Annotated in this window: 56 protein-coding genes and 1 pseudogene (1 of these 57 only partly in view); 33 read left to right on the top strand and 24 right to left on the bottom strand. The window is 68.8% G+C overall.

Annotated features, from left to right (window positions below):
- Positions 1–640, bottom strand: partial view of an HNH endonuclease family protein gene (locus SK803_RS26920; RefSeq protein WP_319968894.1) — the 5' portion only. It extends 44 nt beyond the left edge of the window; 640 of the gene's 684 nt are visible here — the first part of the coding sequence; its start codon is at positions 638–640; the stop codon falls past the left edge of the window.
- Positions 641–704: 64 nt separating this feature from the next.
- Here SK803_RS26920 and SK803_RS26915 point away from each other — a divergent pair, with 64 nt between their 5' ends.
- A complete protein-coding gene (locus SK803_RS26915) occupies positions 705–2,294 on the top strand; it encodes a DUF885 domain-containing protein (RefSeq protein WP_319968893.1) in 1,590 nt (529 codons plus the stop codon).
- On the opposite strand, the gene dctA is transcribed toward SK803_RS26915, so the two are convergent.
- Entirely contained in the window at positions 2,184–3,518 is a 1,335-nt protein-coding gene (gene dctA / locus SK803_RS26910) for a C4-dicarboxylate transporter DctA (RefSeq protein ID WP_319968892.1), read from the bottom strand. The genes SK803_RS26915 and dctA overlap by 111 nt on opposite strands.
- Before the next feature lie 86 nt (positions 3,519–3,604).
- On the opposite strand from dctA, the gene SK803_RS26905 reads away from it, so the two are divergent.
- The gene (locus SK803_RS26905) at positions 3,605–4,423 is read left to right on the top strand and encodes an endo alpha-1,4 polygalactosaminidase (protein WP_319968891.1); all 819 of its coding nucleotides are present in this window, start codon (positions 3,605–3,607) and stop codon (positions 4,421–4,423) included.
- Here the strand turns inward: SK803_RS26905 and SK803_RS26900 are convergent.
- Positions 4,399–5,127 (bottom strand): SRPBCC family protein, encoded by a 729-nt coding sequence (locus SK803_RS26900; RefSeq protein ID WP_319968890.1) that lies wholly within the window; start codon positions 5,125–5,127, stop codon positions 4,399–4,401. The two genes, SK803_RS26905 and SK803_RS26900, sit on opposite strands and share 25 nt — an antisense overlap.
- Positions 5,124–5,723: an ArsR/SmtB family transcription factor gene (locus SK803_RS26895; RefSeq protein ID WP_319968889.1), complete on the bottom strand. Its 600-nt coding sequence runs from the start codon at positions 5,721–5,723 to the stop codon at positions 5,124–5,126. Before SK803_RS26895 ends, SK803_RS26900 begins: the two co-directional genes overlap by 4 nt.
- Before the next feature lie 143 nt (positions 5,724–5,866).
- Between SK803_RS26895 and SK803_RS26890 the strand changes: the two genes are divergently transcribed.
- Positions 5,867–6,040, top strand: a complete 174-nt coding sequence (locus SK803_RS26890; RefSeq protein ID WP_319968888.1) for a hypothetical protein — start codon at positions 5,867–5,869, stop codon at positions 6,038–6,040.
- On the opposite strand, the gene SK803_RS26885 is transcribed toward SK803_RS26890, so the two are convergent.
- The 3 genes from SK803_RS26885 to SK803_RS26875 all read right to left on the bottom strand — a co-directional run bounded on the left by SK803_RS26885 (position 6,018) and on the right by SK803_RS26875 (position 8,257).
- Entirely contained in the window at positions 6,018–6,983 is a 966-nt protein-coding gene (locus SK803_RS26885; protein WP_319968887.1) for a TIGR03617 family F420-dependent LLM class oxidoreductase, read from the bottom strand. The genes SK803_RS26890 and SK803_RS26885 overlap by 23 nt on opposite strands.
- Positions 6,984–6,996: 13 nt before the next feature.
- Complete coding sequence (locus tag SK803_RS26880; protein WP_319968886.1) at positions 6,997–7,686, bottom strand: excalibur calcium-binding domain-containing protein; 690 nt, start codon at positions 7,684–7,686, stop codon at positions 6,997–6,999.
- Positions 7,687–7,804: 118 nt separating this feature from the next.
- Positions 7,805–8,257: a DUF4442 domain-containing protein gene (locus SK803_RS26875; protein ID WP_319968885.1), complete on the bottom strand. Its 453-nt coding sequence runs from the start codon at positions 8,255–8,257 to the stop codon at positions 7,805–7,807.
- A 174-nt stretch (positions 8,258–8,431) separates the two neighbouring features.
- Here SK803_RS26875 and SK803_RS26870 point away from each other — a divergent pair, with 174 nt between their 5' ends.
- Together SK803_RS26870 and SK803_RS26865 are read left to right on the top strand one after the other, a co-directional pair.
- A complete protein-coding gene (locus SK803_RS26870; RefSeq protein WP_319968884.1) occupies positions 8,432–8,953 on the top strand; it encodes a MarR family winged helix-turn-helix transcriptional regulator in 522 nt (173 codons plus the stop codon).
- Positions 8,954–8,955: 2 nt separating this feature from the next.
- Positions 8,956–10,596 carry an MDR family MFS transporter gene (locus SK803_RS26865; protein ID WP_319968883.1) on the top strand — a complete coding sequence of 547 codons (1,641 nt, stop codon included), beginning with the start codon at positions 8,956–8,958 and terminating at the stop codon, positions 10,594–10,596.
- 63 nt (positions 10,597–10,659) lie between these two features.
- On the opposite strand, the gene SK803_RS26860 is transcribed toward SK803_RS26865, so the two are convergent.
- A complete protein-coding gene (locus SK803_RS26860; RefSeq protein ID WP_167979739.1) occupies positions 10,660–11,166 on the bottom strand; it encodes an inorganic diphosphatase in 507 nt (168 codons plus the stop codon).
- A 123-nt stretch (positions 11,167–11,289) separates the two neighbouring features.
- Between SK803_RS26860 and dacB the strand changes: the two genes are divergently transcribed.
- Genes dacB through hpt form a run of 4 tightly spaced genes read left to right on the top strand, consistent with a single transcriptional unit; the run spans position 11,290 to position 15,914 of the window.
- Complete coding sequence (gene dacB / locus SK803_RS26855; RefSeq protein WP_319968882.1) at positions 11,290–13,368, top strand: D-alanyl-D-alanine carboxypeptidase/D-alanyl-D-alanine endopeptidase; 2,079 nt, start codon at positions 11,290–11,292, stop codon at positions 13,366–13,368.
- Positions 13,369–13,396: 28 nt separating this feature from the next.
- Positions 13,397–14,440 (top strand): zinc-dependent metalloprotease, encoded by a 1,044-nt coding sequence (locus SK803_RS26850; RefSeq protein WP_319968881.1) that lies wholly within the window; start codon positions 13,397–13,399, stop codon positions 14,438–14,440.
- Complete coding sequence (gene tilS / locus SK803_RS26845; RefSeq protein ID WP_319968880.1) at positions 14,437–15,348, top strand: tRNA lysidine(34) synthetase TilS; 912 nt, start codon at positions 14,437–14,439, stop codon at positions 15,346–15,348. The genes SK803_RS26850 and tilS overlap by 4 nt, the downstream gene beginning before the upstream one ends.
- 17 nt (positions 15,349–15,365) lie before the next feature.
- The gene (gene hpt, locus SK803_RS26840; protein WP_030477529.1) at positions 15,366–15,914 is read left to right on the top strand and encodes a hypoxanthine phosphoribosyltransferase; all 549 of its coding nucleotides are present in this window, start codon (positions 15,366–15,368) and stop codon (positions 15,912–15,914) included.
- 117 nt (positions 15,915–16,031) lie between these two features.
- Here hpt and SK803_RS26835 read toward each other — a convergent pair whose 3' ends face one another.
- Entirely contained in the window at positions 16,032–17,729 is a 1,698-nt protein-coding gene (locus tag SK803_RS26835) for a substrate-binding domain-containing protein (protein ID WP_319968879.1), read from the bottom strand.
- Positions 17,730–18,057: 328 nt separating this feature from the next.
- Between SK803_RS26835 and ftsH the strand changes: the two genes are divergently transcribed.
- Genes ftsH through SK803_RS26800 form a run of 7 tightly spaced genes read left to right on the top strand, consistent with a single transcriptional unit; the run spans position 18,058 to position 24,635 of the window.
- Positions 18,058–20,253, top strand: a complete 2,196-nt coding sequence (gene ftsH / locus SK803_RS26830; protein WP_319968878.1) for an ATP-dependent zinc metalloprotease FtsH — start codon at positions 18,058–18,060, stop codon at positions 20,251–20,253.
- Positions 20,250–20,894: a GTP cyclohydrolase I FolE gene (gene folE / locus SK803_RS26825; RefSeq protein ID WP_319968877.1), complete on the top strand. Its 645-nt coding sequence runs from the start codon at positions 20,250–20,252 to the stop codon at positions 20,892–20,894. Before ftsH ends, folE begins: the two co-directional genes overlap by 4 nt.
- Positions 20,895–20,935: 41 nt before the next feature.
- Positions 20,936–21,721, top strand: coding sequence for a dihydropteroate synthase (gene folP / locus SK803_RS26820; RefSeq protein WP_319968999.1), 786 nt, complete (start codon positions 20,936–20,938; stop codon positions 21,719–21,721).
- On the top strand, positions 21,714–22,106 hold the full coding sequence (gene folB, locus SK803_RS26815) for a dihydroneopterin aldolase (RefSeq protein WP_319968876.1): 393 nt from the start codon (positions 21,714–21,716) through the stop codon (positions 22,104–22,106). Before folP ends, folB begins: the two co-directional genes overlap by 8 nt.
- On the top strand, positions 22,103–22,600 hold the full coding sequence (folK, locus tag SK803_RS26810; protein WP_319968875.1) for a 2-amino-4-hydroxy-6-hydroxymethyldihydropteridine diphosphokinase: 498 nt from the start codon (positions 22,103–22,105) through the stop codon (positions 22,598–22,600). The genes folB and folK overlap by 4 nt, the downstream gene beginning before the upstream one ends.
- Positions 22,597–23,049 carry a DUF3180 domain-containing protein gene (locus tag SK803_RS26805; protein ID WP_319968874.1) on the top strand — a complete coding sequence of 151 codons (453 nt, stop codon included), beginning with the start codon at positions 22,597–22,599 and terminating at the stop codon, positions 23,047–23,049. The genes folK and SK803_RS26805 overlap by 4 nt, the downstream gene beginning before the upstream one ends.
- Positions 23,050–23,099: 50 nt before the next feature.
- Positions 23,100–24,635 (top strand): DUF6779 domain-containing protein, encoded by a 1,536-nt coding sequence (locus SK803_RS26800; protein WP_319968873.1) that lies wholly within the window; start codon positions 23,100–23,102, stop codon positions 24,633–24,635.
- 4 nt (positions 24,636–24,639) lie between these two features.
- Here the strand turns inward: SK803_RS26800 and SK803_RS26795 are convergent, their stop codons facing one another.
- From SK803_RS26795 to SK803_RS26785, 3 genes are read right to left on the bottom strand one after another with little or no spacing between them, the layout of a single operon-like run.
- Positions 24,640–25,725, bottom strand: coding sequence for an NADH-quinone oxidoreductase subunit D (locus SK803_RS26795; protein WP_319968872.1), 1,086 nt, complete (start codon positions 25,723–25,725; stop codon positions 24,640–24,642).
- Positions 25,726–25,737: 12 nt separating this feature from the next.
- Positions 25,738–26,160 (bottom strand): DUF1203 domain-containing protein, encoded by a 423-nt coding sequence (locus SK803_RS26790; RefSeq protein ID WP_319968871.1) that lies wholly within the window; start codon positions 26,158–26,160, stop codon positions 25,738–25,740.
- 17 nt (positions 26,161–26,177) lie between these two features.
- Entirely contained in the window at positions 26,178–27,092 is a 915-nt protein-coding gene (locus tag SK803_RS26785) for an SAM-dependent methyltransferase (protein WP_319968870.1), read from the bottom strand.
- 30 nt (positions 27,093–27,122) lie between these two features.
- On the opposite strand from SK803_RS26785, the gene SK803_RS26780 reads away from it, so the two are divergent.
- The 5 genes from SK803_RS26780 (at position 27,123) to SK803_RS26760 (ending at position 31,436) form a co-directional block, all read left to right on the top strand.
- Positions 27,123–28,268 carry a PrsW family intramembrane metalloprotease gene (locus tag SK803_RS26780; protein WP_319968869.1) on the top strand — a complete coding sequence of 382 codons (1,146 nt, stop codon included), beginning with the start codon at positions 27,123–27,125 and terminating at the stop codon, positions 28,266–28,268.
- Between the two features lie 103 nt (positions 28,269–28,371).
- Positions 28,372–29,262, top strand: a complete 891-nt coding sequence (locus SK803_RS26775) for a Rossmann-like and DUF2520 domain-containing protein (RefSeq protein ID WP_319968868.1) — start codon at positions 28,372–28,374, stop codon at positions 29,260–29,262.
- A 1-nt stretch (position 29,263) separates the two neighbouring features.
- Positions 29,264–30,154 carry a pantoate--beta-alanine ligase gene (gene panC / locus SK803_RS26770; RefSeq protein WP_319968867.1) on the top strand — a complete coding sequence of 297 codons (891 nt, stop codon included), beginning with the start codon at positions 29,264–29,266 and terminating at the stop codon, positions 30,152–30,154.
- Between the two features lie 9 nt (positions 30,155–30,163).
- Positions 30,164–30,634, top strand: coding sequence for an aspartate 1-decarboxylase (panD, locus tag SK803_RS26765; protein WP_319968866.1), 471 nt, complete (start codon positions 30,164–30,166; stop codon positions 30,632–30,634).
- 10 nt (positions 30,635–30,644) lie between these two features.
- Positions 30,645–31,436 carry a type III pantothenate kinase gene (locus SK803_RS26760; RefSeq protein WP_319968865.1) on the top strand — a complete coding sequence of 264 codons (792 nt, stop codon included), beginning with the start codon at positions 30,645–30,647 and terminating at the stop codon, positions 31,434–31,436.
- Here the strand turns inward: SK803_RS26760 and SK803_RS26755 are convergent.
- The 5 genes from SK803_RS26755 to SK803_RS26735 all read right to left on the bottom strand — a co-directional run bounded on the left by SK803_RS26755 (position 31,433) and on the right by SK803_RS26735 (position 37,046).
- Complete coding sequence (locus SK803_RS26755; protein WP_319968864.1) at positions 31,433–32,188, bottom strand: class I SAM-dependent methyltransferase; 756 nt, start codon at positions 32,186–32,188, stop codon at positions 31,433–31,435. The genes SK803_RS26760 and SK803_RS26755 overlap by 4 nt on opposite strands.
- A 68-nt stretch (positions 32,189–32,256) precedes the next feature.
- Entirely contained in the window at positions 32,257–32,541 is a 285-nt protein-coding gene (locus SK803_RS26750) for a phosphopantetheine-binding protein (RefSeq protein ID WP_319968863.1), read from the bottom strand.
- Positions 32,538–34,277 carry an ABC transporter ATP-binding protein gene (locus tag SK803_RS26745; RefSeq protein ID WP_319968862.1) on the bottom strand — a complete coding sequence of 580 codons (1,740 nt, stop codon included), beginning with the start codon at positions 34,275–34,277 and terminating at the stop codon, positions 32,538–32,540. Before SK803_RS26745 ends, SK803_RS26750 begins: the two co-directional genes overlap by 4 nt.
- A complete protein-coding gene (locus SK803_RS26740) occupies positions 34,274–35,887 on the bottom strand; it encodes an ABC transporter ATP-binding protein (protein WP_319968861.1) in 1,614 nt (537 codons plus the stop codon). The genes SK803_RS26745 and SK803_RS26740 overlap by 4 nt, the downstream gene beginning before the upstream one ends.
- Positions 35,871–37,046: an acyl-CoA dehydrogenase family protein gene (locus SK803_RS26735; protein ID WP_319968860.1), complete on the bottom strand. Its 1,176-nt coding sequence runs from the start codon at positions 37,044–37,046 to the stop codon at positions 35,871–35,873. Before SK803_RS26735 ends, SK803_RS26740 begins: the two co-directional genes overlap by 17 nt.
- On the opposite strand from SK803_RS26735, the gene SK803_RS26730 reads away from it, so the two are divergent.
- Positions 37,013–38,296, top strand: coding sequence for a condensation domain-containing protein (locus tag SK803_RS26730; protein WP_319968859.1), 1,284 nt, complete (start codon positions 37,013–37,015; stop codon positions 38,294–38,296). The genes SK803_RS26735 and SK803_RS26730 overlap by 34 nt on opposite strands.
- Positions 38,293–39,705, top strand: a complete 1,413-nt coding sequence (locus SK803_RS26725; protein WP_319968858.1) for an amino acid adenylation domain-containing protein — start codon at positions 38,293–38,295, stop codon at positions 39,703–39,705. Before SK803_RS26730 ends, SK803_RS26725 begins: the two co-directional genes overlap by 4 nt.
- Here SK803_RS26725 and SK803_RS26720 read toward each other — a convergent pair.
- The 6 genes and pseudogenes from SK803_RS26720 to SK803_RS46585 form a co-directional block, all read right to left on the bottom strand.
- On the bottom strand, positions 39,684–40,517 hold the full coding sequence (locus SK803_RS26720; RefSeq protein ID WP_319968857.1) for a phosphorylase family protein: 834 nt from the start codon (positions 40,515–40,517) through the stop codon (positions 39,684–39,686). The genes SK803_RS26725 and SK803_RS26720 overlap by 22 nt on opposite strands.
- A complete protein-coding gene (locus tag SK803_RS26715; protein WP_319968856.1) occupies positions 40,514–41,494 on the bottom strand; it encodes a phosphoenolpyruvate carboxykinase (ATP) in 981 nt (326 codons plus the stop codon). The genes SK803_RS26720 and SK803_RS26715 overlap by 4 nt, the downstream gene beginning before the upstream one ends.
- Positions 41,488–42,360: a phosphotransferase family protein gene (locus SK803_RS26710; RefSeq protein ID WP_319968855.1), complete on the bottom strand. Its 873-nt coding sequence runs from the start codon at positions 42,358–42,360 to the stop codon at positions 41,488–41,490. The genes SK803_RS26715 and SK803_RS26710 overlap by 7 nt, the downstream gene beginning before the upstream one ends.
- Positions 42,330–43,607 carry a radical SAM/SPASM domain-containing protein gene (locus SK803_RS26705; RefSeq protein ID WP_319968854.1) on the bottom strand — a complete coding sequence of 426 codons (1,278 nt, stop codon included), beginning with the start codon at positions 43,605–43,607 and terminating at the stop codon, positions 42,330–42,332. Before SK803_RS26705 ends, SK803_RS26710 begins: the two co-directional genes overlap by 31 nt.
- A gap of 17 nt (positions 43,608–43,624) precedes the next feature.
- Positions 43,625–44,770, bottom strand: a complete 1,146-nt coding sequence (locus SK803_RS26700) for a B12-binding domain-containing radical SAM protein (protein ID WP_319968853.1) — start codon at positions 44,768–44,770, stop codon at positions 43,625–43,627.
- A gap of 114 nt (positions 44,771–44,884) precedes the next feature.
- Positions 44,885–45,082 (bottom strand): annotated as a pseudogene (locus tag SK803_RS46585) (cobalamin-dependent protein); the annotation flags it as partial.
- Positions 45,083–45,368: 286 nt separating this feature from the next.
- Here SK803_RS46585 and SK803_RS26690 point away from each other — a divergent pair.
- From SK803_RS26690 to SK803_RS26645, 10 genes are all read left to right on the top strand, one after another.
- Positions 45,369–46,706, top strand: a complete 1,338-nt coding sequence (locus SK803_RS26690) for a nucleotidyltransferase family protein (RefSeq protein ID WP_319968851.1) — start codon at positions 45,369–45,371, stop codon at positions 46,704–46,706.
- A gap of 14 nt (positions 46,707–46,720) precedes the next feature.
- Complete coding sequence (locus SK803_RS26685; protein ID WP_319968850.1) at positions 46,721–47,659, top strand: hypothetical protein; 939 nt, start codon at positions 46,721–46,723, stop codon at positions 47,657–47,659.
- On the top strand, positions 47,656–48,144 hold the full coding sequence (locus SK803_RS26680) for a hypothetical protein (RefSeq protein ID WP_319968849.1): 489 nt from the start codon (positions 47,656–47,658) through the stop codon (positions 48,142–48,144). Before SK803_RS26685 ends, SK803_RS26680 begins: the two co-directional genes overlap by 4 nt.
- A 1-nt stretch (position 48,145) precedes the next feature.
- Positions 48,146–49,048, top strand: coding sequence for a pyridoxal phosphate-dependent aminotransferase (locus SK803_RS26675; RefSeq protein WP_319968848.1), 903 nt, complete (start codon positions 48,146–48,148; stop codon positions 49,046–49,048).
- A 4-nt stretch (positions 49,049–49,052) separates the two neighbouring features.
- Positions 49,053–49,418, top strand: coding sequence for an inorganic pyrophosphatase (locus SK803_RS26670; RefSeq protein ID WP_319968847.1), 366 nt, complete (start codon positions 49,053–49,055; stop codon positions 49,416–49,418).
- A gap of 85 nt (positions 49,419–49,503) precedes the next feature.
- Positions 49,504–50,958, top strand: a complete 1,455-nt coding sequence (lysS, locus tag SK803_RS26665; RefSeq protein WP_319968998.1) for a lysine--tRNA ligase — start codon at positions 49,504–49,506, stop codon at positions 50,956–50,958.
- Between the two features lie 114 nt (positions 50,959–51,072).
- On the top strand, positions 51,073–51,420 hold the full coding sequence (locus tag SK803_RS26660; RefSeq protein WP_319968846.1) for a histone-like nucleoid-structuring protein Lsr2: 348 nt from the start codon (positions 51,073–51,075) through the stop codon (positions 51,418–51,420).
- A 243-nt stretch (positions 51,421–51,663) separates the two neighbouring features.
- Positions 51,664–52,683 (top strand): FecCD family ABC transporter permease, encoded by a 1,020-nt coding sequence (locus SK803_RS26655; protein WP_319968845.1) that lies wholly within the window; start codon positions 51,664–51,666, stop codon positions 52,681–52,683.
- Positions 52,680–53,753 (top strand): FecCD family ABC transporter permease, encoded by a 1,074-nt coding sequence (locus tag SK803_RS26650; RefSeq protein WP_319968844.1) that lies wholly within the window; start codon positions 52,680–52,682, stop codon positions 53,751–53,753. The genes SK803_RS26655 and SK803_RS26650 overlap by 4 nt, the downstream gene beginning before the upstream one ends.
- The gene (locus SK803_RS26645) at positions 53,750–54,559 is read left to right on the top strand and encodes an ABC transporter ATP-binding protein (protein WP_319968843.1); all 810 of its coding nucleotides are present in this window, start codon (positions 53,750–53,752) and stop codon (positions 54,557–54,559) included. Before SK803_RS26650 ends, SK803_RS26645 begins: the two co-directional genes overlap by 4 nt.
- Positions 54,560–54,933: 374 nt before the next feature.
- On the opposite strand, the gene SK803_RS26640 is transcribed toward SK803_RS26645, so the two are convergent.
- On the bottom strand, positions 54,934–55,731 hold the full coding sequence (locus SK803_RS26640; RefSeq protein ID WP_319968842.1) for a (2Fe-2S)-binding protein: 798 nt from the start codon (positions 55,729–55,731) through the stop codon (positions 54,934–54,936).
- Positions 55,732–56,049 lie beyond the last annotated feature (318 nt).

Below are 56,049 nucleotides of genomic sequence, written 5' to 3'. Positions count from 1 at the left end.
GCGCCGAGCGTTCCGCCGGAGCCACGCTCATCCCGTAGGCCGCCTTCACCGTCACGTAGATGCGCCCGTACGAGCACGCATATCCGGCGTTGGGCGGCATCCACTCGTCCGGCGTCTTGTCGCCCTTCGACTGGTTGACCTTCCCGGAGACCGCGATCAGGTTCCGCAGGTCGTTGGCCGCCGACACCCGGCGCTCCTGGGGCCAGGTGGCCGCGCCGCTGCGCCACATCTCGGCCAGCGGCACCACGTGGTCGATCTGGATTTTCGACACGCTGCTGATCTGTGAGGCCGTGTAGGGGTCGTCGAGGGTGCCGGACTGGACGCTGCAGCGGCCGGGTTTGCGTTCGACGGCGGTCAGGTCGCGGGCCAGCACCTGGCTGCGTTGGTCGCAGCCGTCGCCGTCGGTGTCGAACCACGGCTGGCCGAACACGCAGCTCTTGCCGTTGTCGCAGTCGCGCACGTAACCGTCGAGGCGGCCTGGGGCGCTCAGCGGCAGGGTCGCCAGGGATGTTCGCGCCGCCGCGGCGTCGAGGGTTCCGGCGGGCACGCGATCCAGCTGCGGCCCTGAGGCCTGTGTCCCGGGGGACAGGGGTATCGCGGAACAGCCGGTCAGCAGGATGATCAGCAGTAGCCACCGCATGGGAAGGGCATACCCGCGACAACGGGCGGTGATGGCCGCCCAACGGCGTAACTCTGGGGGACGGATGTCTGACGTCAACGCGCTCGCTGATCGGCTTTTCGACACGATTCTCGACCGCTATCCGGTCGACGCCAGCCTGATGGGCTTCGACCTCGACCACGAAAGCCTCGTCGACCACAGCGAGGAAGCCGATCACCGGTACCGGGTGCGGCTGCACGAGATCCGCGCTGCCGCGGAGCGACTCGAGCCGGCGAACCTGTCCGAACGCATCACGGTGGGGATCGTCCTGCACGAGGTGAGCACCCAGTCCGACGAGATCGACGGGCGGCAGATCGAGTCCACCATCAGTGCGAACATTCGCACGACGGTCCCCGGCACGCTGGCCTTCCTGCCGCGGCTGCCCGTCGACACGCCGGAGCGCCAGGCCGGTTACCTGAAGCGGTTGCGCGGGATCGACGGGTTCTTCGCGACGATGATCATGCGTCACCGCAAGGGTTTCGCGGACGGTCGCACGCCGGTGAAGCACCTGGTGGAACAGGCCGTCGCGTTGCTGGACGGGCACCTCGAGAACCTCAGCGCGTTCGACGTCGTCGAAGGCGCGCGCGAGGCGATCGACGAGGTCCTCCGGCCGGCCGTCGAGAACTACCGCGCCTTCCTGCTGGACGAAGCACTGCCGCTCGGCCGCGACACCGAGCATCCCGGCCTGTGCTGGCTGCCCGGCGGCGACGCGGTCTACCGGATGGCGATCCGCACCCACACCACCGAGGACCTCGACCCGGAAGTGCTGCACGCCACCGGGATCAGGCTGATCGAGGACCTCAAGCGGGAGTTCGCGCAGTACGGCGACGACGTGTTCGGGAGCATCCGCAACGATCCGGCTTTCCGGCACAGCAACGCCGAGGAGATGCTCGCCGCCGCGCGCACGGCCGTTGCGAAGGCCGAAGCCGCTGCGCCCCAATGGTTCCGCACGATGCCGGACGACGTCTGCGCGATCAAGGAAGCGCCGCCGGCGGTGCCCGCGCACGTGCCGCCGCACTACTTTCCCGCCTCGGAGGACGGCAGCCGGCCCGGCACGTACTTCGTGAACACCAAGGAACCGCAGAACCGCCTCAAGATCGAGGACGAGGCCACGGCCTACCACGAGGCGGTGCCGGGGCATCACTTCGAGTACTCCAAGGCGGCGCTGCTCAAGGACGTCCCCGTGGTGCGGCGCAAGTCCCCGATCAGCGCGTTCGGCGAGGGCTGGGCGCTGTACTGCGAACGCCTCGCCGACGAGATGGGGCTGTACAGCAGCGACGAGTCGAGGCTCGGCATGCTGACGATGGACGCCATGCGCGCGGGCCGGCTCGTCGTCGACACCGGCTTGCACGCCAAGGGGTGGAGCCGTCAGCAGGCCATCGACTACCTCGTCGAGAACACCCCGATGGGGCTCATGCAGATCGAGTCCGAAGTGGACCGCTACCTCGGTGAACCGGGGCAGGCGCTCGCGTACGTGGTGGGGCGGCTGAAGTTCCAGGAACTGCGCGCGAAGGCAGAGGAAGCGCTAGGGGCGGCGTTCGACATCCGTGACTTCCACGAGGTCGTCCTCGGCCACGGCAGGCTCACGCTCGGCCTGCTGGACCACGTCGTCACCACGTGGATCGCCGAGCGTTGACCGCATCTGCCCGAGGTCGAGCATGCCCTCCCAGCGGGACACGACGAACGTCGCCACGCAGTTGCCCAGCAGGTTCGTGAAGACGCGCATCGAGTCCATGATCCGGTCGGCGCCCAGCAGCAACGCCACCGCCGCGGCCGGGATCGACCCGACCGCGGCGACCGTGGCGGACAACGCCAGGAACGCCGAGCCCGGCACGCCCGCCATGCCCTTCGAGGTCAGCACGAGCACCAGCACGATCGTGAGCTGGTCGCCGAGGTCGAGCGGGATGTTCAAGGCCTGCGCCAGGAACAGGGTCGCCAACGACAGGTAGAGCGAGGCGCCGTCCAGGTTGAACGAGTAGCCGGTCGGCAGCACCAGGCCGACGGAGGTGGGTGCGCAGCCGGCCCGCTGCAGCTTCGCCATCATCCGCGGCAGCACGGCCTCCGAAGACGCCGTGCCGAGCGCGAGCAGGAACTCCTCCTTGGCGTAGCGGATGAACCGCAGGATGTTGACCTGGGCGAACACCCACGCGATCACTCCCAGCAGCGCGCAGAACAGCAGAGCCGCACCGTAGGAGGCCAGGATCAGCCACAGGTACGTGCGCAGCGAGCCCAGCCCGTACTGCCCGACCAGGAACGCCATCGCGCCGAACGCCCCGAGCGGCGCCAGCTTCATCACGTAGCCGAGCACGGTGAAGAACGCCAGGTTGATGCGTTCCAGGAGGTCCACGACAGGGGTCACGCGCTCGCCGAGCTGGGCCAGCGCGCAGCCGAACAACACGGCGAACAGCAGCACCTGAAGCAACGCGTTGCGCGCTAACGCGTCCACCACACTGGAAGGAATGAGGTCCAGCAGGAACTGGACGACGCCGGGGAGGTGGCCGCCCTGCGTCTTCGCCTCGACGGCGGAGGCGTCCAAAGTGGAGGGGTCGACGTTCATCCCCGCACCGGGTCGCACGACGTTGCCGACCAGCAGTCCGAACGCGAGCGCGGCCGTCGAGACCACCTCGAAGTAGATCAGGGCCTTCACCCCGATCCGGCCGACCGAGCGCAGGTCACCGACCTTCGCGATGCCCGTCGCCACCACGCAGAAGATCAGCGGTGCGATCACCATCTTGATCAGCTTGATGAAGCCGTCCCCGATCGGTTTCAGATCCGCGCCGAACGACCGGAAGAAGTGGCCGACCAGCACGCCGGCGGCCACGGCGACGAGGAGCTGCAAGAAGAGCGACCGAGTTTTCACATGCCGGAAGCTAAATCTCATTTGTGAGCGATGGAGTGCCCTGAGTGTTACGCCTGCGCTATCCCACGGGTGACAGACTGCCGCGCATGAAGCCGGCCGCGGCGCTTGCCGCACTGCTCCTGCTCGTTGCTTCCTGCAGCGCGAGCGAACCCGAACTGCCGCCGCTCGAACTGCCACCCAGCGGTGGCAAGTTCGACTACCAGATCGGCGGCGTCTACCAGCCGGACGCGCGGGTCAAGATCGTGGTGCGGGACCGCGGCAAGATTCCCGTCGGCGACCGCTACAACATCTGCTACCTCAACGCCCTGCAGACGCAGCCCGACCCGATGGACGGCAGCCTGACCTGGTGGAAGCAGAATCACGGCGACCTGCTGGTGAAGAAGCCGGACGGTGAACCGGTGATCGACGCCGAGTGGGACGAGGGGATTCTCGACATCTCCACCCCCGACAAGCGCACGAAGATCCTCGACATCCAGAAGAAGTGGATCGAGGGCTGCAAGACGTCGCGGTACCAGGCGATCGAGGCGGACAACCTCGACTCGCACATGCGCGCCGGCGGGGCGTTCGACCTCAACGCCACCAAGGAGTTCATGAAGGCGTTCGTGCGGCACGCGCACGAGAAGGGGCTCGCGGTCGCGCAGAAGAACGGCGGTGAGCTGGGCGATTCGGGCAAGAAGTACATCGGCTTCGACTTCGCCATCACCGAGGACTGCCAGGCCAACGACGAGTGCAGGCCGTACGCCGACGCGTTCGGCGACAACGTCTTCCAGATCGAGTACACCGACGAGGCGTTCCAGAAGTCGTGCTCCGATCGCGGCGGCAAGACCTCAGTCATCCGCCGCGACCGGAACGTGGTGCCGTACGGGCACCCCGACTACGTCTACGAGGCCTGCCCGAGCGCCTGAGTCAGGAACGCCTGCCACTTCTCGGCCTGACCGGTCGCGTCACCGAACACGTGGTGCCCGACGGAGGCGCCGGGGTGGAAGCGGTACATGCCGTCAGCGCCGCGCACGCCGAGGAGCAGGCCCTTGTGCCCGTAGTCGACGACACCGGTGATGCCGAACGGTTCCAGCGTCACCTCGTCGCCGACCTGGAAGTCCTCGGGTACGCCGAGGGCCTTCATCAGAGCCGGCCACACGTCGGTACCCTCCGGCTGCTCGGGAGCCTGCGCGAAGACGTACGTGGCCGGCCGGCCGAAGAAGTACTTGACGTACGAGGCCAACGTGAACAGGTACATGTCCCAGCCGTGCGAGGACTGCTCGAGGTACTCGTCGCCCCAGCCGTCGCCGAGGATGCCGCTGTGCACGAACCGCAGCACCGTGGTGCCCTGATCGCGGCCCTCGATCAGGTACTCCATCGCGTGGACCGTGCCGTCCTCGCCGCTGTCGGACCGGTAGGCGAGGTGCTTGCCGGGCTCCCACGCCGTGATCGTCGAGGACTCCTGGAAGAAGCCCATGTCGAGCGTCATGCGGCCGCCGAGGCGTGGTTCGACGGTGTGCGGGCCCATGAACCACGAGTCGATGCCAGGCCCGGTCGCGATGGCCTCCCAGACCTGCTCAGGGGTCCCCTCGACCTCGACTTCCTTCTTGATCTCGAACTCGCGGGTCACGACTCTTCCTCCTTGGCGGCGTTGACGCTGGGGTGCAGGGCGACGATCACCCGGTGCGGTCGCCCTCCTTCGGCCTGTTCGTCGTGGTACTTGGCGACGAGCCGGGTCACGCACGTGGCGAGCTCCTCGGCGAACGCCGCTCGGTCGGCAGCCGTGGCGAACCTGACCTCGCCGTCCAGCGCGAAGGTCGCGAGGCGCTTCTTCGCCCTGGTCGCGCCCGTGATCAAAGTGCCGACGTCGCGCACCAGCCTGGCCGAGACCGCCAGCAGCCACCGCGCGGACAACCGATCGGGGGAACGCGCCGGGTCCGGCTGCACGGCCGCGAGCGCCGTGGGAGAGATGACGTAGGACGCCGCCGTCGCCTGCAGCAGGCGCTCGTTGACGTTGCCCTTGCGCCGTTCCTCGACCAGCTCCACCAGGCCGTGCTGCTCCAGCGTGCGCAGGTGGTAGTTCACCTTCTGCCTGGGCAGGCCGACCCGTGCGGCGAGCATCGTCGCCGATCCGGGCTCGGCGAGCTCCGCGAGCAGACGTGCCCGCACTGGGTCCAGCGACACCTCGGCCGCTGCCGGATCCTCGATCACCGCCACTTCGAACATGGCTCCACCGTCGCACCGAAAACAAAATTAGTCAAGAACTGAGTTGCTGTCGGTGACTTTGCTCCACCTGGGTGGAGTTGGACCCGGTACCGTAAGCGATGTCTCGATTGGTCGTTGCACGTTCGCAACCCCTGAGGAGACAGATGCTGATGATGCTGGCCCTGACCCTGCTGGCTTTGCCGTTCGCTCTGACCGCCGCCAACGTCGGCAGACGCAGGTGGATACGCAAGAGGGGTGTCGCCAGAGTGCGCGCCGAGCTCGACGCTTTCCACGCCGAGCTGGCTCGTCAGGGTCTCAGTCACTTCTCCGGGCGCTGACCACGTCCTTCGACGGCGAGATGCGGGTGACCACGTCGCCGTACCGTTCGTCGAAACCCGCGTTGATCTCCGCGGGCGATCCGACGACGGCGAACGTGTGCAGCACGTCGTCGTTGATCAACTCGCTCATCTCCGCCCACTGCTGCCGCCGGGACATCCGGTGCAGTTCCTCGTGCAGCGAGCCCCAGCCGTGCAGGTCGAGCACCGGCTTGTACGCGGGCGTCGACCCGTAGAACGCGATCTGCCGCTTGACGTCGGCGATCTCCTCGTCCGTCGTGGCGGCGAACACCGGGCCGCTGACGTCGAAGCCCTCCAACGTCTTTCCCACCTTGGCCCGGCCGCGTTCCAGGGCGGGCAGCGTCACCTCGCGCAGGTACCGCTCGGTCGTGAAGTTGTGGCACAGGAAGCCGTCCGCGACCTCGCCGGCCACCTCGGTCATCAGCCCGCCGACGCCAGCGAGGTAGATCGGCGCGGTGCCGTGCGGGTTCGGTCCGGGGTCGAAGAACGGCGTCATCAGCGTGTGCTTGTAGAACTCGCCGCGGAACGCCAGCCGCTCGCCCGTCTCCCACGCGTGCCAGATGGCGCGGACGGCCAGCACGAACTCGCGCATCCGGGCGGCGGGTTTGCTCCACGGCATGGAGAAGCGCTTGGTGATGTGCGCTTCGACCTGCGAACCCAGTCCGAGGTTGAACCGGCCCGCGGACAGCAGCCGCAGGTCGTTCGCCGTGGTCGCGACGGTCATCGGGTTGCGCGCGAACGCCACCGCGATCGCCGTGCCGAGCTCGATCCGCTCGGTCGCCGCGGCGGCACCGCTCAGCGCGAGGAACGGGTCGTGCTTGGTCTCGGCGAGCCAGAACCCGTCGTAGCCCTGGTCCTCCGCGCTCTTCGCGAGGCCCCCGACGGTGCCGGGGGCGTAATCGACGGCGCTGCTGTCCAGCTTCATGCCGGAGAGGGTATTAGCGGTACCGGGACTCGCAGGCGATGCCGTTGCGGTTCTCGTCCAGTTCGATGCGGTAGCCCGGCTGACCCCAGTAGAGCGGTGCCGCGCCGGCTCGCCGCGCGTCCTCGCAGGTCGCGTAGAAGACGGGCTGCTGCGTGGGCTTCGTCGTCGTGGTCGGTTTCGGCTTCGTCGTCGTGGTGACCGGAGGTGGCGGAGGCGGGGGAGTGGGCGTCTCGGTGACGTCCTTGCCGCCGCACGGCGTGCCCCAGAGCCCCATCGGCACGCGCTGAGCTGCTCCTTCGGCTTCGCGCTGCGCCGCCGTCGGAGTGCCGGCGGTGCGCCCGGCGCCGTTGCCCAGCGCGAGCAACGCGTAGTCCGTGCCGTCCGCGAGGCTGAGCGCGCCGGTGGTCCGGTCGTAGCGCACCTGCTGGTTGAGCAGCATGGCCTTGGCGAACGCGGCAGAGGCCTCAGCCCAGCACGGTCCCGGCTGGGCGAGGCCTGTGACCTCGGCTTTCGAGCCGTCGGACAGCATCACGGCGCGGCCGTCCACGATCGACGTCACGCTGATGCCCAGCTGCGCCGGCGGGACCGACGCGGACGTCGTCACCGGCACGTCCTCGGCCGGTTTCTCCACGGCGACAGGAGTCGACTGGCGTACCTGCGCGGTGCAACCCGCGGTGAGCACCACCAGCAGTACTCCGCCCACAGTTCTCCACCCCGACATGACACCGGATACTGCTACCTGGGCGGACGGCCGCCAAGGTTACGTATTTGGTGCGGTTCGGTTCACGGGTAGTCCGAACTGAAATACGGAGATGCCCAGTTCAGCGAGCGGGCTTCAACGTCCAGACGACGACCATCTCGCCGGTGGTCACGCCCTCGGCGTTGGTGATCGTGACCGCCACCGGGAATTCGGGGCGCGCACCGGACTCCAGTTCGGCCAGGATCTCGTCGGTGGAACGGCCCAGCACGGCTTCCGCGCGCAGCACGCCCATCGCGATCTTCTTGTAGGCGATCTCCGCACGGACGGCGAGTGGCGTGGCCTTGCCGAGGTGCGCGGCGAACGCGGCCATCACGACGGCGCCGGACGCGGACTCGCCGAGGCCGAACATCATCGCGGCGTGCGGCCCGCCGATGTGGTTGTGCAGCGTCGGGTCGTCCGGCAGTGACGCGACGATGCGGCTGGCGGAGACCTCCTCGAACTCGATGCCGGTGGTCTTCACGTACGGCACGGCCTGCTTCATGGCATCGGCGATGGACGACACGTCTTGGCTCATGGGACGGATGCTACCGGTGAGTAACCCACACTGCTACCCGCCGGTAACAACTACTCGGCGCGCTTGTACAGCTCCACTGTGGAGTGAGACTCGGAACTCACTTGCGTTCTGGTGGACCCGGATGGATGCTTGTACTGAGCAACTAGTTGGGTGATACAAGCAACGAGGTGTCAGATGGTCGACCCGGGCAGGTGCTTCGGCACCGGCATCGATCCCGAGCACGAGCTCGCCGATCGTGTCGGCATGGCGATGGTGCGCATGAACAAGATGCACGCCCAGGTCGCACACCAGATGGCCAAGCAGGGCATGGACAAGTCCGCCTTCGTGCTCCTCGCGACGCTCTCCGGTCTCGGTGAGTGCCGCTCGAGTGCGCTTGCGGAGGCGGTGCTCTCCGACCCGTCCACGGTCAGCAGGCAGGTAGCCGGGCTGGTGAAGGACGGGCTCGTCGAGAGGCGTGCTGATCCGGCGGACGGCCGGGCCAGCGTTCTCGCGGTCACCGAAGCGGGCCGCGAGCTGATCTTCAAACGACGCCGGCAGCGCAACGAGGCGATCGAGCAGGTGTTCGCGGACTGGCCCGACGAGGACTTCAAAGGCTTCGCGGACCTGTTCGAACGCTTCGTCCAGGACTACGAGCGCACGATCCCGGCGATTTTGACCGAACGCGGGACGGGGACCCGCGCAGGAGGGGAAGACTAGAAATGTCATCAACGACCGAGGCGACACCCACACCAGGGGCCTCCCTGACACATCGTCAGATCATGACGATCCTGTCCGGCCTGCTGCTGGGCATGTTCCTCGCGGCGCTGGACCAGATGATCGTCGCCAGCGCCATGAAGACCATCGCGGACCAGCTGCACGGCCAGACGCTGCAGGCGTGGGCGACGACCGCCTACCTGATCACCGCGACCATCACGACGCCGCTGTACGGCAAGCTGTCCGACATCTACGGCCGCAAGCCGATGTACCTCGCGGCGATCTCGCTGTTCCTGGCCGGCTCGCTGCTCTCGGGCATCGCGACGTCGATGTACGAGCTGGCCGCGTTCCGCGCGGTGCAGGGCCTGGGCGCCGGTGGTCTGATGTCGCTCGCGTTCGCGATCATGGCCGACATCATCTCGCCGCGTGAGCGCAGCAAGTACTCCGCCTACTTCATGGCCGTGTTCGGTTCGGCCAGCGTGCTCGGACCGGTCATCGGCGGTGTGTTCGCGGGCCTGACCTCGTTCCTCGGTGTCACCGGCTGGCGCTGGGTGTTCCTGGTGAACGTGCCGATCGCGCTGCTCGCGCTGTTCGTCGTCGCCCGCGTGCTGAACATCCCGCACAAGCGGGTCGACCACCGCATCGACTACCTGGGCGCGCTGACGCTGACCGTCGGCCTGGTGCCGCTGCTGATCGTGGCCGAGCAGGGCCGTGAGTGGGGCTGGGCGTCCGGTACGTCGATCGCCATGTACGTGATCGGTGTGCTCGGCCTGATCGCCTTCGTCTTCACCGAGCACCGCATGGGTGACGAGGCGCTGCTGCCGATCAGGTTGTTCCGCGGTCACACGTTCGCGCTGGGCAACGCCATCAACTTCGTGCTCGGCATCGGCATGTTCGGCGGCATGGTCTCCATCCCGCTGTACCTGCAGATCGTGAAGGGCGTCTCGCCGACGACCGCCGGTCTGATGCTGCTGCCGATGACGTTCGGCATCATCTCGGCGACGGCGATCAGCGGTCGCATCACCGCGCAGACCGGGCGCTACAAGATCTTCCCGATCATCGGCGCCGGGCTGATGTCGATCGCGCTGCTGTTGTTCAGCACCATCGGCACCGACACGCCGAACTGGCTGGTCATGATCTACATGTTCGTCATGGGCGCCGGCCTTGGCCAGTGCATGCAGACGCTGCTGCTGGCGATCCAGAACGACGCCGAGCCGCGGGACATGGGTGTGGCGACCGCCTCGGCGACGTTCTTCCGTCAGATCGGTGGCACGGTCGGTACCGCGGTGTTCCTGTCGATCCTGTTCAGCACGGTCGGCGACAAGATCGCCGAGGGCCTCAAGTCCGCCATGCAGACCGACGCGTTCCGGACGGCGCTGAGCCAGAACCCGGAGTTCGCCAAGCAGCTGCAGAGCGGTGGCGGGTCCGGTGTGGACATCAACAACACCGAGTTCCTCAACCACCTCGACCCGGTGCTGGCGCGTCCGTTCCTGGACGGCTTCTCCGGCGCGATCGACACGGTCTTCATGACCGGCGGGATCGTGATGGTGGCGGCGTTCGTCCTCGTGTGGTTCCTGCGCGAGAGGCCGCTGTCGACCAGGTCGGGTCTGGAGCGGGTCGCGGACGCGGAGTCGATCGCGGTCTAGTCCGAGGCGTCAGAGCACGAAAAAGGGCCGTCCTCCTCGCGGGGACGGCCCTTTCGCGTTGGTTCAGTGCAGCGTTTCGCCGCGCGCCTCAGCGTCCTTGAGACGCTGGTAGGAGCGGTGGATCTCAGCCTCGGCCTCGGTGCGGCCGACCCAGGTCGCGCCCTCGACGCTCTTGCCGGGCTCGAGGTCCTTGTAGACCTCGAAGAAGTGCTGGATCTCCAGGCGGTCGAACTCCGCCAGGTGGTGGATGTCGCGCAGGTGCTCGTGCCGCGGGTCGTAGGCAGGGACGCACAGAACCTTGTCGTCGCCGCCCTTCTCGTCGGTCATGCGGAACATGCCGATGGCACGCGCCGCGATCAGGCAGCCGGGGAACGTCGGCTCCTGGACGAGGACGAGGGCGTCCAACGGGTCGCCGTCCTCACCCAGGGTGTTCTCGATGAACCCGTAGTCGGCGGGGTACTGCGTCGACGTGAACAACGTGCGGTCGAGGCGGATGCGGCCACTCTTGTGGTCCACCTCGTACTTGTTGCGCACGCCCTTGGGGATCTCGATCAGGACGTCGAACTCCACTGGTCCTCGCTCATGTAGCCCATTCGTGACGCCACTAGTGTGGACCACGACGCCCTGTCAACCCTCATCGGAGCGGCGGCTGGAGGGTGTGAGATTGCCCGTACCGAGCTGACGGAGGCTCTCTTGCCGGACGACCCCCAGTGGCCGACCGAGGACGACGACGCCGGTGCGGACTCGGCGCCCGGTGAAGCGACGTTGCAGGTCAGCCGCCCGTCCGTTGACCAGCCGACGATGAGGTTCCCGCTCGCCGCGGTGCTCAAGCCACCGTCCATTCAGGAGCCGCTGCGCTCCTCACCTGTTCGTTCCGCTCCGAACGGTCTGGGATCCGGCTCAAGTGGCCCCGGTGGACCTTCTGCTGGTTCCGGCGGCCCGGGCGGCCCCTGGGGCGGATCAGCCGGTGGGAAGTCTCACGGGGCGATTGGTCCAGACGGTGGCGAACCTCGGGCGGTCCCGGTGCGGATCGAGCCGAAGAGCGAGCAGAAGACGACGGAGCTGTCGGTCCCGAACGCCAAGACCGCGCGGGTCGACCAGCTGCCGCACTCGGAGCCGTCGTGGTTCGACCAGCAGGGCAGAGGTGAGCAGGCACAGCGCCAGCAGACACCAGCACCGCAGCCTCAACGTCCGGAACAGCAGCGTCCGGAGCGCACCGAGATGCTGCGGGTCGACCAGCTCCAGCGCCAGCACCCCTCCCAGTCGCAGCAGCCCCAGCGTCCGGAGCCGCGGCCGGAACCACGTCCTGAACCACCGCGAGCCGAGCAGCCGAAGCGCCAGGAGCCCGCGGAACTCCCCGTCACCGGTTACGACGAGGAGCCGGAGGACCGGCTCACCACCGAGGAACCCAAGAAGGGCCGCAAGGCTCTCTTCGCGGTCATCGCCCTGCTGGTCGTCGTGGCCCTCGGCGGCGCCACCGTCTACGCGGTGAAGGAGTTCGGCGGCACCAAGGCGATCGTGACCTTGCCCCCGGCCGCACCCGCGAACGTCCAGCCGCTGGTCAAGGCCGTCACCGCGGGCGCACCGGCACCGTCACCCGCCGGCGTGGCGCAGGCCCTCACCGGTCCGGCGGCCAGCAGCGCCCTCGGCACGGTGACCGGCAGCGTCATCGACCCCGCGAACGGCACCGCGCTGTGGCAGCAGGGCGACACCACGCTCGCTACCCCGGCGTCGAGTCTCAAGATCCTCACGGCGGCCGCGGCGCTGCTCAGCCTCGAGAAGACAGACCAGCTGAGCACCAAGGTCGTCCAGGGCGCGGAGCCCGGCAGCGTGGTGATCGTCGGCGGCGGCGACCCGACGATCTCGGGCGTGTCCGGCAAGTCCGTCTACCCCGGCGCGGCGACGCTCGACGAGCTGGTCAACCAGGTGAAGCAGAAGGGCGCGGTCACCAAGGTCCAGTTCGACCTGACCCGCTACACCGGCGAGGCGCTCGGGCCGCAGTGGGAGCAGGCGGACATCGGCGGCGGTTCGGTCGCGCCGATCGTGCCGTTCATGCTCGACGGCGGACGGGTCGACCAGTCGAACGTCAACGGCGCGCGCACCGCCAGCCCGGCGCAGGCGGCCGCGGACGCGTTCGCGCAGCGGATCGGCGCTCCCGGCGCCACCGCGGGTGCGGCCCCGCCGAACGCGCAGGTGCTCGGCGAGATCAAGTCGGCGCCGATCGAGCAGCTCGTCGACAACATGATGCAGATCTCCGACAACGTCCTCACCGAGGCGATCGCCCGCGAGATCGCGATCAAGACGGGCAACGAGCCGTCGTTCACGGGCGGGGTCAAGGCCGTGCGGGACGTGCTGACCAAGAACGGGTTCGACCTCACCACCGCGAACTTCGTGGACGGCAGTGGACTGTCGGCGACGAACAAGATCCCGGCCAAGCTGCTCACCGACGTGCTCTCGGTGGCGGCCAAGCCCACGCTCGACGACCCGCGCACGGCGAAGCTGCGGCCGTTGCTGACGGCACTGCCGGTGGCGGGCGGCAGCGGCACGCTGGCCGAGCGCTACGTCGGGACCGCGGCGAGCGGCAGGGGCTGGGTGCGGGCCAAGACCGGCACGCTCACCGGGGTCAACGCGCTCGCGGGCGTGGTCGTCGACGTGGACGGGCGAGTGCTCGTGTTCGCGTTCATGTCGGCCAGCAACCGCGACGCCGCGAAGGAGGTGCGACCCGCGCTGGACGTGATGGCCGCTGCGTTGCGGGGTTGTGGCTGTTCGTAGCGGGGCGTGCGCAGGTAGCGTCGGAAGCGTGAACGGCGCTTCGGAGGCAGAGCTCGGGCCGGTGGACTGGGAGCTGGCGGTTTCGACCGCCACGCGGCTCGTACGACCAGGCCCGGTGATCGGGAAGGACGAGGCCGACCACGTCGTCGGGAGGCTTCGCGAGCTCGCGCCGCAGTCGGAGGTACACGTCCGCGAGCTGACCGGCCTCGGTCAGGGGCTGCCGCTGCTGCCGGGTGAGGTCGTGGACCGCCCGGCGTGGGTCGCGGCCGCCGCCCAGGGCCTGGCCGCGCTGACCGCGCCCGCCATGCCGCGCCAGACCGGTGCGATGGCGAGCATTCTCGCGAGCACGGCCGGTGTGCAGGCCGGCGTCGTGATGGCGTTCCTGTCGTCGCGGGTGCTCGGCCAGTACGACCCGTTCAGCCCGAACGAGCAGCTCGCCGGCCGTCTGCTGCTGGTGGCGCCGAACATCGTTGGCGCGCAACAGGCTCTGGACGTTCCGGCGGACGACTTCCGGATGTGGGTGTGCCTGCACGAGTGCACGCACCGCCTGCAGTTCACCGGCGTGCCGTGGCTGCGCCAGTACTTCTCCGACCAGGTCACCACGCTTCTCTCCACAATGGACGAGGAACGCGCACCGCTGCCGGAGGTCATCCGCGACTTCCGGCACAAGCTGCGCGCCGGTGACGGCCCGATCGGCCTGATCGAGCTGATCCAGTCGCCGCAGCAGAAAGCCGTGCTGGACCGGTTGATCGCACTGTCCACTTTGCTCGAGGGCCACGCGGACCACGTGATGGACGCCGTCGGCCCGACCGTCGTGCCGTCCGTGTCGACGATCCGCACCCGCTTCAGCGCGCGCCGCAAGGGCGGCGGCCTGCTCGACCGGATCCTGCGCACGGCACTCGGCGTGGAGGCGAAGGTGCGCCAGTACGAAGAGGGCGCGCAGTTCACCGAGTACGTCGTCGAACGCGTCGGGATGGACGGCTTCAACGCGATCTGGACGTCCGCGGACACCCTGCCGACCCGCGCGGAGATCACCGAGCCGATGACCTGGCTGCGCCGCGTGTCGCCGTGAACGGACCGGTCGCCGAGATCAGGACGGCGGTCCGCAGGTTCCTCGACTCGGTGTCGCCTGACGCGGTGACCGTCGCGGTCTCCGGCGGCGCCGACTCGCTCGCGCTGGCCTGCTGCGTGGGTCAGCTGCTGCCCGGCGCGGCCGCGGTGGTCGTCGACCACCAGCTCCAGCCGGGTTCAGCTGATGTGGCCGCGCGCGCGGCTCAGCAGTGCGCGGAGTTCGGTCTGGTGTCGCGTGTGGAGACCGTCGAGGTGTCCGGGGGTGGCGGCCCGGAGGCGGCGGCCCGCAAGGCCCGGTACGCGGCACTGAGGCCTGCTTCCGGCGTCGTGCTGCTCGGCCACACCCTCGACGACCAGGCGGAGACCGTGCTGCTCGGCCTGGGCCGCGGCTCCGGTCCGCGCTCGATCGCCGGCATGCGTTCCTACGACCCGCCGTGGGGACGCCCGCTGCTCGGCGTGTCGCGCGCGGCCACCCGTGCTTTCTGTGCCGAGCAAGGCATCGACGTGTGGGAGGACCCGCACAACTCGGACCCGTCGTTCACGCGCGTGCGGCTGCGTTCCGAAGTTCTGCCGTTGCTGGAGGACGTGCTGCAAGGCGGCGTCTCGTCGTCGTTGGCCCGCACGGCCTCCCAGCTGCGCGAGGACTGTGACGCACTCGACTCCCTCGCTGCCGCGTTCGCCGGCGACTGCTGTGCCGTCGACGACATCAGCGAGTTGCCCGTCGCACTGCGACGCAGAGTGGTCAGGTCATGGCTCATCGATGAAGGTGTGCCGGAACTGTCCGATTCGCATCTACGTCGTGTTGACGCACTGGTGAGTGAATGGCGCGGTCAGGGCGGTGTCTGGCTACCTGGCGGCTTTGTCGTGCGGCGCGCGCATGGCAGGCTCGTTGTGGAACAACAGTCTTAAGCAGAGGGGACCTGTCTGTGTACGACGGCGACATCGCATCCGTGCTCATCACCGAGCAGGAGATCAGCGACAAGGTCACCGAACTCGCCAAGCAGGTCGCGGCTGATCACCCAGAAGGTGACTCCGACCTCGTGCTCATCACCGTCCTCAAGGGCGCCGTGATGTTCATGGCCGATCTCGCTCGCGCGCTGCCCGTCCCGGTGCAGCTCGAGTTCATGGCCGTTTCGTCCTACGGCTCCTCCACGTCCTCATCGGGCGTGGTGCGGATCCTGAAGGACCTGGACCGCGACATCGCCGACCGCAACGTCGTGATCGTCGAGGACATCATCGACTCGGGGCTGACCCTGTCGTGGCTGCTGAAGAACCTGCAGTCGCGCAAGCCCCGGTCGCTGCAGGTGTGCACGCTGCTGCGCAAGCCCGACGCGGTGAAGGTCGAGGTGCCGGTGAAGTACGTCGGGTTCGACATTCCCAACGAGTTCGTCGTCGGGTACGGGCTGGACTACGCGGAGCGGTACCGGGATCTGCCGTACATCGGCACGTTGGACCCGAAGGTCTACTCGAGCTGACGCTTCTGCTTCAACGCACGCGAACCGCTGTCCAGCCGCTCTTGCCGTGTGCGTCGCACCAACAACAACGCCGGGCCTCCCAGAAGGGAAGCCCGGCGTTGTGCGGTCGTGCGCGACTCAGCAGTTCGGACGGCACCGCCGCTGCGACACCGCGTCCAGCAGCACCGCGCGGATGTCCTCGGGATTCGGCGCCTGGTAGGCCTTGCCGCCGGTAGCAGCGGAAATCGACCGCAGCGCCTCCATGTCGACCTCGTCCCCGAGCCCGACCATGATGATCGGCACCGGCCTGGCCGGGTCGGACTCCCGCTTCAACGTCTCGATCAACGAGTTCGTGTCGATCGACGAGATGTCGTCGTTGCGCCCGTCGGTCATGAGCACCACGGAGTTGACCTTCGACGGGTCGTAGCCCGACAGCACGTGCCGGAAGGCCGCCAGCGTCGTGTCGTTCAACGCCGTGCCACCACCGACCAGGCCGGGTAGCTGCGAAGCGCCGGCTTCGAGGCGCTTGCGGCGCGTCACGCCCGCCAACGGCTCGCCGAGAGGCCCTATCGGGACGAGCTCGATCCAGTCGTTCGGCGGCTTCTTGTCCGTCGAGAACGCCCACAGGCCGATCGCTGTGGTGTCCGGCAGCATCGACAAGGCGGTCATGGACGCCTGGGTGGCGGCCTCGACCCGGGTTTTGCCGTTGCCGGACTTCTCGATCATCGAGCCGGAGACGTCGATGACGGTCAGCATGCGCATGTCGAGGCTGATGGCGCCCCACGTGCGCAGCAGTTCGGAGACCTGGTCGGCGTTCGGGGTCTCGATCAGCTTCACGTCGCCGGCCTGCACGCCCTCGACGTCGGTCGACCACTTCGCGGGCGCGGCGCCCTGCACGGTGCGGAAGCCCGCCTCGCCGAAGCGCTTGACGGTGTCCGCCGAGCGCAGGGTCCTCTCGAACGCTGCTGCCGCCTCGCCGATGCCTTCCGCCTCGTTCGGGCGGGAGACCCGGACCAGCGGGTAGTCGAACGAGAGCGTGCCCTCCTTGGGCGGGGCGCCCAGGACGGCGTTGTCCTTCACCGAGCGGTTGTTGGCGACGACGGACTGCTCGGTCGCGGCGAACAGCGGCGCCTTCTCCGCGTCCGTGGTGACCTTGCCGTACGAGTCGCGGACGGACGGCACGGCGCTGCGGCCCACGCGCAGCAGGGTGCCGACCAGTTCCGGCTTGGGCGTTCCGTCCGGGTTGCCCAGCAAGGTGCGGATCACGAACAGCGCGGCGAGACCCTCGGAGGTCATCGTCGGGTCGCTCATCGAGATCTGGACCTTCGGGTCGACGACCTTGGACCAGGAGACGGGGGAGACCGGGAAGCCGATCTTGGACATCGCGGACTCGGAGCCCGCCATGACCAGCGGGCTGGTCGCCAGCGAGGGCTTGATGTCGAGCTTCGGGGCCTCCGGGCCGGTTTCCGCGGCCTGGCGCTGGGCTTCCGCGGCCCACATCGAGGAGTCGGGGATCCAGAGGGAGTGGGGGTTGATCTGCGCGGTGGGGAGCTCGTTCGCCACGTCGGCCGCGTTGCGCGACTCGACCTGGACCTGAACGCACCGGCCGTTCACGACCGGTTGTGACCGCTGGTAGTCCTGGGCCGCCGCGTTCACCACGTCCAGTGCGGCGGGCGTGACAGCGACCTTCAACGGAAGTGCGCCGGAGCAGTCGGCGCCGCTGGTGACACGAAGTGCCACGACTGTGACGCCTGCTGCCGCGACCACGCCGAGGAGGGCGCCCACGGGGAGGGCGACCCGCCGGAACAAGCCGGGGGACGTGTGACGTGCTGACATACAGTTACTTACCTTCGGTCACGTGTTCACTCTTTCGAGTGGCGGGGGAACACTCGGGGGAATGCATGAGGATGACATGTGACCCCCAAACGTAATGAGATGGCGTGACCTGCGTCACTCGTCTGGACGGCCGTATTTGTTCCGGATGAACCAAACTGCGTGAACATGCGTGGTGGGGGTCACCCGCGGGAACCGCGAAGCGCCGCCACCCGTTGGTTGCTCAGTACCCGACTGGCGAGCGGTAGGCTGGTCGGACGCGGTATGTGGGTCTTCCACTGCCCGACGCGCAAGTCAGGGAGGGTCGAGGCCGCCCGCCGGCCGTAAGTGCATGGACCGCAAGCGCCTGCTTCGCAACCCGCTGCTGTGGATCGCTGCGGTGTTGCTGCTCTACTTCGTCTTCACCGTGCTCTTTGACGACTCACGGGGTTATCACCAGGTCAAGACCTCCCAGGCCCTGCAACAGGTGCGGGACGGCAAGGTCAAGGAAGCCACGATCGAGGACAAGGAGCAGCGTCTCCGACTCACCCTCACCGACGGCACGACCTTCGAGGGCAGCAACCGCCTGATCACGCAGTTCCCGGCCAGCTCGACGGACGAGATCTTCACCGTCCTCGACCAGGCCGGCAACAAGCCGACCGTCGAGACCAAGGTCAGCCAGGAGTCCATCCTGATGCAGATCTTGATCTACCTCGTCCCGCTCGGCCTGTTGTTGCTGCTGCTCATGTGGATGATGAACAACGCTCAGGGCGGCGGTAACCGCGTTCTGAACTTCGGCAAGTCCAAGGCCAAGCAGCTGTCCAAGGACATGCCCAAGACGACGTTCGCCGACGTCGCCGGTGCCGAGGAAGCCGTCGAGGAGCTCGAGGAGATCAAGGACTTCCTCCAGAACCCCGGCCGCTACCAGGCGCTCGGCGCCAAGATCCCGAAGGGCGTGCTCCTGTACGGCCCGCCGGGAACCGGTAAGACGCTGCTCGCCCGAGCCGTCGCCGGCGAGGCGGGCGTGCCGTTCTACTCCATCTCCGGTTCGGACTTCGTCGAGATGTTCGTCGGTGTCGGTGCCTCGCGTGTGCGTGACCTGTTCGAACAGGCCAAGCAGAACGCGCCGTGCATCATCTTCGTCGACGAGATCGACGCCGTCGGTCGTCACCGCGGTGCCGGCCTCGGCGGCGGTCACGACGAGCGCGAGCAGACGCTGAACCAGCTGCTCGTCGAGATGGACGGCTTCGACTCGCGCGGCGGGATCATCCTGATCGCGGCGACGAACCGTCCCGACATCCTCGACCCCGCGCTGCTGCGTCCCGGCCGCTTCGACCGGCAGATCCCGGTGTCCGCACCGGACCTGAAGGGCCGCAAGCAGATCCTCCGGGTGCACTCGAAGGGCAAGCCGCTGGCCGCGGACGCGGACCTCGACGGCCTCGCGAAGCGCACCGTCGGGTTCTCCGGCGCCGACCTCGCGAACGTCATCAACGAGGCCGCATTGCTCACCGCGCGCCACAACGGCCACGTCATCGACGGTGCCGCGCTCGAGGAGTCGGTGGACCGCGTGATCGGCGGTCCGGCCCGCAAGAGCCGGATCATCTCCGAGAAGGAGAAGAAGATCACCGCGTACCACGAGGCCGGGCACGCCCTGGCCGCGTGGGCCATGCCGGACATCGACCCGGTCTACAAGGTCACGATCCTCGCCCGCGGCCGCACGGGTGGTCACACCCTTTCGGTGCCGGAAGAGGACAAGGACCTGATGACCAGGTCCGAGATGATCGCGCGACTGGTGTTCGCACTGGGTGGCCGCTCGGCGGAGGAGCTCGTCTTCCACGAGCCCACGACCGGCGCGTCCAACGACATCGAGCAGGCGACCAAGATCGCCCGCGCGATGGTCACCGAGTACGGCATGAGCGCGAAGCTCGGTGCGGTCAAGTACGGGCAGGAGCAGGGTGAGCCGTTCCTCGGCCGCTCGGCCGGTCGCCAGGCGGACTACTCGCTGGAGGTCGCGCACGAGATCGACGAGGAGGTGCGCAAGCTCATCGAGGCGGCGCACACCGAGGCGTACGAGGTGCTCGTCACCTACCGCGACGTCCTCGACGACCTCACGCTCGAGCTGATCGAGAAGGAGACCCTGCACCAGAAGGAACTGGAGCGGATCTTCGCGCGGGTCGAGAAGCGGCCGCGGATCACCCAGTTCAACGAGTTCGGTGACCGCACGCCGTCCGACATCCCGCCGATCAAGACTCCTGGCGAGCTCGCCAAGGAACGCGGCGAGCCGTGGCCCCCGGTCGTGGAGGACACCCTCGACGACGCTCCCGAGGACTCGCAGCAGGCGGAGCCCGCTGCTGCGGAGCCGACCGAGGAGCTGCCCTCGCCGAACGGTTCCAACGGCGTGCACCAGCCCGGTCAGCCGGTCAACCAGTCGGGTCCGCCGAACTACGGCGCCCCGCCCGGATGGACCCCGGCGACGGTGCCCGGCGGCAAGCCGCACAACGTCTGGGAGCCGAAGAAGCCGCAGCCCGACCAGGACGAGCGGCAGTGACCGAGCCCAACCAGCTCGACGCAGACGCCGGTCTCACCCGCAACGGGGAGGCCGGCGTCTCCGCGCGGCGGGTCTTCGACCAGGCACGCGCGGAAGCGGCGGTGCGCGAACTTCTGATCGCGTGCGGTGAGGATCCGGAGCGCGAAGGCCTCCGCGAGACACCCGCACGAGTGGCGCGTGCTTACCGGGAGTTGTTCGCGGGCCTGTACACGGACGCGGACAGCGTGCTGGCGAAGACGTTCGACGAGAGCCACGAGGAGCTCGTCCTCCTCACGGACATCCCGATGTTCAGCTTCTGCGAGCACCACCTGCTGCCGTTCCACGGCGTCGCGCACGTCGGCTACATCCCGAACGAGGCAGGCCGCGTGACGGGCCTGTCGAAGCTCGCCAGGCTCGTCGACCTCTACTCGAAGCGGCCGCAGGTGCAGGAACGGCTGACGTCGCAGGTCGCGGACGCGTTGGTGCGCAGGCTCGAACCGCGCGGCGTGATCGTCGTCGTCGAGGCCGAGCACCTGTGCATGGGCATGCGCGGTGTGCGCAAGCCCGGTTCGCGCACGACGACCTCCGCGGTGCGCGGTCTGTTGCGCACGTCCGCCTCGTCGAGGGCGGAGGCCATCGAACTCATCAGGGGCCGTCGGTGACCGGTTCCGCTGGTTTGCCGAAGCCCGGCCGGTGCGTCGTGATGGGCGTGGTGAACGTGACGCCCGATTCGTTCTCCGACGGCGGCCGGTACCTCGATCGGCAGGACGCCGTCGCGCACGGCGTCGAGATGCACCGGCGCGGCGCCGACCTGATCGACGTGGGCGGCGAGTCCACGCGTCCCGGTGCCGAGCGGGTCGACCCCGCCGAGGAGATCGCCCGGATCGTGCCGGTGATCCGCGAGCTGGTCGCCGCTGGCGTGCCGGTCAGCGTGGACACCATGCGCGCCGCCGTGGCATCGGCGGCGCTGGACGCGGGCGCGTCGATCGTGAACGACGTGTCCGGTGGTCTGGCGGATCCTGCGATGGCGGCCGTGGTGGCTGCCGCGGGCGTGCCGTACGTGCTGATGCACTGGCGTGGCCACAGCACGGAGATGGACTCTCTCGCGCAGTACGACGACGTCGTGTCGGACGTGCGCAGCGAGCTGCTGGAGCGCGTGGAGACGGCGATGGCGGCCGGTGTCGCGGAGTCGTCGATCGTGCTCGACCCCGGACTGGGCTTCGCGAAGCTCGGCGACCACAACTGGGAGCTGTTGCAGCGCCTGGACGAGCTGGTCGAGCTGGGCTTCCCGGTGCTGGTCGGCGCGTCGCGCAAACGCTTCCTCGGGACGCTGCTGGGCAACCGTCCACCGGACGGCAGGGAGGACGCGACCGCGGCGGTGTCTGCTCTGGCGGCGTTCAACGGAGCGTGGGGTGTGCGGGTGCACGACGTCGACCGGACTTTGGACGCGGTCGCCGTCGCCGGGGCGTGGAGGCGGGGACATGGCTGATCGGATCGCGTTGACGGGCCTGCGGGTGCGCGGCAACCACGGCGTTTTCGAGCACGAGAAGCGCGACGGCCAGGAGTTCGTCGTCGACATCACGCTCTGGCTGGACCTGAGCTCGGCGTCGCGGACGGACGACCTCAAGGAGACCTACCACTACGGGGAGGTCGCCGAGATGGCCGCCGCGATCATCGGCGGCGAACCGTGCGATCTCATCGAGACGGTGGCCGGCCGCATCGCCGACGCGGCCATGACCGACACCCGGCTGCACGCGGTCGAGGTGACGGTGCACAAGCCGTCCGCGCCGATCCCGCTGACGTTCGACGACGTCTCGGTGACGATCCGCCGGTCGCGCCGGCTCGCCGCACCGCTGCCCAAGGAACCTCGTTGACCCGCGCCGTCCTCTCGATCGGCTCGAACCTCGGCGACCGGTTCGCCTTCCTGCGGTCCGTCGTGGACGGGTTGCGGCCGTACGTCGTCGCGGTGTCGCCCGTGTACGAAACGGCCGCCTGGGGTGTCGAGGACCAGCCGGACTTCTTGAACGCCGTCGTGATCGTCTCGGCCGACGACGTGGACGAGTGGGGCTGGCTGCGGCGCGGTCAGGAGTTGGAGAACGCCGCCGGGCGCGTGCGGGAGAAGCGCTGGGGACCGCGCACGTTGGACGTGGACGTGGTTTCGGTGGACGGGGTGACCTCGGACCACCCCGAGCTGCTTCTGCCGCATCCTGGGGCGTTTGAGCGCGCAACGGTCCTCATCCCGTGGCTCGACGTCGAGCCGGACGCCGTGCTCGCGGGCCACGGACCCGTTTCCGCGCTGCCGTTCTCACCCGAAGGTGTACGGCGGCGCGACGATCTCGTGCTGAATTCAGGTTGGATGGACTCGTGAGGTTCACCCGTCCCCGTGATCTGGCGGCTGTCGCGATCGTCGGCGGTCTGCTGGCTCATCTGCTGCTGCGACTCTCGTACGACACGTTGCCGCCGTTGCCTCTGCTCGCCGGGTCGACGCTCTTGGTGATCGCGGTCGTGGAGGTCGTGCTCGCGTTCTCGTTGCGGGCCCGGATCCAGCGCCGTCCGGGAGCGCGTCCGGTGCAGCCGCTCACCGCGGCCAGGGCAGTGGCCCTGGCGAAGGCTTCCTCGGTTTTGGGCGCGTTGATGTTCGGCGCCTGGACGGGGTTGCTGATCTTCACGATCCCGGTGCGCGACTCGTTCCCCGCGGCCTCGAACGACCTGGTGGCGGCCGTGATCGGGATGATCTCCGCGGTGGTTCTGACGGCCGCCGCGCTGTGGCTGGAGCACTGCTGCAAGACGCCCACGGAGAGTTCCGGGAACGAATAGATACCCGGCCGTAGGTCTCAGTCGCATAACTGCGCGGTACCGTAGTGCGCATGACCGGGCGAGGCGCGTCGATCGACGACGAGCAGGAAGATCACGGTCGTGGCTCCGGGCGGTTGCTCTTAGTAGCGGCATTGGCGCTCGCCCTCGTGGCCGCGGCGGTGCTCGTTGCGAGCGACAGCGCCCGCATGCTGCGCCTGGCCGTGGTGGCCGCGCTGTGGGCGGCACTGGTGGGCGCTTTCCTCGCCGCCAGGTACCGCAAACAGGTCACTGAGCGCGACGAAGAGGTGGCCGACCTCCAGTCCGTCTACGAACTGGAACTCGAGCGCGAAGTGGCCGCCCGCCGCGAGTACGAGCTCGAGATCGAGTCCGAGACCCGCAAGCGCATCGAAGCGGAGTCGCGCGCGGACATCGACTCCCTGCGTGCGGACCTGAAGTCGTTGAGGGACAACCTCGAAGCCCTGCTGGGCGGCGACGTGCTGGTCGAACGGGTGGCCCTGCGCGCGGAGTCCACCCGCCTGCGCTCCCTGGGTTCCGAGGCCGCCGCCCGCCTCGCCGCGCTGCCGGACAACCGCGTCATCAACGCCAAACCCGCGATCACCTCGTCGATCTCGTCGATGTCGTCGTCGATGGAGAAGCCGTCCGAGCGCACCGAACTGATCGAGCGCGTCGCCCACGATGCGAAGGTGCAGCCGCCGCGCCGTGAGCAGGCCCGGCCGGAGCCCACCCGCCCGGAACCGACCAGGAACTCGCCCCGCCCCCAGCCGGCCGTCGTGCGCCGCGAGCCGGTGAAGGCCGCGAAGCAGGAACCGGCCCGCCCGCAGCCCCGCCCCGCCGGCGTGTCCGCCCGGCTCGGCGTGTCCCCGCCGCAGGTCGCCCAGCCGCACACCGTCAAGGCCTCGCCGGTGCAGCAGCCGCAGCCCGTGCAGGCGCAGGTGCACCGGACCGAGCGGGTGCCGCGTCCCCAGCCGCAGCCGCCGACCCGCACCGAGGCGTTGTCACGGCCGCCGGAGCCGCCGAAGGCGCCCGCCGCCGTCGCCAAGGCCGTCGAGACCCGCAAGCCCGAACCACGGCCGCGCGCCGCCGACCGCACCGAGATGATCAACCCGGCCGCTCTGGAATCACGCTCGCAGCCGTCGAACACCGGCCGCCGCCGTGCCGACGAACGCCCGGCTCCCGCTGCCCCGATGCAGGACAGCGGCTCCTGGGAGACCCTGAAGCCGGGCGCCGGTGAACCCGCGCCGAGTTCTTCGGCCTCGTCGTCCTCTCGCGGCCGTCGCCGGGCGGACGACGCACCCGAGGACTCGCTGGTGTCGCTGCCGCCTTCGGGCCGCCGCGCCGCCGAGCAGTCGTCGGCCCGCCTGCCTGCGGTGTCGCCCAGCCGCCGAACCGCGGCGGACGAGCCATCGGTCTCCGGCCGCCGGGTCGCCGAGGACTCGTCCACGCGCCTGCCCGCGGTCTCGACCGGCCGTCGTGCAGCGCCGGAAGACCCTTCAGGCGCCCACGCGGACGGCAAGTCCGTGAGCGAGCTGCTGGCGTCTCTCGGCGGGGGCGACGCACCCCGCCGCCGTCGCCGCCGCGACGACTAGCCGCCTACTTGTCGATGTCGCCGACGATGACGGCGAACGAGCTCAGCACGGCCGGCAGGTCGTCCACCTTCGTGCCGGGCAGCAGCGCGGACAGGGCCTGAACGTTGTTGAACGACGGCGTGCGCAGCTTCAACCGCCACGGCGTCTTCTCACCGCGTGACGACAGGTGCACGCCCGAGGTGCCCAGCGGCGCCTCGACGCGCGTGTAGACCGAGCCCTCGGGAGCCTTGATGGCCTTGGGCAGCCGGACGTTCACCGGTCCCGGCGGCAGCTGTTCCAAACACTGCCGCGCCAACGCCTTGGACAGCCCCACTTCGTCCACAAGGCACCGCACCCGCGCCGCGGCATCGCCCTCGGTCCGCACCACGGGCGTGAAGTCCAGCTTTTGGTAGGCGGGCAACGGATCGTCGCGCCGCAGATCGAAGTCCACCCCGCTGGCGCGCCCGATCGGCCCCGTGACGCCGTACTGCAGCGCGTCGTCGTGCCGCAGCACCCCAAGCCCTTCCAGCTTCCCGAAGTCGATCTGAAGTCGGGTAGGGTCCACAGTGGACAGGAAGTCGGCGACCCTCGTGACCCAGCCGGCCGGGACGTCCTCGCGCAGCCCGCCGATCCGGTTGAACATGAAATGGATGCGTCCGCCAGAGGCCTCTTCCATCAGCGCCTGCACGCCCTCGCGGTGCACGGCAGCGTTGGGGCACAACGGAGTCAGGAAGACCATGTGCGCCATCAGCCGGTTGAGCTCGCACAGCAGCGCGCGCAACCACTGCGCGCGGGCCGGCACGTCCATGCCCGTCATGCGTTCAACGGCCAGCGCGACCGCCAACTCGTTGCAGAACGCGGAAAGCCAGTCGTGCCGGTTGGCGAGCGTCAGGACCTGCCGGTAGTCGCGAACCTCGAAGAGCTTCTCGGCGCCGCGGTGCAGATGTCCGACGAGAGGCTCGGCGGCGGTGATCACCAGGTCCGGCGTGACGGTGAGGCGCAGGCGGTAGGCGCCGTGGGCCGAGGGGTGGAGTGGGCCCAGGTCGATCACGCGGTCGACGCCCAGGTAGCGGGCGCCTGCGCCAACTCCGACGGTGATCTGCTCGCTCACCGGAGCATGGTTTCACGCCCTCGTGACGCCGAAGAAGAAGCACCCGTGCGACAGGCTGCGGACCTGGACCGACTCGACCGCGGGATCGTCGAACAATCCCTCGATCACCCGATCGAACGATCCAGGCTCCACCACCTCACCGTCGTGGATCTGGCCGGCGGCGTTGTAGGAGCGAAGAATCCGCGGATTGTTCAACAATTCGACGGGGAGACGGTCCAACGAAGGCGAGTCGGGGCAGTCCACGTGCGTGAAGATCGGCCCGACCTCGGCGTAGGGGCCCTTGCCGTTCGAAGGCGAGTAGCGGAACAGCCAGACCGGCTCGTCGGGCAGTGATTTCCGCAGGCAGCACCGCAACGGCACGCCGGGCTCGGAGGCGCGGTACTCGCGACCTGTGTCGGACAGAGCGGCGGCCGGCAGGACGTTGTGGATTCGCATACCGAGAACGATCGTCGTCAGACCCCGGAAAAGCTGGCGGGAATCGGACGCCAGGGCGGCAGCGCGGGCAGCAGGTCCGCCACCGCCACGCCGTTCCCGTGCAGCAACCAGCCGAACGCCCCCAGACCGGCAGGGTCCCGCAGCTCAGCGATCCGCCCGGCGCGAGCGGCCGACTCCAGCCACTCCCACCCCGAGCCGGCAACAGACCCCGAGAGCCCCAGCGCGGCCAGGGCATCCCGCTGCGACACCAGAACCCGGTCCCCACCCGCCGCCGCGGCGCAGGCGTCCAGGGCGACGTGCGCGGTGATGTCGCAGGACCCGTCGAACACCGGCGGCACCTGACGGCCATCCCGGTACCCGGTCAGGGTGAATCGCCGTGACGACGCCAAGTGCCCGTAGTCGATCGCCAGAGCCGCCCCGCGAACCGAAGAGACCGCGGCAGCCCAGGCCGCATCCCGGGGCGCCCCCACCTCGGCATGCTCCCCACTGCCCAACGACGGCCACCACCGGGTGATCCACGGATCCGAGGAAGGCCCGGTCACCACCGGGCAGGGGATCGAGTCGAGCCACTCGTGCCCGACCAGCAGGCCGACACAGGACGGCACCGAGGTGGTCCACCGAACCCCGGGCAGCGGCACGGGAGGACCGAGCTCGACCGCCGTCACCCGCAACCGGTCAGCCAACGACCCGCAGGCCTGCGAACGAACCGCGAAGGCCAGCTCACCGCCACCGGCGCCGACGTCCACGAAGTCCACGACCGGGGGAAATCCCAGCGCGGCGTCCACGCGTTCGAGCAGCACGACGAGCGCCGACGCCAGCTCCGGGCCCACCAGCGGCGAGGTCCGGAAGTGCGAGGACGGCTTCTCGCCGCGCGCGAAGAAGCCTCCAGGGCCGTACAGGGCGGCGTGCCAAGCGGCTTCCCAGTCGAACACCGGACAAGTGTGCATCTAAGGTCATTTCCCGTGACCGACGCCGACCTCACGCCGACGCCGACGAAGAAGCGCATCGAGCAACGCCGCTGGACCGTCCTGTTCCCGGTCGTGGCGCTGATCGCGCTCGCCGCGGCCGGGCTCGTGCTGTTCGCGCTGGGCACGTCGAGCATCGGCATCGAGCCGTTGCTGGTGGGTGCCGCCGCCGCGTTGATTCCCGTCGCGTTCGTGGTGAGCGCGTTCCTGTGGATCGACCGGTGGGAGCCGGAACCGGCGAAGATGCTGCTCTTCGCGTTCGTGTGGGGCTCCTGCGGGGCGACGATCAGTTCGCTCGCGTTCAACCAGACGAGCCGGGTGCTCGGCGATCTGCTCTACAACGACGGCACGACGTTCACCGCTGTCGTTGGGGCGCCGATCGTCGAGGAGGCCACCAAGGCGGCGTTCCTCATCGCGGTGTTCGTGCGACGCAGGCACGAGTTCGACGGCGTGGTGGACGGCATGGTCTACGCGGGCATCACGGCCGCGGGCTTCGCGTTCACCGAGAACATCTGGTACTTCGGCCGGGTCTTCCTGCAGGACGGGCTCGGCGGCATGGGCGGCGGCGTGATCGCGTTGTTCGTGCTGCGCGGGGTGCTGTCGCCGTTCGCGCACCCGTTGTTCACGGCCATGACCGGCATCGGTGTCGGCATCGCGGCCACGACCAGCAACGCGACGACTCGGATCATCTCGCCGATCCTCGGGTATCTCACCGCGGTGGGTCTGCACTCGCTGTGGAACTTCTCGACCACGGTCGGCACCGGGTCGGACTTCATCAACCTGTACTTCCTGATCATGGTGCCGGTGTTCGCCGGCGCGGTCGCGATCGTCGTCTGGCAGCGGCGCAGGGAGCAGCGGATCGTCGCGGGGCAGCTCGCCGCGATGGCGCAGAACCGGTGGATCGCCAACAGCGAGGTGGCCCTGCTGGCCAGCCTCAACGGCCGCAAGAACTGGCTCAGGGCGGTCAAGCGGAAGTCCGGTGACGAGGCGGTCAAGTCCGTGCGGACCTACCAGATCGCGGTCACCGAACTCGCCTTCCTGAGGCACCGCATCGAACAGGGAACGGCGGGCCAGAGCGCGGAGCACCGGCACGGCGTGCTGCTCGACACCCTGCACGCCGCGAGGGCCGCCGCCCGGCGGTGAATCCCGTCACCGACCAGGTACAAGCCAAGAAGAGCGGGATTACCCTCGGCGACGTCGTCCGGTACCCGTACTAGGGACTGGAACGTCTGAAGGAGTTAGTCGCATGGACGCGACCCCACGTCCGGCCAGGCTCGCCGTCGGTGTCATCTCGGCAGGCAGGGTCGGTTCGGTGCTCGGCGCCGCGCTGGCCAGGACGGGCCACGTGGTGGTCGGCGCCACCGCCGTCTCCCAGGCCTCCCGCGACCGCGCGGAAGAGTTGTTGCCCGGCGTCCCGATCGAAGACCCCACCGAGGTCGCCACACGCGCTGACCTGGTGTTGCTGGCCGTGCCGGACGACGAACTCCCCGGCCTCGTGAAAGGCCTCATCGCCACCGATTCGCTGCGCGCGGGGCAGATCATCGTGCACACGAGTGGCGCGCAGGGCGTCAAAGTCCTCGAACCCGCTGCTCAGCTCGGTGCGCTCACGCTCGCACTGCACCCCGTCATGACCTTCACCGGCCGCCCGGAGGACCTGCTGCGGATGAGCGCCGCATGTGTCGGGGTGACGGCCGCGGACGGCGACGAGGTGGCCTGGAGCGTCGGCGAGGCGCTGGTCGTGGAGATGGACGCCGAACCGGTCCGGGTGCCGGAGGCCGTCCGCCCGCTCTACCACGCGGCACTGGCCCACGGCGCGAACCACCTGATCACGCTGGTCCGCGACGCCGCCGACCTGCTCACCAACGCCGGTGTCGCCAACGCCGAGCGGCTGCTCGGCCCGTTGCTGTCCGCCGCGCTCGACAACTCACTGCGTCACGGTGACCGCGCCCTCACCGGTCCGGTCGCCCGCGGCGACACGGGTACCTTGCGCAAGCATCTCGACGTGCTCGCCGAGCGGGCACCCGAAACCCTGCCCAGCTACCGCGTGCTCGCCCGCCGCACGGCCGAGCGGGCCGAACGCTCAGGGCTGCTCAAGCCCGACACGGCCAACGACGTTCGCACCACTCTTGAGGACTGACGTGACCAAGCCACTCACCAAGGACGACTACCGCCCGGACGACGTCACGGTGCACCGCGACCCCGTCCGCCTGAACCGGGTGATCAGGGCGCTGCGCAACGCCGGTCGCAACGTCGCGCTGGTGCCCACGATGGGCGCCCTGCACGCGGGCCACCGGCAGCTGATCCGCGAGGCCCAGGTCATGCAGAACACGGTGGTCGTGGTGTCGATCTTCGTGAACCCGTTGCAGTTCGGGCCGAACGAGGATCTCGCGAAGTACCCGCGCCAGTTCTCCTCCGATGTGGACATCTGCCGCGAGGAGCGCGTGGGCATCGTCTTCGCGCCGTCCGTCGAGGACATGTACCCCGCCGGCGCGCAGGTCACCGTGCACCCCGGGCCGCTGGGCGACGAGCTGGAGGGCGCCTCGCGCCCCGGCCACTTCGGCGGCGTGCTCACGATCGTGTCGAAGCTGTTCAACATCGTGCAGCCCACGTACGCGGTGTTCGGGCAGAAGGACTACCAACAGCTTCAGCTCATCCACAAGATGGCGCGCGACCTGAACTTCCCGCTCGACGTCGTCGGCGTGCCGACGGTCCGCGAGTACGACGGCCTCGCGCTGTCGTCGCGCAACGCCTACCTGAGCCCGGAGCAGCGCCACCAGGCCATCACGTTGTCGGCCGCGCTCACCGCCGGCGCTCATGTGAGCTCGCAGGGTGCGGACGCGGTGCTCAAGGCCGCGCACGACGTGCTGGCGCAGACGCCCGAGATCGAGCTGGACTACCTGGAGCTGCGCGGGGTCGACCTCGGTCCCGCGCCGGAGAACGGCGACGCCCGGCTGCTCGTGGCCGCCCGCGTCGGTTCCACCCGCCTGATCGACAACATCGCGGTGTTGCTCGGCGAAGGCGACGAGTAGGGGGATGACATGTTCCGCACGATGCTGAAGTCCAAGATCCACCGCGCCACCGTGACGCAGGCAGACCTGCACTACGTCGGCTCGGTGACGGTGGACGAGGACCTGATGGAGGCCGCCGACCTGCTGGCGGGCGAGCAGGTCGCCATCGTCGACGTCACCAACGGCGCGCGGCTGGAGACCTACGTCATCCCAGGCGAGCGTGGTACCGGCGTGCTGGGCATCAACGGCGCGGCGGCGCACCTCGTGCACCCCGGCGACATCGTGATCCTCATCGCGTACGGGCAGATGGACGACGCCGAGTCGCGCACCTACCAGCCGCGGGTCGTGTTCGTGGACGCCGACAACAAGGTCGTCGACCTCGGTGCCGACCCCGCGCACGCCCCGGAGGGGTCGGGCCTCGTGAACGGCTCCACCAGCGCGCCCGCTTCTGAGACCGTTGAGGCGACCGCGCTCGACGCCTTGATCCAGGCCGAGAACTGAGGAACATCACGTGCTGCTCGCCATCGACGTCGGCAACACCAACATCGTGCTCGGTCTGTACGACGGGGTGGGCGACTCCGCCCCGCTCGTGCGCGACTGGCGGATGCGCACCGACGCCAGGATGACCGCCGACGAGCTCGCGCTGACCATGCGCGGCCTGCTCGGCGAGTACGCCGACAAGATCACCGGCATCTCCGCGCTGTCCACCGTGCCCGCGGTGCTGCGAGAGCTGCGGGTGATGCTCGGCCGCTATTACGACGCCGTGCCGAAGATCCTGGTCGAGCCGGGCGTGAAGACCGGCGTGCCGCTGCTCGTGGACAACCCGAAGGAGGTGGGCTCGGACCGTGTGATCAACACGCTGGCCGCGCACCACCTCTACTCGACCTCGTGCGTCGTGGTCGACTTCGGCACGTCCACGAACCTCGACGTGATCTCGTCGCGCGGCGAGTTCCTCGGTGGCGCGCTGGCACCCGGCATCGAGATCTCGGTCGACGCGCTCGCCGCCCGCGCCGCCCAGCTGCGCAAGGTCGAGCTGGTCCGGCCCCGCAATGTGATCGGCAAGAACACCGTGGAGTGCCTGCAGTCCGGCATCGTCTACGGGTTCGTCGGCCAGGTGGACGGGCTGGCGCGCAGGATCACGGAGGAACTCCAGCAGACCGATCCCGGCCCCGTGACGGTGATAGCCACGGGCGGGCTCGCTCCACTGGTCGTGTCGGAGTCCTCGACGATCGCGCACCACGTGCCCGACCTGACCCTGCTGGGGTTGCGGCTCGTGTTCGAGCGCAACATGGCGACGCGTTAGTCGCTGACCCGAAACATTCGGTAGACCTCCGAGCGCAGTGGGACGTCGAACGGCCCGTTCGACGTCTCCGGGCGGCTGCGGAGGAACGCGAGCATCTTGTCGTTGATCGCGGCCCGCTCCTGCTCGTCGATGACGAGCATGCGCGAATAGGTGTTGGTCGTGTCGACGAGCGCTTCCGGCGAGTCCCGGCGGAGTGCGTGCGGGAACGTGCCGCGCTCCGCCCGCGTGAACGACGGGTGCGCCATGACGTCCACCGGGTCGTGCCGCTGCGACTCGATGCTGCTCGACGACACCTGCTGGAACTCGGCGTACCACTCGACGTCGGGGTCGGGCTCGATCCACATGGCCACCAGCACACCGCCGGGCCGCAGCACGCGGGCGATCTCCGGCAGTGCCTTCTCCTGGTCGAACCAGTGGAACGCCGTGCCGACGAACACGGCGTCGACGGTCTGGTCCGGGACCGGGATGTGTTCGGCATGTCCCGGCAACGCACGCACGTCGTGAACGCGCCGCACCAACTCGGACAGCATCTGCTCGTTGGGCTCCACCGCTGTCACCCGGTGCCCCTCCGCGACCAGGCCCGCGGTCAGCTTGCCGGTGCCGGCGGCGAGGTCGAGCACGTCTAAACGCTCAGTCGTGCCCAGGGGCTCCAGCGCCCACCGGATCGCCGCCACGGGATAGTCAGGCCGGTGTTCGGCGTAGGCCTCGGCCTGCGCGCCGAACGAGTCCGCTCGCCTCGCGTGTAGATCCATCCGTCCAACCTAGTTCGTGGCGCGTTGTCCTGTCCCAAATGGTCTGGTCGTGTCCTTCGAGGTGCTGCTCACAAGGCGCCCCGCTGAGCACCACCGTCCGGCTGGTCAGCAGCGCCCAGCACCTGGAACACAGCCTGCCGCAGCGACCCGACGGAGTCGAACGTGTCAGCGGTGAGCAGCTCGTCCGGCAGGCTGATCGCCAGTTCCGACTCGAGGTCGACGAGCAGCGCCACGGTGCTGAGCGAGTCGAGTCCCAGGTCCATCAACCGATCCTGATCGCGGAGTTCCTGATCTGCTTCCGACAACGGCAGATGTGCGCGCAGCACGCGTTCGAAGGTCATCTGATCGGTCATCGGTACGTGTTCTCCTGTTCCCCGTAACGACGTGCGTACTGTCCGTCAAGTGCCAGAAGGTCGTCGTGCGTGCCCTGTTCGACGATGTGTCCGCCGTCCAGGACCACGACGTGGTCGGCCAGCCGGACCGTGGACAGCCGATGCGTGACCAGCACGGTGATGGCGTTGCCGTGACCCGCGATCTCCGCATGCCGCCGGATCAGTTCGTGCTCGGTGACCGCGTCGAGTGCGGCGGCGGGCTCGTCCAGCACGTGGAGCAACGGTTTCGTGCGCATCCGGCCCCTGGCGAGCGAAATGCGCTGCCACTGGCCGCCGGACAGGTCCATGCCGCCGAACGTCCTGCCCAGCTGGGTGTGCAGGCCGTTCGGCAACGTCGCGATCACCTCGGTCGCCGCGCCGCGGTCCACCGCCGCGCCGATGGCCGCCGGGTCGTCGATCCTCGGCAGGTCACCGATGCCGACGGCCTCCCGCACGAGCAGCTCGAACCGGTGGTGGTCCTGGAAAACGCCCGCGATCCCGGTGTGCCAGGACCGCAGATCCGGCATCGGTCCGCCGTCGACGAGGATTTCGCCCTCGGTCGGCCGGTAGAACCCGCACAGCAGCTTCACGAGCGTTGTCTTGCCCGCGCCGTTCGCGCCGACGAGTGCGATCACCTTCCCCGCGGGCAGTACCAGGTCGATGCCCTTGAGCACGGATCTGCGGTCGCCGTAGGAGAATCCGACTCCGCGCAGCTCGATGCCACTGGTGAGGACGGTGGGCGCGGCTGTGGTGTCTAAGGGTTGCGCGGCGGCGTAGTCGCGCAACCACAGGAAGCGGTCCGTCGCGGCGAGGCCGCGGGCGGCGTTCGTGAGACCGGTCAGCGTGCCGCCGACCTGGCTGCGCAGCTGGGTGATCAGCGTGATCACCAGCACGAGATCACCCACCGACGCCTGGCCCGCGCGCACCAGTGCCGCGACGGCCAGCAGCGCCAGGAGGAATCCGCCGACCAGCACCGCCCACCCCGCGGCCGTGGCGATCGCGTCCACGACGAGAGCGCGGGCCCGGATCTCGGTCTCCTCCCGCCATGCCGTCGCCGCCTCACCGCGCAACCACGCTCCGGCCCGGAAAACGCGGATCTCGCCGGCTTCCGCTCCGGTGCAGGCTTCGAAGAGGTGCCGGTGCCGCCGTGCCGATCGCGCCGAGGTGAGCTCTGCCCGCCTGATCCGTCGACGGCTCCACCGGGGCAGCAGGATCGACGGCACCACGGTGACCGCGAGAACCAGCAGGGACGGGTCCACCGTGGTCAGCAACACGAGACTGAGCACGAGGCTCACCACGAACCGCGCCGTGTCCGCCACCGCCCACACCGCCGATGCGACCTCCTTCGACTGCGTGCGCACCAGCTCCACCTTGTCCAAATAGGACTGATCTTCGAGGTGGTGCAGGCCGGGCACGCCCGCGATCAGCGCGAGGGTGCGGTCCTCCAGCTCGACGCCGACGCGTTCGGAGATGTCGAACTGGAGGTTCTTGCGCAGCCGGAAACCGGCCCACGACACGGCCTTGGCCAGACCCGCCGCCGCGGCGGCGAACAGGACGCCCGGCGTCGACGGCCGGTCGGCGACGTGGCGCACGGCAAGCGCGAACGCCGCTACCGCACCACTTTCCGCGAGCAGGAACAGGATCACCACCATGACCGAGGCCGGCGCCGCCCGCCACGACAGCTCGACGACCAGCCACAGCGCTCGTAGCCGTCTCACCGGAACGCCTCCGCCTGCAGAGCGAACATCCGTGCGTACTGGCCACCGCGCGCGACCAGCTCGTCGTGGGTGCCGAGTTCGCTGATCACGCCGTCCGCCAGAACGGCGATGCGATCGGCGCGCCGCACGGTGGAGAACCTGTGCGAGATCAGCAGGGTCGTGACGCCGGCACCGCGGATCCGGTCGTACAGCGCGAGTTCGGCGTCGACGTCCTGGTGTGCGGTCGGTTCGTCGAGCACCAGCACCTCGGCACCTCGCTCGACCGCGAACAACGCCCGTGCCAGTGCGACCCGTTGCCACTGCCCGCCGGAGAGTTCGCCGTCGGGGAGGCCTGCCGCGCCGGCTCTGGCGAGCGCGGGATCCACACCGTCTTCGCCGAAGCCCACGTTGTCCCGCAACGGCAGGTCGAACCGTGCGAAGTCCTGCAGCAGCACGGAGATGCGCGGGCTGTGCACTTCACCGCGGTCCGGTTCGTACCACCCGGCGAGCAACCGCACGAGCGTCGTCTTGCCCGCACCGTTGAACCCGACGAGCGCGAGCGTCTCGCCCGGCCGCACGTCGAGCGACAGCCCGCGAAGCACCGGCGCGCCGCCAGGGTAGGCGAACCACACGCCGGAGAACCTGATCGCCGTGTGCTCAGGCCGATGCTCTTCGAGAACGTCGAGCCGGGTGCGCAGCCGGTGCACCGCGCGCAGCCCTGGCAGCGCGTGTGCGATGTAGAACGCCTCGTCGCCCATCGACCCGATCGCCAGCACAGCCCACGTGGCCTGGAGGAACACGATCGTCCTGCCCGCGTCGAGCTGGTGCAGGCCGAGCCACGACAGTGCTGCGAACACGCCGCCCGCGGTGAGCAGGACGATCACCGGTTGCTGCCGCAGCACGCGGCCGCGCACCCGCCACACGCCGCTCATGCCGTCTTCCGCGGCGGCGCGAAACCGGCGCAGCAACCACTCGGTGAGCCCGAACAGCCGGACCTCCTTGGCAGCTCCCTTGCCGGCGAGCACCTTCGCCCAGTACGCGGCCGGGCGCAGACGGGGCTTGCGCGCCTCCATCTCCGCGCTGATGCCGAGCCATTGGCGGCGCAGCAACGCGTGCATCGCGAGCATGGCCCCGAGCACGGCGAGTGCGATGTACCAGGAGAACCACGCAAGCACGGCGGTCGCCGCCACCGCACCGGCGAACCGGCAGGCCAGCCACGCCGTGCCCACCGCGCCCTGACCGATCGAAAAGCCGCGCGGGCCACCTGTCGCGAGCCCGACGTCCTCGGTCACGGCCGGGTCGTCGAGGTGGGCGATGCCGCGTGGTCGCTGTGTCAGCTCAATGATCTCGTCCCGCAGTGCGCCGTCGATCGCCCGTTCGGCACGCCACTGCACCGGCGACCACGCGGCGTTCGCCAGGTGCTCGGCGAACAGGACCGCGCCGAGCACCACCAGCGGTACGACCACGTCCTCACCGCGCAGCAGTGCGGCGACACCGGTACCGATGAGCACGGCTCCCGCTACCGGCAGAACCGCGCGCGCCAGCCCGACCGCGATGAGCGCGGTGAGCAGGCGCGGCCCGGCCAGTGGGAGGACGCGGACCAGCGAGACGCGCTCAGGCGAGCCGGACATCGGAATCGGCCAGCGTGAGCGTCCCGGTGGCCACGAGCAGCCGGTCATCGGAATAGTTCAGGCTCGCCGAGCGCAGGTCGCGCAGGTGCCGTTCCAACGGGACGGCGGAGTCTCTGCGGTAGCCGAGTCCGAGTCCGGCGAGCTGCACCATCCGATCCACCGCGCGGTAGGTGTGCTCGGCGGCGACGACCTTCAGCGTGTTCAGGTGGATCTGCGCGGAGGTGCCGAGCGGTGTGCCGTCCGCCCTGGCCCGCGTCACCTCGTCCACCACGCGGTGCAGGTACGCCGACACGATCTCCAGGTCGGTGCGGATCCGGGCGAGGCGTTCGGCGACGAGCGGAGAGCGGGGATCGAGATCCTTGCTCCGCCTGGGCGACCGGACGTGCCCGACCAACGCGGCCAGCGCGCCGCGGGCCGTACCGAGCCAGCACGACGCCCACCCGATGTGTCCCAACGGGATCATGCTGTCCAGTGCGACCTCCCGGAACCGGCCGGGTGCACCGATCACATGCGACTTCGGCACCGAGCCGCGCAGCTTCAGCCCGCCGCTCGCCGTGCCGCGCATGCCGAGCGTGTCCCACCCGGACGTGGCCGACAGCTCCAGCTGCTCCCGGTTCGCGTACACCAGCGTCGTCTCCTGCTGGTTCGCGCCCGGCGAGTCCCGCATCGTCACCAGGAACCCGTCCGCGTGCCGCCCACCGGTCACCACCGGGGCGTCGCGAACGATCTCCACGTCGTCGGCGGAGTGGCTGAGGGCCGCGTCCGACGACAGCAGGTGCCCACCCTTGCCGTGCTCGGTCGTCACCGACGCCAGGTACGCCCCCTCTGCCACCCGCGGTAGCAGCACTTCGCGCAACGACGGTGAGCCGAACCGGACGACGGCGTCGACCTGCTGTGTGTGCATCGCCCAGACGAGCGCGGTCGACAGGCACCCGGCGGCGAGTTCGCCGGCTACCGCCGAAACCGTGGCGAGGTCCGCGCCGATGCCACCCGCGGTCGCGGGCACGAGCAGGCCGAGCAGGCCCGCGCGGCGCAGATCGGCGAGGTTCTCCTCGGGGAACGACGCGGTCGCGTCCACCTCCGCCGCCCGTGCGGCGAACACCGTCCTGAGTTCCCGTGCAATCGATGTCGCGTCGAGCAGTGTCGCTTCCCCCGTCATACGGACAGCATATCGACAATTCAATTGTTTTATCAGTATGGTGTTGCGTGATGATCCCGCTCAGCTTTGGCCAGCGGTACGTGTGGCAGCGAATGCAGGAAGCGCCCATCGAACAAACTCTGGGCGTCAACCTGGTGCGCTTGTGGCGAATTCCGGACGGTGTTCGGCAGACTGATGTGCGGGATGCACTCATAAAACTCACGGGACTGCACGAGGCGTTGCGGACCTCCTACCGCGAGGACACGAGGCCTGTGCAGGTGCTGCACGACCGGTACGAACCGCCGCTGGAGGTCCTGCGCACCGACGACCCGAGAGCCGTGGCGGCGAGCGAGGCGGCGAAACCGTTCGACCTGGCCGTCCCCACGTGGCGGGCGCTGCTGCTGACCAGCGAAGACGGCGTTGACCACCTCGCACTCGTCGCCCATCACCTGACCGCCGATCGGACCGCGATGGCGGTGCTGGCGGACGACTTCCTGACTGTGCTCGCCGGCCGCACTCCGGAGCCGGTGGCACAGCCGAGAGAGGTGGTCGCCGTGCAACAGGCGTGGGGGCCACGCAACGACGCTGCCATCGAGTACTGGCGCGGTCAGGTGCGCACCATGCCGTCGGCGTTGTTCCCCGGCACCACGCACCCGCTGTCGTCGAACGCGCCACGGCTGCGCTTGAAGGCCGTCTCCCGCGAAGCAGCCGGACCCGCCCGTCGCACCGCGGCTGAGCAAGGCGTCTCCGTATCCCACCTCCTGCTCGCGGAACTCGCTCGTGACCTGCACGAACGAACTGGTGAGACGCCACACCTGATGATCACGTCGGCCAACCGCCTGCTGCCTTCATGGCAGCGCAGTGTCGGGTCGTTCGTGCAGTTCGTGCCGGTGCGCATCGAGCCGGGATCGAATGCTCGGGCGGTGAAGGGTGCGCTGCTGCGGGCGATGCGGCACGGGTGTCACGACGTCGATGTCGCCGCGCAGGCAGGGCACGAGATCGAGGCCGAGCGCGGTGTCCGGCTCAACCTCGAACACCTCTACAACTTCATGGAAGGCCGGCTGAGCGGCGGAAACCTGATGCGGAGCACACCGCCTGCCGACGACCTGCACGTCACCAGCGGCCCGGCTCGGCCGCTCGGTCCGACGTTCTACCTGCGCGCGAAGGTGCTCACCGAACTGTCGCTCGAACTGCGCGTCGACACGGCCGCGCTCGATCATGCCGAGGCAGAGGACCTGCTGCTCACGCTCTGCGAAAGGCTGTCCCGATGAGCGTGCTCGCCGAGTTCCGCGACCAGGTCGGCCGCACCCCGGACGTCGTCGCGCTGGAGTTCGGTGACCTCGCACTCACCTACCGCGAGCTCGACGAGAGGACGAACAGACTGGCGAACCACCTGGTCAGCTCAGGTGCCGGTGCGGAGAGCGTGATCGCCATCTCGCTGCCGCGCGGTGTCGAGATGGTCGTGGCACTGCTGGGTGTGCTCAAGTCCGGCGCCGCGTACCTGCCGCTCGACCCCGCCTATCCGGAGGAGCGGATCAGGTTCATCAGCCAGGACGCCCGGCCGGCTCAGGTGCTCACGGAGCTGCCGGACGACTCGGCGAGCCCGATCACCGATCCACGCGCCGAGGTGCACCCACTGCACCCGGCGTACGTGATCTACACGTCTGGTTCGACCGGGACGCCGAAGGGCGTCGTCGGGCTGCACGGTGGCCTGCAGACCCGGTTGCGGTGGTTCGACCAGCGGTTTCCCGATCAGCGCACGGCCAGGGCGGGCGCCAAGACCTCACTCAACTTCCTCGACTCGATCACCGAGCTGTTCAGCGCGTGGTTGCACGGCGGCACGGTGGTGCTCGCCGACCAGCGGCAGGCGGCGAACCCGTTCGAGCTTGCCGCGCTCGTGGAGCAGGCGAAGATCGAACGGCTGACCGTGGTGCCGAGCCTGCTCGCGGCGCTCCTGTCGCCCCGGCTCAGCGGCAAGCTGGTGACCTGCACGTTCTGGATGAGCAGCGGCGAGCGGCTGACCCCGGCGACGGCCGCCGCGTTCGCCCGGCAGCTGCCGGGAGCGCGGCTGCACAACTTCTACGGCACGTCCGAGGTGAGCGCGGACAGCCTCTGGGCGCCGGTGACGGCAGACGACGTGCCGATCGGCACGCCGGTCGACGGCACCGAGGTGAGGCTGCTCGACGCCGCGCTGCAGCCGGTGCCGGACGATGTGGTCGGCGAGCTGTACGTGGCGGGCGCCGGACTCGCACGCGGCTATCTGCGCAGGTCAGCGCTCACCGCCGAACGGTTCGTCGCCGACCCGGCAGGCGAGCCGGGCGCCCGGATGTACCGCACGGGCGACCTGGCGGTGCGGCGTGCGGACGGGGTGTTCGAGTACCGCGGCCGCACCGACGAGCAGGTGAAGATCCGCGGCTTCCGGGTGGAGCTGGGCGAGGTCGCCGCCGCGCTGAGGAGCCATCCGGACGTCGAGATGGCGGCGGCGACCGTCGAGGGCAGCCTGCTCATCGGGCACGTGGCACCCGCGGGCGACCCGGACGAGCTGCGCGAACACGTTGCCCGCCAGCTGCCTGCCCACATGGTTCCCGCGCAGGTCAGGGTGCGGTCGAGCTTGCCGCTCACCCCGAGCGGCAAGCTCGACCGGATGAAGCTGAAAGATCAGAACAGGTCTTCGGGGTAGGACGCGAACATGTCCGGATGCTTGCCGCTGTGCGCGCGCACGCACCCGCAGTTGCCGTCGAACGGGCTGCTGCCCATGGACGCGATGCCCGCCTGGAGGATCGCCTCCATCTTCTCCCGGCCCTGCCTGATCGTGCCCCTTGACCGTGCCCTGAACTCCTCCGGATCCTGTTGTGACTGGTCACGCATGTCGTGATACGAGTCGACGGCGACCGCGATCGCGCCGTAGTGGCCGTGCCGCCTGCGCACCAGGGTGAACTCGGGGTCGAGCGTCTGGCCGACGATCGAGATGCCGAGCCGGTCGAACAGCTCGAGCTCGGCGAGGGTCTCCACGCGCGAGAAACCGTAGAAGCTGACGTAGACGCCCTGCTCGTGCACCGGGATGCCGGTCTCTCGGGAGCCGCGCAGCAGCAGCTCCCGCAGGTTCTTGCAGAACGACGGGATGACGTGCGCGTTCGAGTACGCCCCGTGCAGCGGCGGCAGCGAGACGCGTGGCCCGGAGAACGCGATCAGGTCGTGCGGGATCACCAGATCGCCGGTGCGCACGTTCTTCGCGACGCCGCCGACGACGAACGTGCCGATGACGTGGTCGACGCCCAGCTCGTCGAAAGCACTCTGGTTCGCCTCGAACGGGATTTCCCAGCTCGGCGTCCGGCGACCGGGAAAACGGCCGTAGAGGAAATGCGTTTCCACGCCCGACATCTTTCCGCTGAAAATGCGGTCGACAGGGCCGTGGGCGGTGGACTGGCGATTCGGCCGGAATCCTTCTTCGCGGATGATGCGGTCGGCGCGCAGCACGATGCCCAGCTTCATGTGGTGATCACCTCGTGGTGGATTTCCGAGCGGACGAAGTCGAGGAAGGAATCCACCCAGTCGCGTACCGGGTGGGTGTAGCGGTGGTAGCGCAGCCGGGTGGCGAGCGAGCCGACCGCGTGCTCGGACAGCTCCGGCACCGGCGCGCCGACCGCGGCGAGGAAGCCGTGCCGCCTGCGGTCGGCACCTGTCTCCAGGTGTTCGGCGAGCAACGCCCGGATCTCGTCGCCGTCCAGCCGCTCGGCGACGGGCGTGGTCAGCTCGGGGTCGCTGCACAGCTCGATCACGACGTCCGCACGGGCCCGGCTCGCCACCCTGCCACCCAGCGCGGGTACCTCGGCGACGAGCAGGAACGCCTTGTCCTCCCGCGTCGCCGGATGCCGGGTGGCGGCACCGGCCAGCGCCTCCGCGGTGAGCACAGGGCGGTGCTGGGCCAGAGAGTCGGTGCGGATGCCGACCGCCCGCGGACCGCCGACTGCGTCCCAGCGGTTGTCGGTGGCGACGAGCAGCACGTCATCGTTCGACACGAGCGCACCGTCACCGCACCGGACGAGCGACAGCGACGCGGTGGTCTTGCCCGCCCACTTGCGGCCGACCAGCAGGACCCCGGTCCCGCCGACCTCGATCGCCGCGCCGTGCAGCGGAATCGCGCCGTTCGCGACCGCCATCGCCCTGGTCAGCGTCCGCACGTACCTCGTCACGAGCACCGGCATCCACTCCGGCCGGTCGCACGCGATCACCACGTGCCGGCCGCTGCACGTCATGTGGTGAGCGGGCTCGGGTGGTTCGCCGGTGAGCCGCGCGTCCGCGGGCAGCGTCTCCCGCAGTTCGATCGTCCACAAAGGACCGACCGGGTGCTGTCGCTCGACGAGGAACGGCGCGGCGAAGTCCGTCAGCCGCCGAACCGCGTTCGCCGGACCGCGCAGGGCGAGCGTGACGTCGCCGAGCGGAGGGGACACCAGAACCTCGGTCAGCACAACGCCTCCAGCCGTGCTCGTCCTTCACGTTCGAAGTTCTCGTCACGGGTGCGTCTCGCTCCCATGACCGTCGTCAGCGCGCACACCAGCCGTGCGTAGTTCAGCAAGGCCTCGTCCGGCCGCACGTCGAGCGCGTCGACGAACTCGGTCCGCCCGCCGTCGATCGAGGCGAGTTCGCGGTCCCAGATGCGTTCCAGGTCGAACTCGGCGAACCCGGTGCAGGCGCGCTCGAAGTCGAACAACGCGTACCCGCCATCGCGCCGGACACCGATGTTGCGCAGCGAGAAGTCCCCGTGCAGCAGCACGTCCGGCGTCTCCACCCGTGCGGCGGCACGCACCACGTCACGCGTCGTCGTGCCGGTGAGGTTCGCCTGGTGCTCGGCGTGGACGTCCGGCGCTTCGCGGGCGAAGCGCTCCAGCAGTGCGCCGAACACGTCCTCGCTCGCCTCTCTCCGACGCAGCCCGGCCGGCGGATCGGTGGCGTGCACCGTGTTGAGCAGCGAGGCCGCCCGCGCCGCCGTTTCCGTCGTCCACGGCGGCGGAACCAGGTCCTGCCAGGCGAACACGGCGTACTGCCCGGCACCCGGCAGCTCGCCGCCGTCGAGCAGGCCGCCGAGAGCAGCGGCGACCGCGCGTTCAGCCGCCGCGTGCTCAGGTCGTGCGTAGAGCTTCACGAAGATCCCGGCACCGCGCAGCCACGCGTTCGCTGACCGTGCGTTCACGTCGTCGGGTTGGATCTGGCGCAGCTCGCCCGCGTTGAGCTGCTGGGCCAGAGCTCGCACCACGGCGTCCGGCAGCACGGCTCCGGCGAGCGTGCCGTCGAGCACCTGCCCCGTCATGCGGTCGTCTTCGGCTTGCCGATCCACGTGCAGAGGTAATCCATGTGCACGAGACGCTTGTCCGTGGGCACGGTCGGCTTCTGCGGGAACGGGTACTGCGGCTTGATCTCCTTGGGGCAGTAGGGATCGCGCACGAACAACGAGCGCTCACCGGTCTCGTGGGCGTGGTGCAGGTACGACCGTGCCGCGCAACCGCCGTGGCACTGATGGGACAGCTCGCAGCCGACACATCCGGGAATCGCGTCCGGGTTGGCGTTGCGCCTGCGGAACGAGGCGAACTGCGGCGAGCGCACGATGTCGTACAGGCTGTCCGTGCGCAGGTCGCCGAACTTGTAGTCGTGCAGATAGACGCACGGCGAGACCGGGATGCGCCCGTCCGGCGTGATCGAGTGGATCCGGAACGAGGTGCGGCCGCACGGGCAGCCCTTGGCACCCTGGTAGTTGGTCACCGCCGAGATCGGCGGCTCACCGAGGTCGATCGGATCGCAGTGTTGCAGCAGCAACGAGAAACCCTCGTAGTACTGCTCCGCGGTGAGCAGCGAGTCCATGTGCGCGGGCTCGACCGGCTTGATCGGGTTGACCCGGATGTGCGCGTCGTACTTCACCGCCAGCTCGAGCAGCTTCTCGATGTGCTTCGGCGTGAAGTTCCAGTTCATCCCGCACATGATGATCGTGTGGTCGATCCCGTACTCCTTGGCGAGTTCGAGAGTGCGGATCGCCTGCTTGTAGATCTTCGCGCCGCGGTTGGCGTTGTGCTCGTCCTCGAACGGCGAGTCGAGGCTGACGTCGAGGTCGTTCAGCCTGCGCCAGGACGCGTTGTGGTCGCGTTCCAGGTGCAGGCCCGTGATGCCGGACGTGGTGAGCCCGACGATGATGCCCGCCTCGTTGAGCCGGTCGATGATCTGGGGGAGCAGCGTGTTGCGCGGATTCGCGCCGTTGGTGAACAACGGCTCGTTGCCGCCGAGGTTCACCGTTTCCACGCCGATGCTCGCCAGCTGGTCGACGATCCGTTCGATGATGTCGACGGAGAAGTCCATGCCCTTTTCCCGGGCCGACATCGAGTAGCAGTGCGTGCACCGGTACGGGCAGTCGTTGCCGAGAGTCCACCCGATGTTCTTGATGGTGATCTCGCACTCGTCGAGCTCCGGATGCTCGATCGGTCCCACCGAACGCGTGTAGTGCGCTTTGGGGTCGATGACGGAGAGAGGAAGTCGCTTGGTCGACCTCTCCCACGGGTAATCGGCTCCAGTGGTCGGCGCTTGCAGGTCGGTCATTTCCCCCAACTTTCCGATCAGCACAGGAACGGGTTGTCGTCTGCGTCGTAAACCAGCCCGGCTGTGGCATAGGCGTGGTTCATGCGCTGGTCGAACCGCGAATACCACGGTTCGGTCCGGGCGATCTCGGCTTTGAGCAGCTCTTCGCACCTCTGCTCCAACCGGGCGGGATCGCCGGTGTTCTGGGCGAGTTCGAGCAGCTCGCCGAAGAATTCGATGTCGACGCGGCGCAGTGCGACCGAGAGCTCGTGGAACAGCGCGAGCTCCTGGTCGGACAACGCTTTGGGTGCCGAAAGCGGGTCGATCGCCTTGTCGTAGACGGCGGAGTGCTGCTTGTGCCAGCGCTTCAACGTCGCGTAGACCTGCGCCGCGTGCGGGTCGCGCACCCGGTAGCGGGTGTTGCCGAGCACGTCGGCGTCGACCTCCAGCTCACCGCGCTTGAGCAGGCGGCGGGTGAAGTTCGTGCCCGCCGCCGCGTACATCTCGGTGAAGATGCCCTTGGAGATCGTCCAGTCGTAGCGGCGCATCAGCACGAGGTTGTCGTCGAGCTCGGCGAGCGTGGTGTGGTCGTCGAACAGGATGTGCCCGGCCTGCACGTAGATGCCGTGCTTGCGGAAGGTGTCCAGCGCGGCGAGGTTCTGCCCGACGTCAGCGCGCTTGGCCATCCGGCGCAGCGCGGACTCGGAGAAGTTCTCGATGCCGCAGGAGAACGCGAAGAAACCGGCCCTGGCCAGCTCGGAGACGACCTCTTCGCTGGCCCGGTCCGCGCGGATCGATCCGCGCATCCGCAGCCGCAGGCCCCTGCGTTCGATCTCGTCCGCGAACGCCGTGCACCAGGCGGCGTCCCGCGGCGGTTCGATCAGGCTGTCGTCGATCAGCTTGAAGTGGGTCGCACCGAGTTCGGTCAGGTGCTCCAGCTCGTCGACGATCCGGTTGATTCCGCGCTGACGCCACGTCGAGCCGCCGCCGACGCGTTCGAACGCGACGATCGAGCAGAACGTGCAGGACGCCTGGCAGCCGCGGGCGGTCTGGACGTGCACGAGGCTGCGCCTGGCCACGGTGAGCGCCAGCGTGTCGCGAGCCGGGTCGGGCAGGTCGTCCATCGGCAGCTTGGGCGCCGCCTCGTGGTTGTGGTGATGCACGCCGGCGTCGGAGTAACTCACACCGGGTATTTCCTTGAGTGCGTGTGCATCGAAGAAAACGTGTTCCGCGAGCATGCGCATGGGAACCTCGCCTTCTCCGCGCACAACCGCCGTGAAACCGGCATCGAGGAAATCGTTCGTGTGAAATGTAGGGCCGTATCCTCCTGCCACCGAGAACACCGCAGGGTGCCTGGCGCGCACCAGATCGATGGTCTCGATCGCACGCTCCATGTTGCTGCGGTAGCACGCGAAGCCCAGCAATGCCGGATTCGATTCGATTATCCGTTCGGCCAGCTGAGCTACGGAGAGTCCTTCCAGCCAGCCGTCCACCACCTGAACGGAGTAGCCGTGACTTCGGAGAACCGCGGCTAGATAACCGAGCCCGAGGTTCTCCTCCGCAGTGCGATGGGTAACAGGCGCCGGAGTGGCAAGGACAATGCAACGCGCACGACTTTCCCCCGTTTCTGCCAATCAGACCCCCAGAATCCGGCAGATTCACTTCGAGGCTACAACGGGGTTCGGCGTACTTGTCAAGACTGTACGTGACGGGGTGGACACGGTAGGTGGTTGTCGGTACGGTCCGATTGGATGGCGGCTCTATACGGGGGTAGAGAAGTCCATGGCCGATTCCTTTCCCGAACTGTCGTTCGGGTATGTGAGTCCGCGGGTGCTGGACGCTGGTCAACTGCTCGCCGCGGTTGATCGGGGGGAGCGGACGATCGAGCGCGCGGCCGACGTGATCCGGCGCAACCGAGTCGTGCTGATCGCGTGCGACAACCTCGGCCGCGCCGACCACCCGACCGCCGCCGCATTGCTGGCGGAGCTCACCCCGTTCGCGGAAGAGCGGCACCGCAGAGCCGCGAACATCGAGCGTTCCCACGCCCTGCTCGACGAACTCGCGACCGCGCTCGACATCGGGGTCTGGGGTATCAAGGGTCTGTCCACCATGCACGGCTACCCCGATCCGGCCCTGCGCGAGATGCGCGATGTCGACTGCGCGGTGTACGGCAGGGACGAGGCGTTCGTGTTGGCGCGTGCGTTGCGCGACAAGGGCTTCGTGACCGACATCCGCGAGTTGCCCTGGCTCAAGGCCGCCTGCGACGGCACGCCGTACGGCCAGTACAAGCTTCAGGGCCCCAACGGTTTCGCGGCCGTGGACATCCACTTCGGACCCGTGTACTCGACCGGGCACTGCGGCCTGCTGCCCGTGCCCGCGCCTTCGTCACCTGGTGTGCGCCCGTTGCCGATCGTGGCGAACCTCCGGCCGATGCTCGGCAACAGCGGCGGCGACATCCACATCACCGCCAAGGACGTGAACGACCTCTGGGTCGCCTCGAAGTCGTTGTCTTCCAGGGACATCTCCGAATTCATCGGTGACGCCCGCGCCGCCGCGCTCGGCAACCAGCTCACCGCGATCGCCGAGACCACGCTCGCCGTGACCGGCACTTCCGCGGAGCAGCGCACCGCGTTGCAGGCGATCGCGTGTGCGGGCAGCACCAGGATCGAGAAGCCGCTGCTCGCTTCCGGCCTGATGAAGCGCACGTCGTCGGCCAGGGTTCTGCGCACCGCGACGCGTGCGTACCGCCAAGCGGCCGCTGGGACGCGATCACGTCTCGTGCGCGCCGGTGTCGTGCTCGGCGCGCTCGCCTACTACTCCGCTCCGCTCAAACTGCGGTTGTCCCGCCTGCCCGCGAACCGCGCCCTGCCGAAGCAATGGCGGTGTGTGCGACTGATCCCGTTGTCGCTCGCGCAGGCGTTCGTCGCGGACGGCGAGAAGGCCGTGAAGTCGTGGGAAGGCGACGCCCGGCCAGGCGAAGGCATCCCGGGTGACGCCGGTGACGTGAGGTTCGAGCCGGCGGGCCGAGGCCATGTCGTGGTCTCCGGTGACACCGTCTTCGTCCCGACCGTGTGGTTCGGCCTGCCCGCCGGCGTGATCGCGGCGGCGGCCAAGCGATGATCACGCGTCCACCCGTGACGCTCACGTCGGCGCTCGCGGTCGTCGGCCTCACCCCGGAGGAGCTCGAGTCGAAGCTCGGCGCCGTCCTCGACGAGGGCGAGCCCTACGTCGTCGGATCGCTGGCGTCCGGATTCGGCAACTCCGCCAGCGACGTCGACGTGCACGTGCTGGTGCCCGGGCTGGAGGAACCCGCGCGCCCGCAGCTGCACTTCGCCGGCGAGGTGGCGGTCGACGTCGAGCGCTACCCCGCACACTGGCCCGCCGACCTGATCACGTCCGCCCGGTCCGCCGGCGTCGCCCGGCTGGAGTGCGGCGACATCGCGCTCGAGACCCCGCTCGGCAGCCGGTCGCGGCGCTGGGCATCCCGCTGGCCCTACGCCGTGCCGGTGCGCGACTCCCCGCCGATCTTCGACTCCGACGGCATGGCCGCGCTGCTGCCGCTGCTCGTCCGTGCCGCTTTCGACCAGGTGGTGATGTTCGCCGCGACGGCACGGCTCGCCGACGCCGCCGGCGCACCGGGCCCGGCCAGGAGCCAGTTGTGGTCGCGGGCCGAACGGCACCTGCTCGAACTGCGTTGCCGTGCGGCGGGGGAGGTCACGACGGGCCAGAAGTGGTTGCCGAACCGTGTGCGCAGGCTGGAGCTCGCGGCCGTGCCACCGACCGGAACGGCAGCGGGTTTCGCTGTGGCGCGCGCCGAAGCTGGTGTGCCCGTGGTCGACGAGTGGGAGCTGGTGACGGTGCGCCCGGCGGCAGGTGCCCGCGCGCAGACCCTGGCCGGGCGCCGCTATCTGGTGAACCGGCACGACACCCTGCTGGGTGAGTGGAGCGAGTTCACCGGAACGCTGGCAGCGGCGGTCGCGCAGCTCGGTGCCGCGCGGGTGCTGGCGGCGGTGCACCGGGCGGAGCTGGATGTGGCCGTGGACGGTGACGCGGTGCGGAAGGCGTTGGCATGACGGAGTTCGACGGCACGTGGGTGGTCACGCACGGCGCGCACATGGCGTGGCGCTACGCACGTTCCGTCCAACCGGCGCTGGCCGATATGAGGGCTGCGCTCGACGCGGGCAACTGGGCTTTGTGCGTCGAGTCGTGTGCGCTCGCTCTGCGTGCGATCGTGTTCTGCCATCACGTGGGCGAGGGTGTCAGCGGTTCGCCGACCGAGGTGGAGCTGCAGCTGCTGCTGGCGTTGGACGAGCGCCCGGCGGCAGTGGCGCTGCGTGACCTGCCGTGGAGCGTGCACGCGAACGAGACCGACGCGCGTGCGGCGGTGGATGCGGTCGAGCGGCACGACGAGGAGTTGCGGGCCGCGTTGCCGTTCGACATGCCGGTCATCCGGACCGCGGGTGGCTACGGACCGACCGTGCGCGTGACGGCGACCGTCGGCAAGTGGCGTGCCGATCGGGGAATGGGGCCGGTTTCCTGGAATCGCGAAGGTTTGTGAGGTGCTCGACCTCACCGGCGGGCAGCTTCCGTGGCCGGACGACCTCCGTGCACTGTGGACGGACTGCCTCGCCCGTGCCTGCCACGGCGCCATGGACCGCACGCCGCCGTGGCGCGGAGTCGCCGGGCTGAGCGAGGTGCTCGGCGAGCTGCTCGAAGTGCCGGACCACGTGTACGTGACCTCGGGTGTGCGGGCGCTGATTCCGGCGTTCACCCTGCTCGGGCGCAAGGTGATCGTGGAACGACCCACCTACGACGGTGTGCCGGCGGCGTTTCGGCGATGTGGCGCCGACGTGGAGCTCGGGGACCTCACCGACGCGCTCGACGCCGATCCCGCGCGGCATCTCGTCTGGCTCACCTCGCCCGGCCGCAACCCGGACGGCTGGACCCTCACCGAAGAGCTGGCCGGCGAGTTCGGCGCGTGGGTCGCGCGCGGTGGGGTGGTCGTGCAGAACGAGACCTACCGGTGGTTCGCCGGTGACGGGCCGCGGGTGCCGGGTGCACATCTGATCGGGTCCTTCAACAAGCTCGCCGGCGGCTGGTCCCGCACCGGCTGGCTGGCCGGATCCGCGGACGGGCCGCTGGGCGCCTACCTGCGGACCGGGACGCCGCCGACGCCGTGGCAGGCGGCCTGGGCCGCGTTCGCGGACCGCGGCCTGCCGCTCCTGTTGGAGCGGGCTCGCAAGACAGGCGAGATCACCAAGCGCGTGGCAGCGTTGACGGGCACGAGCGCGCGGGGCGCGTCCGTGCTGGTACCTGTGAGTGCTGAGTGGTTGCGAGAGAGAGGTGTGGCCGCTGGGCCTGGTCCGGCGTTCCACGCACCGGAGCACACGGCGCGGCTCAGCTTTCTCGGCTGTGACGACTGCGACCACGACGCCGTGCTGCGCGCGGCACTGGAAAACTGATCACATGGCACATCCCGGCTCGGCGAGGTTCTTCGCCGCACTCGACCAGCTCGTCGCCGAGGGCGAGATCGTGATCGACCGGCCGAAGGGCAAGCCCCACCCGCGCATCCCAGAGGTGATCTACCCGCTCGACTACGGCTACCTGGCGGGTACGACCAGCGGCGACGGTGACGGCATCGACGTGTTCGTCGGATCGGCGCCGGGAGCGGGTGTCGCGGGTGTCCTGCTGACGGCGGACGTGGTGAAGCGCGACGCCGAGATGAAGGTGCTGGTCGACTGCACCACGGCCGAGATCGTCATCGCTCGTGACTTCCTCTGCGAGCTCGGCATCGGCGGCCACCTCGTGAAACGGGTATCCGGTTCGCTTTGACTTCCCGCGTGTCCGTACCCTTCTCTGCGTGAGTGAGCAGCCGAAGCAAAACCTCGTGACCAGCGAAGAAGACCTGCCCGAGCAGATGCGCGTGCGCCGGGAGAAGCGTGCGCGGCTGCTCGCTTCCGGTAAGGAGCCGTATCCCGTCGAAGTCGCGCGCACGCACACGTTGCGCGAGATTCGCGAGGCGCATCCCGAACTCGAACCCGACACGCAGACCGGGGAGATCGTCGGCATCACCGGCCGGGTGATGTTCATGCGCAACACCGGAAAGCTGTGCTTCGCGACGTTGCGCGAAGGCGACGGCACCGAACTGCAGGCGATGCTGAGCCTCGCCGGTGTCGGTGAAGAAGCACTTTCCGAGTGGAAGACCGATGTGGACCTCGGTGACCACGTTTTCCTGCACGGCGAGGTCATCAGCTCGCGCCGCGGTGAGCTTTCCGTGATGGCCGACGCATGGCAGCTGACGTCGAAGTCCCTGCGCCCGTTGCCGGTCGCGCACAAGGAACTCGGCGAGGAAACTCGCATTCGTCAGCGATACGTCGACCTGATCCTGCGGCCGATGGCGCGGGACACTGTTCGGACCCGTGCGAACGTCGTTCGTTCTCTGCGCGACTCGTTCCACCGGCGTGGATTCCTCGAAGTCGAGACGCCGATGTTGCAGACGCTGCAGGGTGGTGCGTCCGCGCGTCCGTTCATCACGCACTCGAACGCCCTCGACATCGATCTGTACCTCCGCATCGCGCCGGAGCTGTACTTGAAGCGCTGCGTGGTGGGTGGCATCGAGAAGGTCTTCGAGATCAACCGCAACTTCCGCAACGAGGGCGTCGACTCGTCACATTCGCCCGAGTTTTCGATGCTGGAGTACTACGAGGCGTACGCGACGTACGACTCGAACGCCGTTCTCACACGTGAGCTGATCCAGGAAGCCGCTGAAGCGGTGACCGGTTCACAGATCGTCACGTTGGCGGACGGTAGCGAGTACGACCTGTCGGGTGAATGGACGACGCTCAGCATCTACGAGTCGTTGTCCGAGGCTGTTGGTGAGGAAATCACCCCCGAGACGCCTGCCGAGGCGCTGCGCAAGCTTTGTGACCGGCACGAACTCGAGGTGAACCCGAAGTTCGGGCACGGCAAGCTGGTCGAGGAGCTGTGGGAGCACCTGGTGTGCGACTCGCTGTACGCCCCGACGTTCGTGCGCGACTACCCGATCGAGACGTCGCCGCTGACCAGGCAGCACCGCAGCAAGCCCGGTGTCGCCGAAAAGTGGGATCTGTACGTCCGCGGATTCGAACTCGGAACCGGTTACTCCGAACTGGTGGATCCGGTGATCGAGCGGGAACGCCTGGAAGCGCAGGCGCGTCTTGGCGCCGCCGGTGACGTCGAGGCGATGCCGATCGACGAAGACTTTCTGCGATCACTGGAGTACGGAATGCCACCGAGTGGTGGCGTCGGAATGGGTATCGATCGGCTGCTGATGGCCCTCACCGGCCTGGGTATCCGGGAGACCATCTTGTTCCCGCTCGTTCGCCCTGAATGAGTAACTTTCCGGATGTCGATAGGTGCAATGCGGCACCCGTGCGCTAACCTGCCTCGCAAGAGGCTTTAGTTGGCGACGCGGGTGACCGCGCATTCGGGGTCCTGGAGGATACGCATGGCGCAGAAGGTCACGGTGACCCTCGTCGACGATCTGGACGGTTCCACTGCGGAGGAGACCGTCGAGTTCGGGCTGGATGGTGTCAGCTACACGATCGACCTTTCCTCGGGCAATGCAGGCAAACTGCGGGACGCTCTTGCCGACTTCGTCAGTGGTGCGCGTCGCGCGGGCGGTCGCAAGCGCATTGGCCCAGGTCGCCCGGCGGGTGTGAAGGCGCGCCCGGCATCCGCGGATCGTGAGCAGAACCAGGCCATTCGCGAGTGGGCCCGCAAGCAGGGCATGAAGGTGTCGGACCGCGGCCGGATCCCGGCCGAGGTGCTCGACGCCTACCACCAGCAGGGCTGAAATTCGGTAAAACACGAAGGGGTTCCGGGAATCGTCCTGGAACCCCTTCGTGCTATTTGAGTGACTGATCAACTACTCACCGAGTGACGATGGTCGGCCCAAACGACATTTGGTTGATCCAACAACGTTTTCGCCGAATATTGCGCGCTGATCTTCTTGGCCCCTTCTTCCTGCTCCGGTTGTGATCAGAACCGCCTCCCTGCACGCCGGTGGCCAGCGGTACTTCGGTTAGGCTTGCCTGTCTTGAAGCTGCTGCTAGGAGGGTGGGCCTTGGGTCGTAGGTCGCTGGGCCTGCTCTTCCTGCTGGTCGTGCTGGTCGCCGTGTGCCTGGCGAGCATCGCGATCGGCTCCAAGGAGATCCCGCTGTCCGGGGTCTGGCACGGTCTCTTCACGCCGACCGGCGTCGAGGACGACGTGGTGGTTCGCGAGCTGCGGATCCCGCGGACGTTGATCGGCATCGCCGTGGGCATCGCACTCGGTGTCGGTGGCGCGCTGATGCAGGGCCACACGCGCAATCCGCTGGCCGACCCCGGCATCCTCGGCGTCACGCACGGCGCCGCGCTGGCCGTGGTGCTGTCGATCTTCCTGCTCGGCGTCAACTCGCTGGTCGGCTACATCTGGTTCGCCTTCGCCGGCGCCATGATCGCGAGCGTCGTGGTGTTCCTGCTCGGGTCGGCAGGGCGAGGCGGACCGTCGCCGGTGACGCTGGCGCTCGCCGGTGCCGCGGTGTCGGCGCTGATGAACGGCCTGGTGTCCGCGATCGTGCTGCTCGACCAGCAGTCGCTCGACGCGTTCCGGTTCTGGCAGGTCGGCGGCATCGCCGGCCGCGACACGACGGTGCTGACGCAGGTGTTGCCGTTCCTCCTGGTCGGCCTGGTGGTGGCGGCGTTCAACGCGCCAGGCCTCAACGCCATGTCGCTGGGTGAGGACGTGGCCAAGTCGCTGGGCGTCAACGTCAGCAGGACGCGGTCGCTGGGCATCCTCGCCATCACGCTGCTGGTGGGCGGGGCCGTCGCCGCCTGCGGGCCGATCGGGTTCCTCGGGCTCGTGGTGCCGCACATCGCCCGTGCGTTCACCGGGCCGGATTACCGCTGGATCCTGCCGTACTCGGCACTGCTCGGCGCGATCCTCATCCTGTTCGCCGACATCGTCGGCAGGGTGGTCGCCCGCCCGTCCGAAGTGGAGGTCGGCGTGATGCTCGCGCTGATCGGCGCACCGTTCTTCATCTACCTGGTGCGGCGCAAGAGGCTGGTGAAGATTTGACGGCGACCAGGTCCAGGCCCGCGGCACCCGCTCTGAGGCTGGGTGCCGCCTCGTTCAAGCTGCGTCGCCGGCCGCTGCTGGTGGTGGCGGCGGCACTGGTGGTGCTGGCGGCCCTGTTCGTCGTCGACATCATGATCGGCGACTTCCCGCTGACCGTGTCGCAGGTCGTCGACACGCTGTTCGGCGGCGGCACCCGGCGCGACCAGTTCGTGGTGATGGAACTGCGGATGCCGCGCGCGTTGACGGGCCTGCTCGTCGGCGGTGCGCTCGGCCTGTCCGGCGCGATCTTCCAGGCGATCGTGCGCAACCCGCTGGCCTCACCGGACATCCTGGGCGTGACCTGGGGAGCCGGTGCGGGCGCGGTCTCCGTGATCACCTTCGCGGGTTCGCTGGGCGTGGTGACCGGCAGCGCGGCGTCGCTCGGCGTGCCACTGGCCGGTCTGGCAGGCGGGCTGTTCGCGGGCCTGCTGGTCTACGCGCTGGCGTGGCGGCAGGGCATCGAGGGTTTCCGGATGGTGCTGGTCGGCATCGGCATCACCGCGGTGGCCGGCAACTTCACGCACTACCTGCTGACCGTCGGCGACGTGCTCGACGCCGGCCGGGCGATGGTGTGGATCACCGGGTCCCTGAACGGGCGCGGCTGGGAGCACGTCGTGCCGGTGGCGTTGGCGCTGGCCGTGCTGGTTCCCGTGGCGTTGATCGGTGGTCACGTGCTGGGGGCGCTGCAGTTCGACGACCAGACCTCGCGCGGTCTCGGGATCCGGGTCAACGTCGCGCGGTCGTTCCTGATCATCGTGGCGATCGTGCTGGCGTCTGTGGCGACTGCCGCGGCCGGGCCGATCGCGTTCGTCGCGCTGGCCACACCGCAGATCGCGTTGCGGCTGGCCGGGACCGCCCAGCCGCCGTTGTTCGGGTCTGTGGTGGTGGGCGGGGTGCTGGTGATGCTGTCGGATCTGGTGGCGCGGACCGTTTACCGCACTGAGTTGCCGGTCGGTGTGGTCACCGCGGTGCTCGGGGCGCCCTATCTGATGTTCCTGCTGGTCCGGAGCCGCCGGGAGGCGCGGGTATGAGCGCGGGTTTGAGTGTGCGTCTTGAGGCTTCGTCGTTGTGCGTCGGATACGGGGATCGGCTGGTTGTCGACACCTTGGATCTGTCGATCTTCAGCGGCACTGTCACCGCTGTGATCGGGCCCAACGGGTGTGGCAAGTCGACCTTGTTGAAGGCGCTTGGGAGGTTGTTGCCGGCTCGGTCTGGTGCGGTGTTGCTGGACGGCAAGGCGATTGACCGTATGGCCACCCGGGATGTGGCGCGGGTGTTGGGGATGTTGCCTCAGGCTCCCTCGGCTCCTGAGGGGCTGACTGTCGCGGATCTGGTTGCTCGGGGGCGGCATCCGCATCAGGCCTGGTATCGGCAGTGGTCATCCGATGATGCTGAGGCGGTTGAGGCCGCGTTGGCGATGACCCGGATTTCGGATCTGGCCGAGCGGACGGTGGACGAGCTGTCCGGGGGGCAGCGGCAGCGGGCTTGGATCTCCATGGCGTTGGCTCAGGGGACGGATCTGTTGTTGCTGGATGAGCCGACTACCTATTTGGACCTTGCTCACCAGATTGATGTGCTGGATCTGGTGCAGGAGCTGCATGCGTCCATGGGGCGGACGATCATCATGGTGTTGCACGATCTGAACCTCGCGGCTCGGTATGCGGACAACATCGTCGCTATGCGGGATGGGCGGATTGTGGCTCAGGGGATGCCTGGGGAGGTGCTCACCGAGTCGATGTTGCTGGATGTCTTCGGGCTGGATGCCCGGGTTGTGGAGGATCCGGTTTCCGGGACGCCGCTGGTGGTGCCGGTCGGGTCTCGGCATCGGTTGCCGTAGGTGGTTGCGTTGGGTGGGGATGGTCCCGTTCAGGGATTTCGGGGCTCCGCCCCGAACCCCGCCAATCTGATCTGGGGAGTCCTCCGCCACGCGTGGGTTGATGGCACGCCAGTTGCTTTGGGCGGAGTTGCGTTGCGTAGGTGGTGCGGTCCGGGCGGGTCCCCGTCCCAAGTCGTACCAGAGCGGGCCACAACCAGGCAGGGGTGTCAACTCGACGAAAAGCGTGTCGAAAAGCGTGTCGAGTTGACACCCCTGCCTGGTTGCAGCAAGTGCTGAGGCACGACTCGTGACGGGGACCCGCCCGGAGCGCTGTCTCAAGCGTTAAAGCGCCTCGGCTTCGCCGTGGGGTCGCCTCGCCTGCGGCTTCGGCGTGATTAGGAGCAGGTGCGCGGGCAGGCCGTGCAGGGTTCTGCGTCCGGGAGCACGTAGTGGAAGCAGCAGCTGTTGCGCTTGCGCTTCCAGCCCTCGTCGGTGAGGTGGAGGGTTGAGGCTGAGACGAAGGGCTCGAGCTTTTCGGGGAGGATCATCGCGGCGTCGGTGACGCCCGCGTTTTCGTCGCCGAACAGGCGGCCTGCGGCCCAGGGGCCGTATTCGAGCATGTCGGTTGCCGCTGCCCAGAGCTGGCGGCGGCCGAAGCGGACCACCTGGCCGAAGGAAGAGACGAACTGGGCCGCGTGGGCCGCGTAGCGGGCGCGGAGGATCGCGGCCAGGGCGGCTTCGGTGGGGACGACGGTGGCGGCTGGGTGGTTTGAGGCCGGGTCGTCGGGGAGGCAGGCGAACTCGTCGCACATCAGGGCGATGCCGTCTGGGTGCGGGCGGCCTTCGGTGGCGATGTGGAAGGCCATGTCCGAGGGCTTGAGGGTGGGTACGCGGCGGGCCGTGTGGAAGAGCAGGCCTGCCAGGTAGCCGGGCTGGTGCAGGTACCAGCCCATGATGTAGCCGGCCGTTGCGCGGTCGTCGGACTCGCCGTACTGCTCGACCAGCCATGAGGCCAGGTCTTTGCGCCACAGGTCGAACCGCGACGGCTCGGCCAGCAGGTCCGAACAGATCGTCCAGTCTGCTGGGGGCGTGCCGAAGCTGATCTCGGTGCCTGCGTTCAGACGGGCGATGGATTCGGCCAGAGGCGTGAGCGCGTGCGGGTTCTGCTGTGAGACCCTCGCAGGTACGGTCAACGCGCAAGTCCTATCTCATATGTATGAGGCTTGCCTAACCTTACCTAAGGCGCTCTTGTTTTGCCTGTTGTGGTGGGCCCGGTCACAGGAGTATCGCTCAACGGTCGGTTGTTCGCGCTCAGCGGACATCGCCCGATCTGTGGAATCCGTTGCTCCCGACCTGCGTTGATGCCGATGTCAGAGTTTGCCGGACGCGGCTTGCCGCTGATGGGAACCACAGGCCTCGGGACCGCCTACTACAGTGGAGCCACGGTGCCGCGCTCACCAGGGTAGATCGGTGGAGCCGAGGACCGCCGACGCAGCAGTCAGGGAGTGCGA

It is taken from the genome of Lentzea miocenica (assembly GCF_033949945.1).
In the GTDB taxonomy this organism is placed as follows: domain Bacteria; phylum Actinomycetota; class Actinomycetes; order Mycobacteriales; family Pseudonocardiaceae; genus Lentzea; species Lentzea miocenica.
Note: the sequence above shows the minus strand (reverse complement) of the source record. Positions and strands in the feature narration are given on the sequence as shown.

Bases quoted from the DNA above. Each gene is read 5' to 3' on its own strand.
- SK803_RS26705 (WP_319968854.1), bottom strand. From the start codon at position 43,607: ATGACCGACCTGCAAGCGCCGACCACTGGAGCCGATTACCCGTGGGAG.
- panD (WP_319968866.1), top strand. From the start codon at position 30,164: ATGTTCCGCACGATGCTGAAGTCCAAGATCCACCGCGCCACCGTGACG.
- SK803_RS26885 (WP_319968887.1), bottom strand. From the start codon at position 6,983: ATGAAGCTGGACAGCAGCGCCGTCGATTACGCCCCCGGCACCGTCGGG.
- SK803_RS26905 (WP_319968891.1), top strand. From the start codon at position 3,605: ATGAAGCCGGCCGCGGCGCTTGCCGCACTGCTCCTGCTCGTTGCTTCC.
- SK803_RS26645 (WP_319968843.1), top strand. From the start codon at position 53,750: ATGAGCGCGGGTTTGAGTGTGCGTCTTGAGGCTTCGTCGTTGTGCGTC.
- SK803_RS26755 (WP_319968864.1), bottom strand. From the start codon at position 32,188: ATGGATCTACACGCGAGGCGAGCGGACTCGTTCGGCGCGCAGGCCGAG.
- SK803_RS26895 (WP_319968889.1), bottom strand. From the start codon at position 5,723: ATGTTCGAAGTGGCGGTGATCGAGGATCCGGCAGCGGCCGAGGTGTCG.
- SK803_RS26865 (WP_319968883.1), top strand. From the start codon at position 8,956: ATGTCATCAACGACCGAGGCGACACCCACACCAGGGGCCTCCCTGACA.
- SK803_RS26890 (WP_319968888.1), top strand. From the start codon at position 5,867: ATGCTGATGATGCTGGCCCTGACCCTGCTGGCTTTGCCGTTCGCTCTG.
- SK803_RS26725 (WP_319968858.1), top strand. From the start codon at position 38,293: ATGAGCGTGCTCGCCGAGTTCCGCGACCAGGTCGGCCGCACCCCGGAC.
- SK803_RS26735 (WP_319968860.1), bottom strand. From the start codon at position 37,046: ATGACGGGGGAAGCGACACTGCTCGACGCGACATCGATTGCACGGGAA.
- folP (WP_319968999.1), top strand. From the start codon at position 20,936: ATGGGCGTGGTGAACGTGACGCCCGATTCGTTCTCCGACGGCGGCCGG.
- SK803_RS26740 (WP_319968861.1), bottom strand. From the start codon at position 35,887: ATGTCCGGCTCGCCTGAGCGCGTCTCGCTGGTCCGCGTCCTCCCACTG.
- SK803_RS26790 (WP_319968871.1), bottom strand. From the start codon at position 26,160: ATGCGAATCCACAACGTCCTGCCGGCCGCCGCTCTGTCCGACACAGGT.
- folB (WP_319968876.1), top strand. From the start codon at position 21,714: ATGGCTGATCGGATCGCGTTGACGGGCCTGCGGGTGCGCGGCAACCAC.
- SK803_RS26835 (WP_319968879.1), bottom strand. From the start codon at position 17,729: ATGTCAGCACGTCACACGTCCCCCGGCTTGTTCCGGCGGGTCGCCCTC.
- SK803_RS26870 (WP_319968884.1), top strand. From the start codon at position 8,432: ATGGTCGACCCGGGCAGGTGCTTCGGCACCGGCATCGATCCCGAGCAC.
- SK803_RS26670 (WP_319968847.1), top strand. From the start codon at position 49,053: ATGGCACATCCCGGCTCGGCGAGGTTCTTCGCCGCACTCGACCAGCTC.
- lysS (WP_319968998.1), top strand. From the start codon at position 49,504: ATGCGCGTGCGCCGGGAGAAGCGTGCGCGGCTGCTCGCTTCCGGTAAG.
- SK803_RS26750 (WP_319968863.1), bottom strand. From the start codon at position 32,541: ATGACCGATCAGATGACCTTCGAACGCGTGCTGCGCGCACATCTGCCG.
- SK803_RS26775 (WP_319968868.1), top strand. From the start codon at position 28,372: ATGGACGCGACCCCACGTCCGGCCAGGCTCGCCGTCGGTGTCATCTCG.
- SK803_RS26680 (WP_319968849.1), top strand. From the start codon at position 47,656: ATGACGGAGTTCGACGGCACGTGGGTGGTCACGCACGGCGCGCACATG.
- SK803_RS26915 (WP_319968893.1), top strand. From the start codon at position 705: ATGTCTGACGTCAACGCGCTCGCTGATCGGCTTTTCGACACGATTCTC.
- ftsH (WP_319968878.1), top strand. From the start codon at position 18,058: ATGGACCGCAAGCGCCTGCTTCGCAACCCGCTGCTGTGGATCGCTGCG.
- SK803_RS26730 (WP_319968859.1), top strand. From the start codon at position 37,013: ATGTCGCGTCGAGCAGTGTCGCTTCCCCCGTCATACGGACAGCATATC.
- SK803_RS26875 (WP_319968885.1), bottom strand. From the start codon at position 8,257: ATGAGCCAAGACGTGTCGTCCATCGCCGATGCCATGAAGCAGGCCGTG.
- SK803_RS26660 (WP_319968846.1), top strand. From the start codon at position 51,073: ATGGCGCAGAAGGTCACGGTGACCCTCGTCGACGATCTGGACGGTTCC.
- SK803_RS26690 (WP_319968851.1), top strand. From the start codon at position 45,369: ATGGCCGATTCCTTTCCCGAACTGTCGTTCGGGTATGTGAGTCCGCGG.
- SK803_RS26720 (WP_319968857.1), bottom strand. From the start codon at position 40,517: ATGAAGCTGGGCATCGTGCTGCGCGCCGACCGCATCATCCGCGAAGAA.
- SK803_RS26800 (WP_319968873.1), top strand. From the start codon at position 23,100: ATGACCGGGCGAGGCGCGTCGATCGACGACGAGCAGGAAGATCACGGT.